A 57,671-nucleotide genomic window follows, 5' to 3' on the forward strand; every position below is an offset into this window, starting at 1 on the left:
ACATTTTTTCACATGACTGGAATGCGATGCGGGGGTATCATTACCTCATGCATATCGCCCGTATGTTAAATGAAATGGCGCTTCATTCGCTTTACCTGACGGAACATGTCAAAACAGTCGGGGTTCATTCTTTCATCAAGAAGTTTTATGAAGCTATGACCTATAGTGAGTTGGATACAGGGCGGCTTCGCCGGCTGACCGAATCTCCCGGTCAATTGCGACTAGTGCGCGAAGAAAATTGGAAAGCAAGCCGTCTGGCGGCATAGCGAATTGAACTGATACAGACAGCTTAGGCAGCGGTTGCGCGGCGCTACTCGTCTTTCCGTTGAAGATGTCCGGCATGCTAAAACGAGCAGAAACGGTTTAGTTAAGGATGTGTTGATACGGATAAACCGGTGATTTTTGGAATAACCGAATAGGCAATAGTTGCGAAAACGTCAATTCCAGACCCCGCAAGATTTAAAAAACATTTTCATGCGTCAGCTCTGCTTGATAATATTTTGTAACTTTTCATATAACAATAATTATGGTACTATTGTAGTTAATTCAATTTTCCGCCGGCTTTCAATAAAATATATAAGCTAAGTAACTGAGGAGTGAGGCAGCGATGAACAAGGATATCATTATTGTGGACACGACCCTGAGAGACGGTGAACAGACGGCGGGCGTAGTTTTTGCCAACAGGGAAAAAGTAAGGATAGCAAGGCTGTTGGATGAAATAGGCGTTCAACAAATTGAGGCAGGGATAGCGGTAATGGGCGGGGATGAGAAAGAAGCCATCCGGGCTATCTGCAAGTCCGGCCTGAAGGCCAGCATCATGGGCTGGAACCGGCCTGTCATCAAGGATATTGAAGAGTCGATAGATTGTGGTGTGGACGCAGTTGCCATTTCAATTTCCACATCGGACATCCATATCAAGCATAAACTCAACACAACCCGTGCCAAGGTCCTGGAACAGATGGTGAATGCCACCCGCTTCGCCAAGAAGGAGGGTATGCAGATATCCGTAAACGCTGAAGACGCTTCCCGTTCCGATATGGACTTTCTGATCGAGTTTGCCAGGGCCGCCAAGGAAGCCGGCGCCGACCGCCTGCGCTATTGTGATACCGTGGGAATCATGGAGCCGTTTACTATTTATGATCGTATCAAAGCGATCAGGGACGCGGTGGATCTTGACATAGAAATGCATACCCACAATGATTTCGGCATGGCTACAGCCAACGCCCTGTCGGGCGTTAGAGCGGGGGCCAGGTATATTGGAGTGACTGTTACCGGCCTGGGTGAGCGCGCCGGCAATGCCGCCCTGGAAGAAGTGGTGATGGCTCTCAAACACCTGTATGATATTGACCTGAATTTTAAAACTGAGATGTTTCTGGAATTGGCCGAGTACGTTTCCCGTGCTTCAGGCAGGAAGCTGCCCAAGTGGAAGGCCATTATCGGTAAGAATATGTTCGCCCATGAGTCAGGCATCCACGCCGACGGGGTGCAAAAAAACCCCGATACTTATGAGGCTTTCCATCCCGAAGAAGTAGGACTGCTGCGCCAGATTGTAATAGGCAAACATTCCGGCACGGCGGCGTTAAAGGCTAAGTTTGAGGAATTCGGCATGGAATTAAGTGAGCAACAGGCCAAGGAACTGCTGCCAAAAGTCCGTTCATACACAGTTTCCATAAAACGGCCGCTCTTTGACAAGGAATTGATGTACATTTACGAAGATTTTTTTGGAAAGAGGGATTGACATTGGGCCAGACAATTATAGAAAAAATTCTGTCCAGCCACAGCGGCCAGGAAGCCCGTGCCAATGAAATCGTGGTGGCCCGGGTTGATTATGTGATGGGCCAGGACGGGACAGCCCCGCTTGCCATCAGGGCTTTCAATGAAATGGGCGGGTCGCGGGTATTTGACCCGGAGTGCGTGGCTTTTGTAATCGACCACAGTGCTCCCAGCCCCAACGAGGGAGTTTCCGCCCTGCATAAAATGATGAGGGAGTTTGTCAGGGAAAAAGGATTTCGGCTTTTCGATATAGGCGAAGGTGTCTGCCACCAGGTAGTGCCTGAGAGCGGCGTGGTCGGTCCGGGCAGTTTGGTTATCGGCGCCGATTCCCATACCTGCACCTATGGCGCTTTGAATGCTTTTTCCACAGGGGTCGGCTCTACTGACCTGGCCGGCGGATTAATATCCGGCCGGATGTGGTTTAAAGTCCCCGAGACTGTCAAGTTTGTCTGCAACGGCACCCTGGCTCCCGGTGTTTACTCAAAAGACCTGATCCTGCACCTGATCGGCGAGGTCACAGCCGACGGAGCAACCTATCTGGCGGCGGAGTATGCAGGCGAAGCCATAGCGGCCTTGTCTCAGGAAGCCCGCTTTACCATAGCCAATATGGCCATAGAGATGGGCGCCAAGGCCGGCTTAATGGAAGCCGATGAAAAGACTATGGCCTGGCTGCGGCGGTATACAGACAGGGAGTTTAAGCCGGTAAGCGCAGATCCGGACGCTTCTTACGCCAGGATACTGGAATACGATGTGGCAAAGCTTGAACCTCAGGTGGCCAGGCCTCACCGGGTGGACAACGTGGCGCCGCTCAGCCAGGTGGCCGGCAAGCCCGTACAACAGGCTTTAATCGGCACCTGCACCAACGGACGTTTGGAAGACCTGCGCATTGCCGCCGGTATCCTGGGTGGCCGCAAGGTCCACCGTGATGTGCGCTTGATTGTCGCCCCCGCCTCCCGCCGGGTATTTTTAGACGCCATGGCGGAAGGAATAATTCAGACCCTGGTCCAGGCCGGCGCGGCAGTGGTTACACCGGGCTGCGGCCCCTGTGTCGGGACGCACAACGGTGTGCCTTCGGACGGAGAAACGGTTATTTCCACGGCCAACCGCAACTTCAAAGGACGCATGGGCAACTCCAACGCGGAGATCTACCTGGCCTCGCCCGCTTCAGTGGCGGCAAGCGCTTTAACCGGTAAAATCACAGACCCGCGGGAGTATATTTAAAAGATTTGGGAATACAGAATTCAGTAGTCAGTAGTCAGAATAAAATTATTCTGAATTCTGGATTCTGACTCCTGAATTCCTCAATATAAACAAAAAGCAGGTGTCATTATGCAGTTTAGCGGTAAAACCCATAAGTTTGGTAATGATGTAAATACCGACTATATTATTTCAGGCAAGTACAAGTTTAAAACCCTGGATATGAAAGAACTGGCCAAGCACGTCATGGAGGATCTCGACCCTGATTTCTACGGCAAAGTCAGCACAGGGGATTTTATCGTGGCTGGTACGAATTTTGGCTGCGGGTCATCCAGGGAGCAGGCGCCTCTGGCCATCAAGTATGCTGATGTGGGAGCGGTACTGGCTAAATCATTCGCCCGTATTTTCTACCGCAACGCCATCAATACCGGCCTGCCCGTGGTGGAATGCGACACCGACCGGATCGAACCGGGCGACGAGCTGACCGTGGACCTTGAGGCGGGGCAAATCACCAATAAGACTAAGGGCACTGTTATACCCATTAAGCCTCTGCCTAAAGTCATGATTAAGATTCTCAACGACGGGGGTCTGGCTGCGCATTTTCAAAAATACGGCGGGTTTAATTTTAGTTAAGGATCCAGATAACTGCGGCTACGGTGAGGAAGCGGCTGCCATCTGCCGGTTGACGCTAACTGCTCCCGCAAGAAGTGTGGCCCCGCATCTTTGCTTTTAAAGACCGAATCGTCCTGGATTACGGTAATACCACAATTGTAGAATTTTAGGGATCAGGCTCTACTTATGCATTTTGAGATTTCACAAAGTAGAGCCTAGCCATTTGCTTCCGCGATTCGAGTCATAAGGAATAGAACTTGAGAGTGATTTTGCTGGCCCGGCCCATCATGGGAAGGGAGTATTTCCCGTAACCGGGATTAACCAAATATTTTTGAAGTCTGTTCGGATCTCAAATTTCGCCTTGTTATGAAATATGTAAAAATATTAACAGACAGAGAAGGGAAAAAAGAGTGTTTATAGAATAAAAACAAGAACATATGTTTGAATAATATTGTAAAAAAGTGTGATTTAACTCCATGAGGTTATTTGGCAGGTCTTGTGAAGACTGAAAAACGAGACATGACAACAATTATATACAAGACATCCTTTCTTGATCTTTGTGATATGATCTAAGATTGCCTGTTATTGCTAAACTACTTATAATGATTAATAGAGACTTTTAAGGCTTTCTTGATGTGGCAATCCATTTTCAGATGAGAGTGATTAAACTGTGAGTTCTGTTTTCGATGCAAACGAACAGCAGGTTGAGAAGAATCAAATTATTAATTGGGATGGTTTTACAAAAAGCGGTATCCTTTGGCAGGTTTACTGCGGGGATTCCTTTGAAGTTTTAAGGCGACTTCCCGATGAAAGCGTGAATTGTGTTGTGACATCTCCGCCGTATTATTGTTTAAGGGATTATAAAGTCGAAGGACAGATTGGTTTGGAGGACTCTGTTGAAGATTATGTTGAAGCCATATGTAAAGTTATGGATGAAGTACGTCGTGTACTTAGATCAGACGGCACGTTATTTTTTAATCTGGGGGACACTTACTATTCCGGAAAAGGACAATCGCAGGGGAATGATCGCAAGAGCAACAAACGAAGATTTGGATTGCGGGCGGTGGATAAGAGCGGGGGACTGGGTATAGGTCTGCAAAGAAAATCCATTATCGGTGTCCCCTGGAGAGTTGCGATTGAAATGGCCTCACGTGATTGGGTCCTTCGTAGTCCCATCATTTGGCACCGAGAAAAATGCTTGCCGGAATCTGTTCTCGATCGCCCCCGGCGGAGCTATGAGTATATTTTTATGTTTGTAAAAAGTCGAAAATACTATTTTAACCGCGAACCCTTGGTTGATCAGAAGGTGGAAGAAGATTTATGGACTATACAGGCCAGGCCCAAAGTCACAAACGGTATAGATACAGCACCCTATCCCGATGAATTGGTTCAACGCTGTCTGGACATCGGTTGCCCCGAAGGGGGGGTAGTTCTCGATCCTTTTGCCGGCAGCGGAACCACCTTGCGCGTCGCGTTGAATTCAAACAGGCCGGCTATCGGGATTGATTTGAGCCGGGAGTTCTGCAAATTTATGGTGAAGGAAATACGGGGGATCTGACATGTATTTTTCCGCATTTCAAATTCTAAGCTCTATAAATAAACTTAGCTATATTAATCCTTTTTTTGGCATCACTTTTTTGGTTTGCAAAAAGGAAATGCTGCCTGTCGGGGTAAAGATCGATTTTCCGTTAGACCAAAAAACAAAAGAATTTCTTGAAAAGAATCACCGTATTCATCCCACATCTCCAAGTTTTTTTCAACCTTTCGGGCCGGTGGGCAAGAAAAAACGATGGGTGCGTCCCGATTATGCCGCAAAAGGACTACAGTCAATAAACACCAGAACCTTTGGGTCGGCATTTTTGCATGACTCCGGGACAAGGCGCTGGGGTTGGCACCCGGACTATATTGAAACTTTACAGAAGAAATTAACTAAAGGCAAGAAAATACCGGCATTTGACCTCGCGGTATGGCTGTTTCGCTCAAGAAGATGGTCTAAGGAAACTAAGCCTTATGATGTTCTAGATTTCTTTTTCGATCAATTTCTCATTTCTGAAGATGAGCGCGCAAGGTTGTTTGACGATGCTCCACATCTTGCGCCGGAAGGCAGGCTGTTTCAGGATCATCCCGTTCAGTGGCCGGAATTAAGCCCCTATATACAATCTCCGCCCGATGCCGGACCTGATTCTGGCGGAACCCTGTCTTTTTTGGAACTGCGAAACCTCGGTCCTGCGAAATACATTTCATTTTACCCTGCCAGGCGATTGAATATTATAACCGGCGACAATGGTCTCGGCAAGTCGTTCCTGTTGGAGTGCGCCTGGTGGGCGCTGACGGGAACCTGGCCTGAAATGCCGGCTTACCCTAATAATAGTTTTAAAGAAAAAGAATCCAGCATCACTTTCGAATTGGCCGGAAGAACCGCCCATCCATTGAAAAAGAAAATAGCATACGACTTCAAATCCCGTTCTTGGCCCAAGACCAAAAGGCCAACAATACCCGGGTTAATTGTTTATGCGCGGGTGGACGGCTCTTTTGCCGTTTGGGATCCAGCCAGGTTTGTTTCCTCCGAGGAAGATGACGCACGCAAAGCGACTCTTGTGTTGAGCCGTTCCGATGTTTGGAATGGGTTGCCCGGCAACATCGAGGGATTGATTCGCGATTGGACGAGGTGGCAAACTTCTCCGGACAGATATCTATTTGATGTTTTTTGCAAAGTTCTTAAAAGATTATCGCCGCCCGACCTAAGTGACTTGGTTCCGGGTGACACAGTAAGAATACCGAATGACCCCAGGGACATTCCCACAATTGTGCATCCTTACGGTACCACCCCCATATTGTTCACATCAGCGGGTGTCAGGAGAATCATCACCATGGCTTACCTTATGGTCTGGGCTTGGAACGAGCATCGTGTCAATTCCGAGCATTACAACGTGAAACCAGAAGCGCGCATGGTGGTTATGATAGATGAAATTGAGGCCCATTTGCACCCCAAATGGCAGAGGATTATTTTGCCGGCGCTGTTGGATGTTCAGGAAACTTTATCGAGAAACCTTGAGATTCAATTTTTTATAACGACTCACTCCCCCCTGGTTCTTGCCTCAGCCGAGCCGGTATTTGACGATTTACAGGATGAGCTGTTTCATCTTGATTTTTCCTACGGTAATGAAGTCCGACTGGAAGTCAAGCAGTTCATTAAACTTGGTCAGATTAATTCCTGGTTGACCTCTCCAATATTTGAGATGCGTCATGCGCGATCAAGAGAGGCGGAAGATGCGATTGAAGCAGCAAAAAATCTTCAAAAACGCAATGATGTCAATTCTGATGAGGTTAGGGAAGTCAACGAAAGGCTGGTTCGACATTTAGCGGTCGATGACCAGTTTTGGCCCAGGTGGATTTATTTTGCGGAGAGATATGGTGTTGTTAAATGATTCCTGTAACGAGACAACCGGAACCGAAAAATTTCGACCATCTGGTAAGAAAACCGGGAAAGAAATTTTTAAGAAATAATCCGAACCCTACAAATAAAGACTGGAAAAAGAACAGGTACTGGCAGTCTGTGACTGTGGAACTTTATAACGCATATAAGGGCATTTGCTCCTACTCCGGGGAATGGATTTCCAGACCCGGTTCTGTTGATCATTTTATCCCTAAATGGCGCAATCCGGATTTAGCCTATGAATGGGACAATTATCGTCTGTCTTCGCCGAAATTAAATAGTTATAAAGGTGATAAAGAAGGTATTACCGACCCTTGTGCAATTGAATATGGATGGTTTGTTTTAGAGTTCCCGAGTTGCTTGATTAAACCTGGTCTTGGATTGTCAAACGATGAGAAAAGGATGGTTCGGTATACCATAGATGTGTTGAGATTAAATGACGATGACGATTTAGTTCAGAACAGGTGCAACATTCTCGTCTATTACGCGCACGGCGATGTCTCTCTTAAGTTTTTAAGAGAGCGCTATCCGTTTATCGCGGCCGAACTTAAACGGCAAGGCCTGGTCAAGACCGCCAAGGACATGTTTGGACCTAAAAATACCCGCGGTGGTACTTGAAAGGCGCCCTCGACAACGCATAGGAAGCACATGGGACGGCCACGCTTCGTCGCGTATATTTGCTTGCGGCGGGGGGACCGTTCCCTTTTCGCTTCCGGGGGGATGTTACTTTGCCCTTTGAGATATTGTATAATGTAGTAATGTGGAATTAGATTCGCAAGGGGAGACGGAATTATATGGCAGGAAAAATTCAAATGGAAGTTCCGTTGGTGGAGATGGACGGCGACGAAATGGCCAGGGTAATCTGGCGGCAGGTCAAAGAAATTCTACTAACGCCTTATGTTGACTTAAAAACATTGTACTTTGACCTGGGACTTAAAAAAAGGGATGAAACAGACGACCGGATTACGGTGGAAGCTGCGGAGGCCACCAAAAAATATGGTGTGGCGGTCAAGTGCGCCACCATTACCCCCAATGCCCAGCGGGTAAAGGAATATGACCTGAAGCAGATGTGGAAAAGCCCCAATGGGACGATCAGAGCAATTTTGGACGGGACGGTTTTCCGCACCCCTATAATTGTTAAGAATATCAAACCCTTTGTAAAGACATGGGAGAGGCCCATCACCATTGCCAGACACGCTTACGGAGATATTTACAAAGGTGTTGAAATGAAAATTGCCGCAAAAGGTAAGGCGGAATTAGTTTTTACTTGTGAAGACGGGCGGGTGTCCAGGGAGGTGATCCATGATTTTGCCGGCCCCGGCATGGTCATGGCCATGCACAATCTGGACAAGTCTGTTGAGAGCTTCGCCAGGGCTTGCTTCAACTACGCGCTGGACCAAAAGCAGGATTTGTGGTTTGCCACAAAGGACACTATTTCCAAAAAATACGACCATAACTTCAAAGATATCTTTCAAGACCTCTATACCAGAGAGTATCAAGAAAAGTTTTCGGCAGCAGGAATAGAATACTTTTACACGTTGATTGATGACGCCGTGGCCAGGGTGATCCGAAGCCCGGGCGGCTTTATCTGGGCTTGCAAAAACTATGACGGCGACGTGATGTCGGATATGGTGGCCACCGCCTTCGGCAGCCTGGCCATGATGACTTCGGTTCTGGTTTCGCCGGATGGTTATTATGAGTTCGAGGCTGCCCACGGGACGGTGACCAGGCATTATTATCAGTATCTTAAAGGTGAAGAAACTTCAACCAACCCGGTGGCCACTTTATTCGCCTGGACGGGGGCGCTGAGAAAAAGAGGCGAACTGGACGGCGCTGGCAGTTTAGTGCAATTTGCCGGTGAACTGGAGCAAGCAGCCATGGACACCATAGAAGAGGGGAGCATGACCAAAGACTTGGCTATACTGGCGGAAGGGGAAAAGAGAATAGTCAATACCCGTGAGTTCCTGGAGGAAGTCAACGCCTGTTTGGGGCGAGGCTCCCGGCGCCAGGCATGAATTTTTCAGCCGGCGCACCGTGCGCCTGGTCCCGCAGAAGGACAAGGGGACAGGTTATTTGTCCCAGTTTGGTTTGAAGGGTAAAATTATGCTGAGGTGATTAGTGTGCCAAGGCATACCCACAAAAAGGATGAAATAATAGCGGGAACCGTTACGAAACCGTCCCGAGCCAATTAGCTTGAGAGGAAAAAGAATTTCATGGCCTATTATTGCAGAATCTGCGGCAGAACTCAGGTTTATGATAAGCTGACGCCGCCGCGTGTGATGACATCCGAGGGCGAAGTCATATCCGGCGAACACAATATCGGCAATATCCCCCAGGGCGCCTTGGCGGGCATACCCGTTTCATCGGGCATCATCGAGGGCCAGGCAAGAGTTGTTCTAAAGATGGAGGACGCCCACATAGAGGATGGCGATATTTTGGTCACCGCATTCACTGACCCCAGCTAGACGCCCCTGTTTGTATCCGTCAAAGGTTTGGTGACGGAAGTAGGCGGGCTGATGAACCATGGCGCCGTTATTGCGCGAGAATACGGCCTCCCGGCAGTCGTAAGCGTGGAAAACGCTACGAAGCTGATTAAAGATGGGCAGAGGATCCGGTGAACGGAACGGAAGGATATGTGGAAATCCTGTGACCAGTGAATAGCCGCTTACCCGGTCTACAGCAAGAGACCCTGACAAGTGCTGCTTTCTCAGGGAGAAACCATTTCAATTACGGTGCCCTTCGCGGGTGTGGTGCTTAGCAGGTGGCCTCCCGGATTTGAACTGGTTATGCTCCGAAAGCCCTTACCTGTTACGTGGCAGGTGGGAGAGGTTTACTGCTTTTCCTTGACACAGCTTCCATAATGGCACATAATGATAATAGCTAAATTAGCTATTATAGCTATTGCTTGAGGTGTGTCCATGAAAATCAACTCAACGGAACTGCAGAACAACTTCGGGAAATACCTGATGCTTGCGGCGCAGGAGGACATTATAATTACAAGAAACGGTATGGAGATAGCAAAACTGTCAGCCGTCAGAGACGCGGTTTCGGACCGCGGCGCGGCGCCTGGTACGGTAATAGATGTAATGGAAAAGGCGGAAGTATACGGTTACGGCGGCAGAAAGGCATCCTATGAGGAGTTTTTGGAGCTGACCAAAGACACCGAAGATAGATACGAATACATAGATGGTGAAATATACCTGCTGGCCTCGCCTAAAACCACGCACCAGATAGCTTTGACCGAACTGTTTGTGATTTTTTACAACTGGTTTCAGGGTAAAGAATGCGTCCCCCTGGTTGCCCCTTATGATATTACACTCAGGAGAAACCCGGAGAATATAAATGTTGTTCAGCCTGACATCATGGTCATCTGCGACCTTGAGGAAAAGCTGGATGAAAAAGACTATTACAAGGGCGTCCCGGCACTTGTGGTGGAGATTATATCAGAGGGTACGCGGAGCAAGGATTTAATCAAAAAGCTTGACCTTTACATGTCATGCGGCGTCAGGGAATACTGGATTGTAAACCCGATAAACAGGGAAGTGACCGTTTATCATTTTGAAGACAAAAACATCAGCGGCAATATCACTTACAAAAAACCAGAAATCGCGCAGTCCTACATTTTTGAAGGACTGTCCGTGGAGCTTGGCAGAATCTTTAAGTGAGCGTTCTAAAAGGAGCACGACGGACATGGCAGCATATCTCATGAGCAACTGAAAAATAAGGCCTCCGGTTCACCCTGGACCGAGAGGCCTATTTTTTTTAATCATGGTTAGAAATGCCGGTTGCGAAAGGAACCTTTGTGTCCGGCACAAAGGGTTATGCTCATTTTTTCCACGCGGGGAGCTGAGCCATCATTCCTTTGGCTGCATCCCGTGCTGCCTGTTTATCCAGCCCCTGGGTTCTAACAATAAAGTTGGCTAAAGAATCCAGTTTTTCCTCATAGGACTGCATTGTTCCATCCTGCCGCGCGCAGTGAACGCAAAAATCCTTATCAGGGTCTCCCATGGCAAAGTCCGCAGGGTTTTCCATAGGCATTCCGCAGGCAATACAAATCTTCATCATCAACACTCCCTTGTAATTTAATTTTTACTCAGTAATTAAGGTTAAATAGTGTTCCAATAGTTCTTTGCCATATCGCTCTAAAACCGGCTTTCCAGGGGAAAACAAGTCACCGTTAGCCAGATAATAGTGCACTAGTCCGATCCAGGTATTGAAGAGCAGGTGCATTGGAAGCCGGCGAATTATACCTGCCGCCATCTCTCGCTCGGCTGCCTGGCTTAGATGAAATGAAACGGCCGATTGAATCATTATCAAAGTATTTCGTGCGCTTTCCGGCAGTAAACTCCCTTCTCTAACCAGCCTGGTATAGAAGGGTTCAAACTCAGCCAAACCCTTCAAATGTGCCTCCAGGATTTCATGTACGCTCCCGCCGCCGGCCAGTTCATGAAGTCGCCGGGTAACCCTGGCGCCGAACTCATTAATTACCTCGGTTAATAGAGCGTCCCGTGTCGGAAAATGCGCAAACACCGTCCCGTGCGATACTCCGGCGGCTTTCGCAATGTCGGCGGTCCGGGTATTGATTAGACCATCTTTGGCCAATTGGTTAAAAGCCATCGTGATCAGGTGTTTCCTGGTTTGTTTTTTTTGTTTCTGGCGTTGTGATTCAGGCATCTCGTCAACCCCAGCATATTGAGTCATAACTCATTGAGTCTTTGCTCATTATATTTAAAATATGATTTTTTGTCAATTGTTTTTTTATTGAGAGCTTTTTTAAATTTCTTTAAAGAGATGTTTTCAGTTTTGTTTATTCCTTGACCTGTCCATTATTTAAAAGTTCATTCGTATTATTTACTCGTATAAAAGAATTACTGAAAAACCATACTAATAAAAACAAAAAACCTTTTTATACCATAACCGAGGAGGTGGGATCCAAAGTGGCTAATCCAACCAGATTCGGCAAAGGGGAAGCCAGGCTAAAGGCCATGCATGAGGCTGATTACCCCGGAGGAGTTGTGGTTGACCCGACGCCGATAACCGCTGGTGAAGAAGTGACAGTTTTTTATAACGGGCTGCTGGGTAAGGAAGGTAAGGGACAGGTTTATCTTCATTACGGGTACGGGCCCCATGATAAGTGGAGAAACATTTCAAGTGTTAGCATGGAAAAGTCAGGCTGGGGCTGGGTAAGCAACGTGGACATGCCTGAGCATGAAGGGCGCTTTAACTTCTGCTTCAAGGACGGCGCCGAACACTGGGACAACAACAACGGAGTGAATTGGAGCTTTGAGATTCACAACGGGAGCAAGCGTTATTAATAAGAAACAGTCCCTGCCACTAGCCCGGTAGGGATTTTTATTGATCCCGACAGACAGGAGGCGAAAGTTTGTTGAGAGTTTTAATGCTTTCCTGGGAGTACCCCCCCAAAAGTGTGGGAGGGTTGGCCCAGCATGTTTACGATCTGACCGGCGCCCTGGTGGAAAGCGGTGTGGATGTCCACCTGATTACATCCGGTGAAAAAGGCGCGCCTGCCTACGAGCGGGTTAACGGGGTTAAGGTTTACAGGGTAGAGCCTTACCGGGTTTCTTCACCGGACTTTGTTACCTGGGTGGCGCAGTTTAACGTGGCCTTGCTGGAAAAAGTGATGCAGCTGCTAGGTGAGGTCGGCGGCTTTCAGATTGTACACGCCCACGACTGGCTGGTGGCATATGCGGCCAGAGCAGTTAAGCACGCGGGAAGGCTGCCCCTGGTGGCTACCATCCATGCTACGGAATACGGCCGCAATTACGGCCTGCACAATGATGTGCAAAGGCACATCAGCGATATTGAATGGTGGCTGACCTACGAGGCCTGGCGGGTCATCTGCTGCAGCCGCTACATGGAAGGGGAAGTAAAGCATGTTTTCCAGCTGCCCGATGACAAGGTCACAGTTATACCAAATGGAGTCAATGCCGCCAGTTTTCAAATAGGCAGCGGAAACGTGCACCGCAGCCACTATGCCGCCCCGGATGAAAGGATAGTTTTTTATGTCGGCAGGCTGGTTAAGGAAAAAGGGGTGCAGATTTTACTGGACGCCGCTCCCGAAGTCCTGTCCCACTATCCGCAAACCAAGTTTATCATAGCCGGCAAAGGTCCTCACCTTGCCCCCTTAAAGCGTCAGGCTGAGGCTCTGGGTATTGCCAACAGGGTATATTTTACGGGTTATATCGATGACAGTGTCAGGAACAGCCTTTACAGCTGGTCTGACGCGGCGGTATTTCCCAGCTTGTACGAGCCTTTCGGTATTGTGGCGCTGGAGGCCATGGCCGCCAGGACGCCGGTTATCGTGTCCGACTGCGGCGGCATCAGTGAAATTGTCAGTCACGGGGTCAACGGGCTAAAAGCTGCTACAGGCAACAGCCACTCCCTGGCGCAAAACATTCTTGCCGTTTTAAAACAGCCTGAACTTGGAGAATATTTAAAAGAGAACGCGTATAGTATGGTCTTAGAAGAGTTTAACTGGCGGCATATCGCCCGGCAAACGGCTGCGGTATATAAAGAAGTTTTAGATGCCCACCGTAGGACCACCTGGTCTGCGCCTGGCAGGCGGGACGGGATTTTCGGGCGGTTTAACCAACTCATAGCCAGGTACTCGTGACTTCCTCCCCTCACTGAAGTAAGGGGCATCCAGGTTCGTAGACCATAAGCTTTCGCCAGACTACGGACGCTGTCACCGCGCCACTACTCCGTGGGTTGCCCCAGGGAGATACGTTATAGGACACAGTTAACCTTTGAGCCAAGAACATTTTGCGTATACAAGGACTTGTGTATACAACCCGATATGTTCACTTTTCAAAGAACTGTAGTTTTATTATACCATGAATGGATTTATTTGGGTGGTAACCGGCTGTATCCCTCGTTTAAAAATGAGGGGATTAGCCGGAGTTGTATCTAAAAAGGTTTTTTTTAAAACGAACGGAGGCTGCGTATGAAGGCGATCATTATGGCCGGGGGAGAGGGCTCACGTCTCAGGCCTCTTACCTGCGGCAGGCCAAAGCCGATGGTTCCTGTTTTAAACAGGCCGATCATGGCTCACATTATTGATCTATTGAAGAACCACGGCTTTGATGATATCGGAGTAACTCTGCAGTATATGCCGGAGGCCATCAGAGATCACTTTGGCAACGGGGCGGAGTATGATGTTAACCTGCGGTATTTTGTTGAGGATTCACCTCTGGGTACCGCCGGGAGTGTTAAAAATGCCTCAGGATTTCTGGATGATACTTTTCTGGTAATCAGCGGTGACGCCCTGACTGACCTGGATCTGACCCGTGCTGTGGAATTTCACAAAAAAAACGGTTCGCTGGCAACCCTGGTGCTCACCCGGGTGGACTGTCCCCTGGAATATGGTGTGGTGATTACCTCGGAGGACGGCAGGATCACTCAATTCCTGGAAAAACCGGGCTGGGGCGAGGTATTCAGCGACACAGTCAATACCGGTATTTATGTGCTTGAGCCCGAGGTGCTGGAATATTTTGCTCCGGGCCGGATGTTTGACTTCAGCAAAGATCTGTTCCCGCTGCTGCTAAGCGAGAAAAAACCCCTGTTTGGACTGGTGCTGCCCGGCTACTGGTGTGATATCGGCAACCTGCAGCAGTATCTTGAGGCGCACTATGACGCGCTGTCGGGTAAAGTAAAAATTGAAATGCCCGGCCATGAAACGTTGCCCCGGGTTTGGGTGGAAGATGGCGCTTATATCAACCCTGCCGCCAGTGTCAAAGGACCTTCCCTTATTGGCGCCGACTGCCAGATTGCTGCCGGCGCCCGGATAGAGCCCTACACACTGCTGGGCCGCGGCTGCCTGGTGCAAAAAGACGCTTCGATTAAAAGGAGTGTAATCTGGAACAACGTTTATGTGGGGAGCGGCGCCTCACTGCGCGGCGCGGTGGTCGGCAGCAGGGTCCAGGTGCAGGCTAAAGCAGGTATTTATGAAGGCGCGGTAGTAGGTGAGGACTCCATAATCCGTGAAAACAGCCTTTTAAAGCCTGATGTTAAACTATGGCCGCACAAACTGGTGGAAACAGGCGCCACCGTGCACCGGAGCGTGGTCTGGGGGACCCTTTCACCCAAGAAATCTTTTGGTTTTGAAGGGATCAGCGGCCTGGTAAACGTGGAAATCACACCTGAATTCGCAGTCAGGATAGGCGCCGCCTTTGGGTCAACAACTGGTTTGGGCGCGCGTATTGCTGTCAGCAGTGACAGTTATACGGCCTCAATTATGATCAGGCAGGCGCTGATCAGCGGCGCTCAGTCGGTTGGCTCCCGGATCCTGGACCTTGGTGAAGTGATCACGCCGGTGGCGCGTTATGCTGTGAGGTCGCTCAACTGCCAGGCAGGAGTGCATATCAAGGTGTCACCGGCAGCCGCGGATAAAGTGGTAATGGTTTTCATCAATTCCCGGGGCGGCAACATATCCAGAGGGCAGGAGCGCAAGATTGAGAACGCGCTGGCCAGGGAGGATTTTCCCAGGTCTGAGGCAGCCCGGCTTTTTGCCCCTGAGAAGGTGGTTGGGGCAGCCGGAGAATATATGACAGCTGTGTATGATAATTATCGGGACGGGAGCCTGCGCGGAGCGGGTTTTAAAGTCCTGCTTTGTTATGATCACAACAACCTGGAAAATTTCGTTGCCGGGCTTTGCAGCCAATTAGGGCTGGCCCGGGAAAACTACTGCGGGGAAGCCGGCGGTGAGTACCGCAGCTGGAGCGCTTGCCAGAAAATACTGCCGGACATGGCCAAAGCGGTGGTGGAGAGCGGCGCCGACGCGGGAGCGCTGCTGGATCCAAACGGAGACCGGCTGGTGTTAATTGATGAGAAGGGCAGAGTAATTCAAGATAATTTACTGACCGCCCTGCTGTCCCTAATCATTTTAAAAGGGCGGGAGGGGCCTGTAGTGGTGCCTGTTACGGCTCCCATGGTTATTGAAGCCCTGGCTGAAAGATATCAGGGCAGGGTGGTGCGCACCAAGACAGCCCTCCAGGATTTTTTGGATAAAGTACTGGCCCAGGAGCCCGGCCTGGAAGGTATTTCTCAGTTCTTCCTGCATTTTGACGCCTTGACGGCGCTGGTGAGGATCCTGGACTATACGGCCAGGCATAAAAGCTCACTTGCCACGCTGGTTGAAGAGATACCCCTTTTCTTTATGGACAGCCAGGAGGTGCATGTGCCCTGGGAAGCAAAAGGCAGGGTAATCAGGCGTTTAATCCAGGACCCGCCGGCCAGCCGGTTTGAAATGCTGGATGGTGTGAAAATCTACCACCAAAACGGCTGGGCACTGGTTCTGCCGGACCCGGAGGAACCCTTGTGCCGGGTTTTCAGTGAGGGCAGCACCATGGAGATTGCAGAGTCGCTCACGGATATGTATATTGAAAAGATTAACAAGATAGCTGGTTTGAAAAATCCATAAAACAACAGTTAGGGCGGGGTTTTGGGGAACCCCGCCCTAATCATATACTAAGCCTTCCAACCTACATCTACGAATTCATATTGTGTGGCGCCATTAGCGTCCTTATAGCTGTATACTTCATACTCACGGTCCGGGTCAAGGTAGAAATAATGACTTACGCCATTAGCGTCCACATAGTAATTCCACTCACCGTCGCGGTCAGACACCCATTTGAAATAATGGTCTGCTCTCCAGCGGTTGTTTTGTTTGTGGTAGTAGTGTTTGTTTCCGTCACGGTCATAATAGTAGCTCCAGCTGCCAATAATGGGGCTTGAGTAATCGCTGTCAGAATCGGAATGGTACCAGCTGTAACCATGATCACCGTAACTTACAGAGCCGCTTTGCTCATTGCCGTAGAAAACAACATCCCTGGACGGGTGGGCATATGCCGCGGAAGCAAAAACTACCGACATCAGCAGTGAAACAATAACCAACAACAGAACTTTACGCATTTTTACGCATCCCTTTCTACTATTTGTTTTTTTATGGTAACACTTAAACATTTATCAAATAATAAAATAACTACTAAGTTAATTCAAAAGTTTCATATAAGACTATATTTGAGTTTTCTCTAAGAATCAAGGAGTAAATGGTGGTATGAAATAAGATAACCAGCAAATAAACCATTAGTTTAACAAAAATAAAAACCTTTTCAAAAAAAGAAAAGGTTAGTAATTAGGAATGGGGACACATCTCTATTTTGAGCCTTACTTAAAGGCCGAGCATAAAGGAAAGGGGACACATCTCTATTTGGGGCCTTACTTTAAGGCCGAGCTATGTCCCCATGAATGCCCATGGATTTTAGACTGCTTTTGCCTCCGGCGCCGGAGTCTGGTACCAGCTGTATTCCAGGTCAGGGAAAATGTTATGGCGGTATTCCAGATCTCTCAGCCACCCCTCATCAATTCGGTTGCCCTGTATTTGATCGTGCAGCCCGAGGAAATTGTTGATATGGGTTTTGGTTCTCCTGACCGCGTATTCCACCATGGTACCTGTACTCATAATAAAAGCCCAGTCACTGCTTTGCGCCAGCATTAATTCACGGGCGGCCTGGTTTAAAGCCCTTCTTAGGACGCCGCTGGCGCCGCGCCTGCTGTTGGCCAGCGCCGTCATCATGTCCGAGGCCATATGCAGGTGGCGGTAAATCCAATCATTTGCCCCGCACAGCCACACTTCATGATATCCCTTGTTGCCCCAGCTTGATGAGCAGGGTACGGCCACCTGGTTGCAGGAGAACCTTTGCAGGTAATCACTGGGTGTTACGAGTTCAATCGTATCCTGATCGTAAGCGATTTTCCGGATGAGGTATTCCAGCCAGGCCGGCCCCTCAAACCACCAGTGGCCAAAAAGCTCGGCGTCATAAGGAGCCACAATAATTGGCGGTCTGTCCATCATGCCGGCCAGGTGAAGGATCTGGTGCTCCCGGTTAAACATAAAATTGCCCGCGTGCTGAGCGGCTTTTTCTTCCGCCCGCCAGGGGTCATACGGTTCTTTTTGACTAAGGTCAACTTTGCCTGTTATTTTGTAGTATTTAAGCCCGGTATGTACTCTTATTCCATCCGGGTGGATGTAAGGTTTTATATATTCAAAATCAAGGTCGTATCCTATGTCACGGTAAAATTCCCTGTAATCATAGTCGCCGGGATAACCTTCCTGGCTGCTCCAGACCTGCTTGGAGGATTCGGTGTCCCGGCCGAAAGCGGCTACCCCGGAAGGGCAATAAATGGGGGCGAAGATGCCGAAGCGCGGCCGGTGTGAAGCGTAAAGCACGCCGTGGGTGTCAGTGAAAAAGAACTTCAGACCGTTTCTTTTTAATATTTCATCCACACCGGGCGCGTAAGCGCATTCAGGCAGCCAGATACCGTGCGGCGGCCTGCCGAGATGACGGGTGTGCAAATCCACTGCCGCCCTGACCTGGGCGTTTACAGCCTCGGGGTTGAGCATCATCAGAGGCAGGTAACCGTGGGTCGCGGCACAGGTGATCACTTCCAGCCTGCCGCAGTCCTGAAATTTTTTGAAAGCGTTAACAAGATTGCGGCCGTATTGGTCACAAAAAGCATGCATGGCCTGCCGGAAACGTGCTTTGTACATCAGGGCCGGCTGGTGAAAAGGACTTCCGTAAGTGCGGCCTTCTTCTTTTTCCGCCAGCTCTATGAGTTTGGCCAGGTGTCTGACATAACGTTCCTGCAGCAGAGGGTCGGTAAGCATAGAAATTAAGGGCGGTGAAAGAGTAACAGTAAGCCTGAATTTTACATTGTCTGACAGGAGGCGGTCAAAAACCTGAATCAGGGGAATATACGTTTCTGTAATGGCTTCGTAGAGCCATTTTTCTTCAAGAAAATCTTCATGTTCGGGATGTCGCACGTAAGGCAGGTGCGCGTGTAAAACAAAACAAAGGTATCCTTTGGACATAAAAGTAAAATACTCCTTTCATTTTAGTCGTGGGCCGTGAGACGTGAGTCGTGGGTATATACTGTATTCCTTTGAGGTCTTTTAACCATTAAGAGTATCTTCAGACTCACTTCTCACTTCTCACTTCTTATTTTCCCGGGTTCCAGTGGCCGGGGGAGGTTATACCGAGGGGGATCTCCCCTTTGCGTAAGGCAAGTTCTTCGATGATCAGGGGAGAACTGGTACCGTATTGAAATCTGCCGGTAGAGCGGTAAATGCCTTCAATCCACATCCACTCTTCATCCAGGCGGCCGGACAGCGAGCCCCTGGGGGTTGTGACTATGTTGGAGCGCAGTAATGTGACAAAACGGCCGTCCGGAAACAGGCGGCCCAAATCCACGCAGAAAGAACGGTCTGGCTCGCCCACCTCGATGTGCCAGTTGTCAATATGTTCATCCACGTGAAAGTCAAAATATTTATTGGCGTTTTGACCGTTAAAATCCACACCGGTAACGTCGTAAACTCTTAGTACCGGGTGTGTGGAGAGCCAGGCTGCAGGACCGAATGCGCCGGCAAATTCCTCCTGTTTGGTTGCGGTTATTTCCCAGTATGCAAACAGCCAGCGCGGGTCGCGCGCCAGTAAGACCAGGCGGTCAACCCCGTAGCTGCGGGGCAGTTGGATTTCCGGAGAAAAAGGCGCCGGCCTGGCCGAAGCAGGTATGCTTACGCCAAGTTCTTCGGCTGATTCGGTCTCAAAAAAAGGCCGGGGCAGGGCCTTTAATTTTTGAGTGCCGCCGCGTTTAGCAGGCCATAAAAAAATACCTGCCGCAGCCGCCAGTATTAACAATATGATCAGAAAAAAAACATACATCAAGAGTCCCCCTTTAAAAATAAGAAAAGATTACCTTCCAATAATTCGTGGTATAATTGGACTATCTGTGAAGCTTTTTTTATTATTGCCCGGAAAGAAAAGCTTTATTTACAGTTTGTTAAAACATCCTGCCGAAAAAAATTTAATAATGAAGAAAGCTAAGACATTGTTGAAAATGATAACCAATAAGGCAGAAATTATACAGGAAGTTAAATATTATGAAAAGCAACTATAATTGTGATAAGTCTTGGCAGGTAAATCTTATTATGAAAGTACTTGCCGGGCATTACCCTGACGCGGGTACCGCTTTGGTTTTTAACAGTACATTTGAGCTGCTGGTGGCAGCTATTCTATCGGCCCAATGCACTGATAAGCAGGTAAACCGCATTACCGCCGGTCTTTTTAAGAAATATAACACACCGGGGGATTTTGCCGGGCTGTCTTACGATGAACTGTCGGCTGAAATAAAAGGGTGCGGGCTGTACCGCAATAAAAGCAAATATATTATAGACGCTTCCAGGGAAATTCTAAAAAAGCACGGAGGCCTTGTGCCGCAAAACCGGAAGGATCTGGAAGCGCTGCCGGGTGTGGGGCGGAAAACAGCGGGTGTAATCGTGGGCGTGGCCTATGGCGGTGACGCTCTGCCTGTTGACACGCATGTCTACCGGGTAGCGCGCAGGCTGGGACTCTCATGTGCACGTGACCCCGGCAAAGTGGAGGAAGACCTGGCAGGCTGCATCCCTCCGCGGGACAGGATGTCAATGCACCACTGGCTAATCGCGCACGGCCGCAAAGTCTGTTCCGCCAGAAAACCGGCCTGCGGGGAATGCTGTTTAATAGAATTTTGCCGTTACCCGGCGAATGGGGAGTGAGACGTCTGAATATTGTACTCGTTGAGCCGGAGATACCAGCCAATACGGGCAATATAGCCAGGACCTGCGCTGTTACCGGTACAACCCTGCACCTGGTACGTCCTCTGGGTTTTTCCACTGAGGATAAGTATTTAAAACGCGCAGGTTTGGACTATTGGGACATGGTAAATATTTTCTATTACGAAAGCTTCCAGGAAGTTGTAGAAAGCCACTCTGAACATAGCTTTTACCTGGCTACCACCAAAGCTGCCAAATCTTATACCGAAATGCTTTACGAACCCGGCTCTTTTCTGGTCTTTGGCAAAGAGACAGCTGGTCTTTCTCAGGAGATATTATGTAGTTTCCCTGAAAACCAGATCCGCATTCCAATGCTAAAAGGAGCACGCTCATTAAACCTGGGAAATTCGGCGGCGATAATTCTTTATGAGGCGTTGCGGCAGCAAGGTTTTCAAGGTTTGGCGTAACGTTTTAGAAGAATAAATCTAATCAAACAAAAAGCTACGCAAGAGGCGTAGCTTTAATAAATAGTATAAGGTAAATTCTCTAAGCGGCATTTTTATACGTTTCTGTCTTATCGATAAAAGCACCCTCACCATGGCCAGTCCCATTCTGTTCAGGTCCCCCCAGACCAGCAAAAATTGGGTGCCCAGTACTGCAAATATCAAGCCAAGAATTACACTGCGAAAAGTTTTGCCCCTGATAATAGAGGGGATTTGTTTTTGGGGAGTATATTATCACTTAACATAAGTCATATTGGAATTCAACGCGGTGAAAAACCTTACTGACACTGTAGTATCTTTTTTAAGAAAACTTTTTAAATACGTCTATGAATTCGGTAAGCGGCACCTTTATATCTTTGTCATCGCGCAAGCTGTTTTCAATTTTTTCAGCCAGGTGACAGGACAAAAGCGAAACAAGTGTATGTGATTGGAAATATAATATACCCATTAGGGTATATTATATTTAACGCATGTTATTTAGGTGTAGTATCTTTATTTAACGAGTAATATATTTATTATGACTTTCGTAATATTATGATTAGATACCCTGGTATGGTATTTGTTTGGAATGTTTTCAATCCGGCCAAAGTATGTCAAACCTTGTTTCCAAAGGTCATAATAAGGTATAATCCTCCTGGAGATGAAAAAGGAGGGGGGTTTTTATGACTGTTATAGAAAAAGTCCAGTCCTTCCTGGACCAATACAATATGGGTCTGAAAATAATAGAATTGGAAGAGAACACCAGCACTTGTGAGCTGGCTGCAGCCGCCCTTGGTGTGGAAGTAGGCCAGATAGCCAAAACACTGGTGTTTCTTGCCGATGAAAAACCGGTATTGGTTGTGGCCAGCGGCGACAATAAGATTAAGAGTGGTAAACTTAAGAGGCGGCTTGGCGCATCTAAGGTAAGGATGGCTGACCCCGAAACAGTTAAGCGCATTACCGGGTATCCCGTGGGAGGGGTTTGCCCGCTGGCTCTTAATGAAAAAATGCTTATTCTGCTTGATGATTCCATGTACCGGTTTCCGGTAGTCTACGCTGCCGCCGGTACACCCCATTCAGCACTGCCTGTAACTATGGAGCAGTTGCAGATAATTACAGATGGAGAGTGGGCGGACCTGGTTTAGAGGTGTTGACTGTTAATAATAGATGTATAATATAAGAGTAAATCTGGACAAGGAGGTGAAAATGATTTGTTCGTTCACCTGCACCTTCATTCGGAATATAGCCTTTTGGACGGCGCGGCCCGCATCAAAAAGGCGGTAGCCCGGGCGGCTGAAATGGGTATGCCCGCCCTGGCCATTACCGATCACGGCGCCATGCACGGCGTGATTGAATTTTATAAGACCTGCAAAAATACCGGGATCAAGCCTATCCTGGGCTGTGAGGTATATGTGGCGCCACGCACCATGGATGACAGGACCCCCAAGGTTGATGACAACCTGAACCACCTGGTCTTACTGGCGGAAAACGAAGAAGGCTACCGCAACCTGCTGGACCTTGTTTCTCAGGGCTTTACCAGGGGTTTTTATTACAAACCCAGGGTTGACAAGGAAACACTGGCCGCACACAGCAAGGGTTTAATTGCTTTAAGCGGCTGCATCGCCGGCGAGGTGGCAGCCAGGGTACTGGACGGGGATATGGAAAAGGCCCGCCAGGCGGCCGGCAACTACCGGGATATCTTCGGGCCTGAAAACTTTTTCCTGGAACTGCAGGACCACGGCTTTGCCGAGCAGCGGCAGGCCAACAAGGGGCTGCTGGAAATTCACAAGTCAATGAACATCCCCCTGGTCGCGACCAACGATGTGCACTATGTCCGGCGTGCCGACGCCGCAAACCAGGATGTGCTGCTGGCTATTCAGACCGGCAGGAGTGTTGACGACCCCGGCAGGATGAAGTTTCAATCTGAGGAGCTGTACCTGAAGAGCCCCGAGGAAATGAACATGCTTTTCGGCGAACAGCCCGCAGCGCTGCGGAATACCCTGGAAATTGCCGGACGCTGCAATGTGGAGATCAGCTTCGGCAAGTACTTACTGCCCCATTATGTTGTGCCTGAGGGGTACAATGCCGACACTTACCTGGAAGAGCTCTGTTACCAGGGTGTCCAGAGGGTCTATGGCGAGCTGAACAGCCAGATTAAAGAAAGGATGAAGTTTGAACTTGGTGTTATCAAACAAATGGGCTACTCGGCCTATTTCCTGATCGTCTGGGACTTCATTCATTTTGCCAGGCAGAGCGGGATACCGGTCGGCCCCGGCCGCGGCTCCGCCGCCGGCAGTCTGGTGGCCTACAGCCTGGGCATAACCAACATCGACCCGCTGAAGTACGGGTTGCTGTTCGAGCGTAAAAGGAATGCGCTCGTTAAACCGGGTGAAACGGGGAAACTCCCACCACGTGGACAACCCCGTACCAAGCTGCGCTGGGCTTTGATAGCGTAGAAGGTCTAACGACTAGAGCCTGACTCCCAAGAATAATGGCTCCACGAGCGCCCGGCACCATTGAAAATATTCCTCCGCAGGGAACAAATGTTCTATTTGAAGGGTCTAACTATAATAAGGTTCAAATTTATATCTGAAACGCAAGTATGTTAAATTCAGTGGTGATGAGATAGTCTGACCTGCACGGCAACGTGCAGAACTGCAGGATAAAGAGCCTGCAGGTTAACAATGTGTTCCTAAATCCTGAGAGAGTGTCGATGCCGGACATTGACACCGACGTTTGTTACGAGCGCAGGGGGGAAATGATTGATTATGTAGTGCGGAAGTACGGCGCCGACCGGGTGGCGCAGATCATTACCTTCGGCACCATGGCGGCCCGGGCCGCCATCAGGGATGTGGGAAGGGCGCTGAGCTTGCCGTACGGCGACGTGGACAAGGTGGCCAAGCTGGTGCCGGCCGAACTCCATGTGACTATAGAAAAAGCCTTAAATGACGCGCCTGAATTGAAGGAACTTTATGACCAAAAAGAAGAGGTGAAAAAGCTAATCGACACCGCCGCGGCCCTGGAGGGGATGCCCAGGCACGCTTCCACCCATGCCGCGGGCATAGTAATCACGCCTGAGCCGCTGACTAATTATGTCCCCTTGTACAAAGCTTCCGACGGTCCGGTGACCACTCAGTTCGCCATGGGCACTGTGGAAGAACTGGGCCTGCTGAAAATGGACCTGCTCGGCTTAAGGACGCTGACGGTAATCAGTGACGCGGTCAGGTTAATTGCCGAAAGCACCGGAGAAAATCTGGATATAGATAAAATACCGTTGGATGACCCGCCGACTTATGAGCTGCTTTGCCGGGGTGAAACCGCCGGTGTGTTCCAGTTGGAGAGCAGCGGTATGCGCTCCATCCTGCGCGACCTCAAGCCCGAATTGTTTGAAGATATTGTGGCGCTGGTGGCCTTGTACCGCCCGGGACCGCTGGGCAGCGGCATGGTGGAGGACTTTACTAAAAATAAGCACGGGATCAAAAAGACAAAGTACCTTCACCCCAAATTGGAGCCTATTTTAAGAGACACTTACGGCGTCATTCTCTACCAGGAGCAGGTCATGCGCATCTCCAGCGAACTGGCAGGCTTCAGCCTGGGTGAGGCTGATTTGCTGCGCCGCGCCATGGGCAAGAAGAAGCCCGAGATTATTGCCAGCCTGCGCTCCCAGTTTGTCGAAGGCGCCAAGAATAACGGTGTGGACGTGGAAATAGCCGGGCAGATTTTTGACCTGATGGAATATTTCGCCGGCTACGGCTTCAATAAGTCCCACAGCGCTGCTTATGCCATGGTTTCTTACCAGACCGCCTACTTGAAGGCTAATTACGCGCAGCAGTACATGGCGGCTTTGCTCACTTCAGTAAAAGATAACGCTGATAAAGTGTCCGCCTATATTGAAGAATGCAGGCGGCTGGGGATAGAAGTGCTGCCGCCGGATGTAAATGAGAGCCGGGAAAGCTTTTCCGTAGCCGGCAATAAGATCCGCTTTGGTCTGGCCGCGGTGAAGAATGTCGGCCTGGGGGCTGTGGAGTCCATCATCCGGGCCAGGGAACAGGACGGTCCTTTTAACGATTATGCTGATTTTTGCAGGCGCCTGGACACGAAGGTGGTCAACAGGAGGGTGCTGGAGAGCCTGATTAAGTGCGGCGCTTTTGACTCCCTGGGCTACCGGCGGGCGCAGTTGATGGCGTCTGTGGATTCAGGGCTGGGTCTGGCCCAGCAGTCCCAGCGCGAAAGAGAGAACGGGCAGCTGTCACTCCTGGATTTTCTCGGTGACAGCCGCGAGGCGGTCAGTATCACCCTGCCGGAAGTAGGGGAATTCCCAGTATCCGAACTGTTGGCTATGGAAAAGGAAACGCTCGGCCTTTATATCAGCGGCCACCCCCTTTCCCAGTACCGTGACGCTTTAAACACATTGTGCACCGCAACGGCGGCGGAGCTTGCGGAGATGCCTGACGACAGTGAGGTAGTGTTGGGCGGCCTGATTACCGGGGTCAAAAAAACCAGTACCCGCAAGGGAGACCCCATGGCCATCCTTACTTTGGAGGATCTTACCGGGACTGTCGAAGTTGTTTTTTACCCCCGCCCTTATAACCAGTACCGCCTGGTGATCAAACCTGATGAGGTGGTTGTGGTAAAGGGCAAGTCCAGGGAAAATGGTGATGACACAAAAGTAATCGGGGATGAGATCTCTACCCTGGAAAGCTATCTGGAAGGTGAACTGCACTTAAAAATTGAAAGCGCGGCATCACCATTGCTGGACCAGGTACAGCTTATTCTGAGCAGCTACCAGGGTAGTTCACCGGTATTTTTGCATTTCGCAAGCGAAAAAAAGGTAATCAAAGCAGGGGAAGATTTCTGGGTAGACCTTACCGGGCCGGTCATAGCCAGGTTGGAAGATCTCCTGGGACGGGCGATGGTGAAAGTAAAAAGGAAAACAACCGTCTCCCCCAGGGCTGCCGTGGTCAAGACTGTTAATGGGACGGCAGGCGATTACGGGTCTTTAACCGGTCAGCCCCGGCAAAAAGGGCAGGTTGGCAGACAAACTAAAAAAAGCGGAAGCTTTTTCAGCATCCTGGAACTTTAGCATGTTTCCGCCATATTAAGCCCTGGTAATATCCAATCCTTGCCAAACAGTGGCTTGTGTGTTAAAATATATCAACTGAAAATGGAAATCTAAGAGGTGACTTTTTTTGCCTGAGATGTGGGAAATCACAGGAGAGTATGTGGTAATAAAAGCGCTGGAAAACGGTGTTACCATTATCGGGCTGACCCGCGGCAAAGACACGAGGTTTCACCATTCAGAAAAACTGGATAAGGGAGAGATAATGATCGCCCAGTTTACTGAGCATACCTCCGCTATCAAAATCAGGGGGAAAGTTGAGCTTTTGACCAAACACGGCCCCATCAGGACAGATGATTAATATGAGAAGCCTAGAGTTTTACCAGTGTTAGCTCTAGTATCCAGAGCGAAAGCTCTGGGTATATTATTTTCATTTGAAAAAGAGGAATCCCGGCCATGCTGGTAGAAAAACATAGGCGTGCCGCCAAAATCTCTTTGAGGAGGCTTCAATGTGTGGACGGTGGTCTATATTGCGCCAACTAAGAATGAGGCGGAAAGGCTGAAAAAGATTCTAACCACTGAGGGTTTTCTGGTGAAATTAAGGGCAATAGGCCTGCCTCAGGCTAATAACGCCTGCTCGGTCGAGATTCTGGTATGCGAGTCAGAGGTTGATGAAGCCATGGAGATACTTAATTCCATTTAGGGCAAGGGGTGTTTATTTTGGTTTTGGAAGCTTTCCGCAAACAAAAGCAAACTACAGTTCAGCCTGACACTGAAAACCGCGATATCCCCGATGGTATTTGGATCAAGTGTTCTCGCTGCGAAGAAATCCTTTTAAATAAAGATCTGGACAAGAATTATAAGGTTTGTCATAAATGCGGTTTCCACTTCCGGCTGAAGGCTGCCGAACGTATTAAAATGATTTTAGATGAGGGAAGCTTCCGGGAGATTGACGCCGGTATCCTTCCGGTCAACCCTTTTAAACTGGCTGACTATGAAAGAAAATTAAGGGAAGCGCGTGATAAAAGCGGGCTCAATGAAGCGGTGGTGGCCGGTGAGGGGTCCATTGAGGGTGTTCCGGTGATCACAGCGATCATGGACACCAACTTCATGATGGGTAGTATGGGTACCGTAGTGGGTGAGAAGATTACCAGGGCCATTGAAGCAGCGGCTGCGCAAAAGAAACCACTGATTATCTTTGCCGCTTCGGGCGGTGCGCGCATGCAGGAGGGAATCCTGTCTTTAATGCAGCTGGCCAAAACAGTTGAAGCTCTGGCCAGGCTGAGTGAGGCGGGTCAGCTGTACATATCCGTGCTTACAGACCCCACTACCGGCGGTGTCAGCGCCAGTTTCGCCGCGCTTGGCGATATAATTCTGGCGGAGCCGGAGGCCATGATCGGCTTTACCGGTCCAAGGGTAATCGAGCAGACCATACGCCAAAAACTGCCGGAAGGTTTCCAGCGGGCCGAGTTCTTTGAACAGCACGGTTTTGTTGACAAGATAGTACCCCGGTCCCAAATGAAAGAAACCCTGGCCAAACTCTTGAAACTACATCTGCAGGGGGAACAATAGAGTATGGCGGCCATTTTAGAGTTTGAAAAGCCGATCCAGGAGCTGGAAAATAAAATAAGTGAATTGCGCACTTTTTCTAAAGAAAAGGGTATTGACCTGTCAAATGAAATAGCCATTTTAGAAAAAAGGGCTGTGGAAGTCAGGGAATTAATATACAGCAACCTTACCGCGTGGCAGCACGTGCTGATAGCGCGCCATCCGGAGCGCCCCAACACCTCTGATTATATTAATTATCTCTTTCAGGATTTCATTGAAATGCACGGGGACCGTTATTATGGCGACGACCCGGCGGTAATAGGCGGTATCGGCCGTTTTAACGGGCGACCCGTAACAGTCATCGGCCAGCTTAAAGGGAAAGACACCAAGGAAAACCTGGCCAGAAATTTTGGCATGGCCCACCCGGAGGGCTACCGCAAGGCTATGCGCCTGATGAAGCAGGCGGAAAAGTTCAACCGCCCGGTGGTCTGTTTTATTGATACACCCGGAGCTTACCCAGGTATCGGCGCTGAGGAAAGGGGCCAGTTTGAGGCCATCGCCAGAAGCATACTAATTATGGCCACTCTCAAAGTGCCGATTATAGCGGTTGTTATTGGTGAAGGTTTTAGCGGCGGCGCCCTGGGGATCGGGGTGGGGGACCGGATTTTAATGCAGGAGCACTCAATCTATTCTGTAATCACCCCGGAAGGTTACGCCAGTATTTTATGGAAGGACTCCACCCGCAACCGCGAGGCTGCGGAGACCATCCGGATTGTCGCCCGTGACATCCAGAAGCTTGGGGTGGCCGATAAAATTGTGCCCGAGCCTGTAGGGGGCGCGCACCGTGACCCTGCAGCCGCCGCGGGATTTTTAGGCGAAGCGATAGCTGAAACTATGGAGGAGCTTTTAGAACTTGCACCCGAGGCGCTGCTTGCCCGGAGATACGAAAAATACCGCTCCATAGGGAATTTGGCGGATTAATTACAGCAGGCGCCGACAAAAAAATAAAAGAGGGTCAGGCGGTAACTTATTTGCATTTAAAGGAATCAGCAGCAAGATGATAAGTTAAATGCCTGACCCTCTTGCGCGTAATAAATTGGCGCCGCTAAAGGCAATATATATAACAGTGGCTATACCGACAGGAGGTAAGTGCTGTTGCAAAGAATTGCTTTATTGACCAGCGGCGGGGATTCACCCGGTATGAACGCCTGTATCAGGGCTGTGGCGCGCAAAGCTATCTACCATGGCCTCGAGGTTATGGGAATAAAACGGGGCTTTAACGGTTTTATTGAAGCCGATATGTACCCGATGAACCTGGGTTCCGTCGCCGGTATTATTCACAGGGGAGGTACGATCCTGCATACTGCCCGTTCGGACCATTTTATGACACCTGAAGGGCGGGCTAAAGCGAATGAAAACGTAAAGCGATTTGGCATCCAGGGCCTGGTGGTGATCGGGGGGGACGGGTCGTTTCGCGGCGCCAGTGTATTCCACCAGGAGTATGGGCTGCCTGTAATAGGAGTGCCCGGCACGATTGACAATGATATTGCCGGCACCGATCAGAGCATCGGGTTTGACACGGCCGTGAATACCGCAGTGGAGGCAATCAGTAAAATCAGAGATACCGCTACCTCGCACGAGCGAACTTTTATCATTGAGGTAATGGGCCGGCATTTCGGTTTTATCGCGCTTGCCGCCGGCCTGGCCGGGGGCGCCGAGTCAATCCTGGTGCCTGAGTGCCCTTTCAACTACGACGAAATATGTGAACGGCTGATGCGGGGCTACAAGCGCGGCAAACTCCACAGTATCATAGTGGTTGCCGAAGGGGTGGCCGGCGGCATAGAAGTGGGCCGCATCATCAAGGAGCGCACAGGTTTTGACACTAAGGTCACTATCTTAGGGCACCTGCAGCGGGGCGGCATGCCGTCCGCCGCTGATTTGATCCTGGCCAGCCGCATGGGCGCCAGAGCTGTGGAACTGCTTATGGCCGGGTCCAAAAAAGACATGGTTGGCGTTAAGGCAGGGGAGATTATCGCTGTGGATATCGACGAGGCTTTAAGCCAGACCAAGGCTATTGACACGGAAATGTGCAATCTGGCAGTTTCCCTGTCCATCTAACCGTTTCTAAAGTTGAAATATTGTTGCAACGGGGCAGCATTGTTTTGCAGGAGGGAAGCAAGTGCGTAAAACAAAAATAGTTTGTACTATCGGGCCTGCCAGCGACAGCCTGGACATGCTGAAGAAACTTCTTCTGGCAGGGATGAATGTCGCCCGCCTTAATTTTTCACACGGCACACATGAAGAACACGGGCGCCGTATTTCAAACATACGCAGGGCGGCCGCGGCTGTTGGCAAAAACGTGGCCATTATGCTCGATACCAAGGGGCCTGAGATCCGTCTGGGTTATTTTAAGAAAGAGCCGGTCCTGCTTGAGGAGGGCGCTCAGGTTACACTCACCACAGAGGCTGTCAAGGGGGACAGGGAACGCATACCTGTCTCCTACCCCGGCCTTCCCAGGGATGTCAAGGAAGGCGATACGATTATGGTCGCGGATGGCTTAATCGCTCTCAGAGTTTTATCGACAGCCGATAAGGATATCAATTGTCTGGTGATAAACGGTGGTGAGCTGACCAGCCAAAAAGGAGTCAACGTGCCGGGCGGGGCGTATAACCTGCCTGCTGTTACGGATAAGGATATCCAGGACATAAGGTTTGGTGTGGAACAAAAGCTGGATTACATAGCGGCTTCTTTTATCAGGAAATCTGCTGATGTCCTTTCGATCAGAGAGATCATTGAAAAAGCCGGGGGCAGCCTTGACATTATCGCCAAGATCGAAAGCAGGAAGGCAGTAGATAACCTGGATGAAATCATCAAAGTATCCGACGGGATCATGGTGGCCAGAGGAGACCTGGGGGTGGAGATCCCTGTGGAAGAAGTGCCGCTGGTGCAAAAAGTGATTATAGAGAAATGCAACCTGCTTGGCAAGCCGGTGGTTACAGCCACCCAGATGCTTGAGTCGATGATCAACAACCCCAGGCCTACCAGGGCTGAAGCCAGTGATGTGGCCAACGCCATTTTTGACGGCTCAGACGCGCTGATGCTTTCCGGGGAGACTGCCGCCGGGAAACACCCGCTGGAGGCTGTGGAAACAATGGCCCGTATAGCCGAGCGAGCTGAAGCGGCTTTGCAGTATGACAAGCTGCTGGGCAGGGAGGGTTCTATCTCTACCAGGCAGACTGTGACCAACGCTATCGGCCTGGCCACCTGCGCTATTGCCCATGCGCTGGGGGCGGCGGCCATTATCAGTTCCACCGAATCCGGCCATACGGCTAAAATGGTCTCCAAATACCGCCCGCAGGCGCCTATTATCGCGGTTACCACGCATCAGGAGGTTATGCGGAAGCTGGCATTGAACTGGGGGGTCCAGCCTGTACTGGCCAGGGTGACTAAAAATACCGATGAGATGATGGCTGAAGCTATTGAGGCCTCATTAAACTCCGGCCTGATCAAAGGCGGCGACCTGGTAGTGTTTACCGCCGGGATTCCGGTGGGTATTAAAGGGACGACCAACCTGATCAGGGTCCATACGGTGAGCGATATCCTGGTCAGGGGCACCGGGATCGGCAGCAGGGCGGTTACCGGGACTGTAAAGGTTGCGCGCACAAGCAGGGAAGCCCTGGCTAAGGTTGAGCAGGGTGATATCCTGGTGGCGCCCGATACAGACAGTGAATATAATCCCGCCATGGCCAAAGCAGGGGCGGTAATCACTGAAACAGGCGGGCTTACCTCGCACGCCGCGATTGTCTGTCTGGAGTATGATCTACCTGTAGTAGTAGGCGCGGAACGCGCAACCGAAATTCTTGCGGACGGAGCCACCGTCACCGTAGACGGGCTCAGAGGCCTGGTCTACAGAGGCAAAGCCAAAGTACTTTAAATTTTTCACATAGTCAGCGGCAGCTGTCCCTGGACTGCTGATAAAAATCTCCTGTCAACCTCTCGCCAGTTAACTATTTTCCACCAGATTTTTACGTAATCAGCGCGCCGGTATTGATAATCCAGGTAGTAGGCATGCTCCCATACGTCCAGGACCAGCACGGGGATACCACCCCATTGAGTTAAATTTTGGTGTTTTTCGGCAGTCAGTATTTCCGTCCGGTTCCAGGCAGGCTGCCAGACTAGAATTGCCCAACCTGAAGCTTCCACATTTATCGCCGCTTCAGTAAACTGTTCCTGAAAAGCAGGAAAACTGCCAAAATAGCTGGTTATCAAATTTTGGGTTAATGAACCCGGCTGCCCGCCGCTGCCAACAGGAGCCATGACAGTCCAGTAAATACTATGCAGGATATGGCCGGAACCGTGGAAAGCAAGTTCCCGCTCCCAGTGCTTTACCAGCGCAAAATCTCTTTTCTGCCGGGCTTCCGCCAGTTTGAGTTCAGCTTTATTTAATCCCTCCACATAGGACTTATGGTGGTGGTCATGGTGGAATCTTAGGGTTGTGGAACTGATTACAGGCTCAAGAGCATTATAAGGGTAAGGCAACGGAGGCAATTGGTGATTGCCTGCCGGCGCCATCGGATATGGCATCATGCTAACCTCCCAGAATGTTGGTGTTATTTGGTAGTTAGTTTATTCTTCCATATAAAAAAAGTGCATACGAAAGCAAGGGAGGGAAGCAGGAGGACTCTTTTGCTTCCCTCCCTTGCCGGCTTATAAAGTTGCCGCCTCAGGGTATTCTATATGCAGAAGACCGGGAGGTGGGATTTTTTTTGTTTGATTTGATACTTGATTATCTGTCAAAACTGGGCCTCGGCGGGCTTTTGGCGGGAGTGTTCATAGAGGCGCTGGGGCTTCCGTTTCCTGGTGGAATTATGGTAATGGTCACCGGTATCCTGGTCGAGCAGGGCAGGATCAACTTTGTAAGCGCATTGGCAATAACGCTGTGCGGTTATTCTGCCGGTGCTATGACCGCCTATCTGATCGGCAGATACCTGGGCCAGCCTTTTTTTATAAAGTGCGGCAAATTACTGCATATTTCACCCGGGCAGTTTGAGAAAGCTCAGACCTGGCTGGACCGTTCGGCGCCGGCTTTTATTGTTTTTGGACGTTTTCTGCCTGGCCTTAGTAATCTGACCCCTTACATGGCCGGGGTAAGCCGCATAGGTGCGGGGTTCTTTCTTTTTTACAACTCAATTTTCACTCTGGGGTGGGGGGTGCTTTACCTGACTGTGGGCATGTTTTTCGGCCATAACTACCAGCTCATCGCTTACTACCTGAACTCAAAACTGCCGTTTGTGGGCTTGGGCGCGCTGGCTCTCTATTTCATCTATCATTATTTAAAAAGATATATTAAGAAAGGTGTTAAAAATATTTGATCTGAAGGAAAACCTAGCCACAGGGCGAATATAGAATGGCAAATCATCTGTGAGGGATTAAAATGATCAGAGCAATAAAAGGCGATATCACGAATCTGCCATTTGAAGCAATTGTTAACGCTGCTAATAGTCACCTGACGATGGGAGCAGGTGTGGCCGGCGCTATTAAGCGCAGGGGCGGCGATTCTATTGAGGCGGAGGCCGTGGCCAAAGGGCCTGTACCGGTGGGTGAGGCGGTTGTAACAGCGGCAGGCGCGCTTACGGCGCGGTATGTGATCCACGCTGCCGCCATGGGTCAGGATCTGGTCACAGATGAGGCAAAGGTGCGGGCAGCCACCAGGAACGCCCTGCTGCGGGCGGAAGAACTGGCTTTGAAGAGCATAGCATTTCCTGCTTTGGGCACTGGTGTCGGCGGGCTTGATTTTGACCGGTCAGCCAGTACCATGGTGAGTGAGGCGAGGCGCCACCTCGCCAGGGGGTCGAGCCTTGATGAAGTTGCTTTTGTGCTTTTTGATGACACAGGACTCAGCGCATTCAATAAGTATACAGAGAGAAAAAGGGTAGTCTGCCTTGGAGACAGCATCACTTACGGCTTTCCCTATGGCCCGGGGGCGTCCTGGGTTGAAATTTGCGGCAGGGCGCTTGGCATAAAAATGGTCAATAAAGGAGCCAACGGCGATACCACACACGGCATGTGGCTGAGGTTTAAGAGAGACGTGGCGCCGTTTAACCCGGCCTATGTAATTATCATGGGCGGCGCGAATGACGCTTTCATGGGCTATAGCCTGGACGAAGTCGAGGAGAGTATTACCGACCTGGTTGGTGAAGCTTATGAAAACGGTATTTGCCCCTTATTAGGTTTGCCCGCTCCCCTTAACCTGGGCAACTTTGTGCCGGACGACGTGGGAATCGCAAGCTGTGAGCTTGATTCATTCAGGATTTGGATGAAAGAGTTCGCGGATGAAGAGCTGCTGCCGGTTTTGGATTTTTACACGCCGCTGCTGGTTGAAGCCACAGGGGCGGCACATCCCGGTTATTTTTCAGATGAGGCCCACCCCAATGAAACCGGATATCAGGTCATGGCCAGATCGGTAGAACCGGTATTGGCCAACTTGAAAAAGGGATTATAAGAAGAATTATAGGCTGGAGAGTCCCTGCGCATGAGCCAGTTGGTACCTCTATTTTTTAATCTGGGGGTAAAAAAGGTATGTTTAAAGAGATAGCCTTCCCGGAGTTCATCGGGGAGACGGAACAGGCTGTGGTTCTGGTGGTACCGGCTCTGGATCAAGACCTGTCAGTGCTGTTTAACAGGTTTCACGAAGGCGAGGAAATTGATTACTGGTTTAAGTGGGAATTGAAATCAGGTGAAACTGACGGGTTTATGGTCGCGCTGCAAATAGGTTGGGACGAGGAGGACGTAATTTCTATCGGTTTTACCTTCGACATGTGGGAATACCTGCCGGTGATTACCAAAAGGAGCAACCTCGTTTTAATGACTGACTGGGCTTTAATTGAAGAAGGGATTGCCGCGGGTATGGACAAAATGGGCAGGTTTAGACCTAAAGCACTACTGGTGCGTGATGTCGGGCAGGGAATAGACGAACTCTCAAGCACTGTGGCGGAACAGGCTATGTTCAGTGAAAAAAGCACTGAACTGATCCAACTCCTTGAAATTCTGCAGCGCAGCTTTGTATCTGGGTATAATATGCATTAATTGATTAACTGATGCAACCCTGATCTAAAAAGCAGGGTCCACTACCCTGCTTTGCTAACATTAAAGAATTTTTGTTAGTCTTAGAACCTTACTATAATAGATTTTTCATTCTCATTATATACCGCGTTATATTTACCCTTTTGCTGAATATTAAAGTGTTTGAAAAAACCTCTGGCGCCTATCTTGTTCTTGTTAAGGATCAAACCATTTTCATTGTTTGATGCTTTAATTCTAATGGTTTTGGTGTCTGGATCAAAAGCAAGTTCAACATATTTTGTATCAAATTTGTCCATAAGTTTTTTATTTAGGGTGAGATGATTTTTCGAAATTGCTACAGTCGCTTCTTTTTCGAAACGGGGTTTATAGACTTCAAAAGCCATAATCACATCTCCTTTTAGATTGTATAAATGCATTATAAATTAATTATTTTTTATAGTCAAATATAAAAGCACAAATTTTTTCATAAATTTAACGTATGATAAAATAACTTTTAAAGTCTTTTTAATTTAACTAATAATATATCAAAATACAAAAACGGTAATACATGGAATGGTATGAATCTTTTTATAATTAGTGTGATATAATATTTTATCAAGTTCTAATATTAATTTTTATACAGAGGTGTAGAGAGTGTTATCTTTTCTGGAAAAATTAAAAACTAAAAAGGACAAGGAAGCCAAGAAAGAAACAACATGTACTTGCGGAGAAACTGTTGAGATTTTCCCGGGTGAAAAAAAAGAGATGTATTTCTGCAGAAGCTGTAATAAACTGCTTTACTACGTTGAACAAGAATTGGAGTTGCCAAAAATCATCCCTATAAGCCTGGGGTGGTTGAAAAAAAAGTAATAACAGTTAAGTTATTAAAAAAATAATAAATATTAGGATAAAAGCAGTATTAACTTAATAAGATCAATTTATAGCTATTTTCTCACCTGCTTAAGCTTATTGAAAAACAACCATTATGAAAAGGATCAGGAAAAAGAAAAATATGATTAATCCTGATGAACCAGTTGATGTTGTACCGGGTATTAACCAAACCTCCCTTGAAGTCATACTTTTATGAATTAGAATATGCCCTAAACTGTTTAAAGTTACAATGAATTGCCTTAGTGCTTAACTATTAAATGATTAAGGTGACGATAGTGCTTAAGAGCGAACTGGTCAAATGGCGCTGGCTGGCCATTGGCGTAACTCTAATGGGAGTCATCATGATTGCTGTACCCCAAATACCGGGAAATTATAAGATTGCCCTGGCAATTCCTATCTATGCGGCGATTGTATTTGTAAATTATAAATATATCTGTTTGAAAAAAGCCCCTCCGCAGGAAGGCAAGCCTGCCGCAGGTGTCACTGGTCCCAAGCCTGCTGCTAAAGGCGCTCCTGTCAAGCAAACCAGTCAGCCAGGCCAGGGGCGGCGCAAAAAAGCCCGTTGACTACAATTGGGCCTACAGGGGACTTATTTGTTACACCTTCAATTTTTACCGAAAATTGGAGGTGTTTTATTTACTGAGTGGGCTTGCATTTAAGATGGTTTGAATTTAAAATAAAATTATATATTTAATTATTTAAATATATAGAGAGAGGGTGTTTGCATTGATCAACAGATTGAAAGCCCTGGCAGACGCACACAGGCAAAATATATTAAAACTATTGGCCTCTCAGGAAATGGGCGCCTGCGAGATCATTCAGGTCATCGGCCTGTCTCAGCCGGCCATTGCGCATCATATAAAAATCTTAAAACAGGCAAATCTGATTAATAGTCAGAAAGAGGGGAAAAACGTATTTTACACCTTAAATAAAGAGGGCTTGAAGGAATGTTTGCAACAGATGAATCAATTTCTTGAAGAGCTTTCCTGTTTTTCCTGTTCTTCGCCTAAACCCTCGCTGCTCCGGCAAAATCCCGATCTCTGCAGAGAATTAGGCTGCGAGCCCGGGTTTTGCGAGGAGGATGCATGATCAGAATAAGTTCCATATTAAGAAGAAATAGGAGGTAACTAGAAGTATGTCTGAAAAAGCTTCGGCAAAATTGTCCCTGCTTGACCGCTATTTGACCGTGTGGATCTTTCTGGCTATGTTTTTTGGCGTAGGGCTGGGCTATGTTGTTCCAGAAGTGGCAAACCTTCTCAAGAAATTTCAGATTGGGACCACCTCGATCCCTATCGCCATCGGCCTGATCGTGATGATGTATCCACCTTTGGCCAAGGTGAAGTATGAGGAAATTGGGAAGGTATTTAAAAACGGCAAGGTCCTGGGGCTCTCTCTGGTCCAAAACTGGTTTATCGGACCCGTCTTGATGTTCTTTCTTGCTATTATCTTTTTGCAGAATTACCCGGAATATATGGTGGGCATCATTATCATCGGCCTGGCCCGCTGCATCGCCATGGTTATTATCTGGAACTCGCTGGCCAAAGGTGATTCGGAATACGCGGCGGCGCTGGTAGCCTTGAACTCAATATTCCAGGTGCTGTTCTTTTCAGTTTACGCGTATTTTTTTGTAACTATCGTGCCCCAGTGGCTGGGCATGAAGTCGATGGTCATTCATATTTCCATGTCGGAAGTTGCTAAGAGTGTGGCGATTTACCTTGGCATACCATTTCTTGCCGGAGTTATTACCAGGTTTTCCCTGATGCCGTCCAAGGGTAAAGAATGGTATGAGAAAAAATTCATCCCGAAGATCAGCCCCCTCGCTCTAATCGCCCTTTTATTTACGATTGTCGTGATGTTTTCTTTAAAAGGCAGCTATATCATTACCCTGCCGGGCGATGTGGTTAGAATCGCCATACCGCTGCTTGTTTACTTCGTAATCATGTTTTTCCTGTCCTTTTTCCTCAGCAAATCATTCCGGGTCAATTACGGCCAGAGCACGACGCTTGCTTTCACCGCCGCCAGCAACAACTTCGAACTGGCTATCGCGGTAGCCGTGGCGGTGTTCAGTATTGATTCCGGCCAGGCTTTTGCCGCGGTTATCGGCCCACTGATTGAGGTGCCGGTGATGATCGGCCTGGTTAATGTCGCCCTGGGCTTTAAGCGGAAATACTTCAACCATGATTTGCAGGGGGCGGGATAACCAATGGACAAAAGAAGAAAGGCGGTGTAAATAGGATGGATATTAAGGTAATGGGTGCAGGCTGTGCGAAATGCAATAAACTTGAGCAAATGGTAATGGAAGTTTTAGCCGACCTAAATGAAAGAGTAAATGTCTCTCACGTAAGGGATTTCAAAGAAATTGCTTCTTATGGAATATTGCGGACACCAGCCCTGATTATTAACGGACAGGTAAAGCTTACCGGGATGGTTCCGCCCAAGGAAAAGTTAAAAGAGATCATTACCAGTGAAATGACAAAACGGGGGTAATTCTATGTGGCAGCAAGCTGTTGATTATCTGGTTTACAATTTAATAGGATTATCACCCGAATCACACCTGGGTTCCGCTATAAATTTCTTTCTTTACGACACAGTGAAAATATTGTTCTTGCTGATTCTGATCATTTTCATCATTGCCATGATCAGGAGCTTTTTCCCGCCTGAGAAAACCAGAAAAATACTCGGGCAAAAACGGGAGTTTATCGGCAACGTTATTGCGGCGCTAATGGGTATTCTCACACCTTTCTGAAGTTGCTCAGCGGTGCCGATGTTTATCGGTTTCGTTGAAGCGGGGGTCCCGCTTGGCGTGACATTTTCATTTCTGATATCTTCACCGATGGTAAATGAAGTTGCTCTGGGGATGCTCTGGCTGATGTTCGGCTGGAAGATAGCTTTAATTTATATTGTCAGCGGAGTAGTCATAGCCATAATTGCCGGTATGGTATTAGGCCGGCTGAAGTTGGAGCACCTGGTGGAGGAATATGTGTACCAGATACCCAACTCACAATGTGACTGCGGCGCTGATGATCCCGAACTGCTTTTAAAAGACCGGGTCGTCCAATCGATAGCTTATACCAAGTGGATCTTGCAAAAAGTGTGGATTTGGGTAATTGTAGGCATTGGTATTGGAGCGGCCATGCACGGCTACGCCCCGGCCGGTTTCCTGGCTCAATACGCAGGCGCGGGTAACCCTCTGGCTGTCCCGTTGGCGGTTATTATTGGCATCCCATTGTATTCCAACGCTGCGGGCATGATCCCTGTAGTGAAGGAACTGGTTAGGACAGGCATGGCCATGGGCACTGCTTTGTCTTTTATGATGGCTGTAACGGCGCTGTCCCTGCCTGAAGCGATCATCCTCAAGCAGGTATTAAAACCAAAACTATTGGCATCCTATTTCGGAATAGTTGGTTTGTCAATTGTCTGCATAGGATATTTGTTCAATGCAATTTTGTAAATAAAAAAGACCATAATATAAAAAATTAACTTGTTGAACGGAGGGAATCTGGTGACCGGTCACTCAGGCGAGGCTGGTTATGAGCTTGCCACTTTCGCGGGAGGCTGTTTCTGGTGCATGGTGGCGCCTTTTGAAGAGATGAGGGGGGGTGATTAGAGTACTGCCCGGTTATACGGGCGGGCATAAGGAAAACCCTTCTTACAAAGAAGTATGCGCGGGTGAAACAGGACACTACGAGGCGGTGCAGGCCACCTTTGACCCTGGCCTGACCCCATACGAGAAAAGCACTGGGGTCATAGCCAAAAGCCGGGTAAAGAGATGCTGAAAGATAAGCTCACGAAATTGCAGTATGAGGTGACGCAGAATAACGCCACAGAGCCGCCCTTTAAAAATGAGTACTGGGACAACAGGCGCAGCGGGATATATGTTGATATAATTTCAGGTGAGCCGCTTTTCAGTTCGCGTGACAAATTCGATGCGGGCTGCGGCTGGCCCAGCTTTACCAGGCCGCTGCGGGAGGAAAACGTAATGCCGCGGGAAGACCTCAGCCACGGCATGGTCCGCACTGAGGTCCGGAGCAAAAAAGGTGATTCACACCTCGGCCACGTCTTCCAGGATGGGCCGGCTCCTACCGGGCTTCGTTACTGCATCAATTCCGCCGCCCTGCGGTTTGTACCTGAAGAAGACCTTGAAAAAGAAGGGTATGGTGAGTTTGCCGGCCTGTTTAAATAATAGCCCGGCAATTTATCCGGGCTGTCTTTTGTAAACCGGGACGGTAAAGGAAAAACTGCTTCCCTCGTTAACCTTGCTTTCCGCCCAGATCCTGCCCCCGTGGGCTTCAACCAGGCTTTTGGCAATAGCCAGCCCGAGGCCGGCGCCGCCGCCCGAGCGTGAGCGCGACCGGTCGGAACGGTAGTACCGCTCAAAAACATTAGCCAGTTCACCGGCCTCAATCCCGTCTCCCGTATCTTTTACGGAAAAAACTATTTCATCAATGCCCGGGACAGCTGACAATGTGATCATACCGCCAGGCCTGGTGTAGCGAAGCGCGTTTGCCAGAATATTTAACAGGACCTGCACAATCCGGTCGGGATCAACATCCAAATCAGGCAAGCCTGCCGGAATATCCGCCGAGAAACTGATGTCCTTCTGCCTGGCCTCGCTGGCAGAAAGCATGGCCACTTTTTCCACTAATTCCTCCACCCGGACCTGACGGCGGTTTAAACGCAGTTCCCCGGCGTCCGCCAGGCTGATCTCCTGCAGTTCGTTTACCAGCCTGTTGATGCGCAGGACCTCATCGTGCATTGAAATAATTGTCTCGGGAGAGACTGTTATAACTTCCTCCTGCATAGACTCCAGGTTGCCCCTTAAAATCGACAGTGGAGTCCTCAGCTCATGAGCGGTATCCGCGACCAGGTTCCTCCTGAGCTTTTCATTTCGCTCCAGGCTTTCCGCCATATCATTAAAGGAAGAGGCCAACTCGCCGATTTCGTCACCCGTTGAAACTGCAGCCCTGTAGCCCAGTTCACGCCCGGCCAGGCGCTTGGCCGCGACAGTGAGCATGGCAATAGGACTGCTCAAGTGCCTGGATATAATAACGCCGAAGATCAGGGCTATGGCGACAGCGACAACCGCGGCCCATAAAGTGGCCCTGGTAACGCTGCTCACGAACTCGCTCTCCCATTCACCACGCTGGTTGCTCAGCATGATCAATGTGCCGACCGGGTCACCGTTGACTTTTAGGGGCAGGCTATATTTGACTGCGGAATCAGGCGCCTGTTTTCCTATATAAGTACTGTCTGAAGCCGCTATGATCTTCCCGTTCAAGTCTGTCAAAAGAAAGTCACCCGTGTTTGATCCCATCATAAGGCCCATGCCGGGCCCCATCCTGTGGCCCGTTCCGCGCAAGCCCTGGTTCATACGGCCATAACCTGTGCTCATGCCCCTGCCTTTAGACTGGGTGTCAAAGACAGACTGTACATCTGTCCAGTTGTTGTTATCCTGGTAGTAGCTGGTGAGAAGCTCACCATATAGTTCTAAACGGTAAGAGAGGTTCTTGTCGATATAGTTGTCGAACGAGTTGCGGATGGCAATCCCGGACAGCAGAGACACGATCAGAGTCGCCAGCAGGGCCAGCAGTACCATTGAAATAGATATCTTGGCTGCAAGTTTCAAGTTCAACACCCCTGCCTTTTAGATTAACCTCCAAAACGATAGCCGGTGCCGTATACCGTGATGATATAAACGGGGTTGGCCGGGTCCGCCTCAATCTTTTTGCGCAAGTTGCTTATGTGCGTGTCAATTGACCGCTCATAGCCCTCGTAAGCGAAACCCAGGGCGGCGTCAAGCAGCTGCAGGCGGCTGAAAACCCGCCCCCGGCTGCTCAAAAGCAAATTCAGAATCTTAAATTCAGTGGGTGTCAGAGGAACGTTCTTGCCCTTTAAAAAAACTTCATGGCGGCTTAAATCAATTTCCAGGTCGCCAACCTTGATCAGTTCCTCTTTTCTTTCCTCACCCGGCTCGCTGCGCCGCAAAACAACCCTGATCCGCGCGGTAAGTTCTCTCAGGCTGAAAGGTTTGGTAACATAGTCGTCCGCGCCTATTTCCAGCCCCAGGAGCTTGTCGATCTCTTCTGTTTTGGCAGTCAGCATAATTACCGGGATGCTGCTTTTCTGCCGGATTTCCCTGCATACTTCCAGGCCGTTTTTGCCCGGCAGCAGCCAGTCCAGCACGACCAGGTTCGGCTTCTCCGACTGCACTAAGGCCAGAGCGGTCAGGCCGTCCGCCGCCTGGACAACTTCAAAGCCTTCGTTCTCCAAATAGTTTTTAAGCAGGTCCCGGATCTTTTCTTCGTCGTCCACCACAAGTATTTTTTTAGGCACGGTTCCACCCCGAAATTGTATTACCGTATTTCTTATCACACATTGTATCATTATTTTAAACATTTTTTTAATCAGGAATGAATCTTGACATTTTCTTAACATTTTCTAAAAATGATTTTAAAAATTTATTGGTATGCTACATTCAGATAAAAAAAAGGAGGTTGCTGGTTTATGAAAATCAAGAATTGGTTGGCGGCGGCAGTCGCCGTGGCCTTGCTGGGCGGGGTTCTGCTGGTGGGCATCCCGGCGGCGAAGGCATCCGCGGTGGGAAACCAGTCCAACGGCCAGGCCGGACAAGGCAAAAGGGGCGGTTACGGACTGCATATTGGCGGCAGAAATATGGGTGGTATGGGAGCAAATGTGGCGGAGTTTTTGGGGATCAGCCAGGATGATTTGAGAGCGGCCCGTCAGGCCGGCCAGTCGCTGGTGCAGATTGCGGCTGAAAAAGGTATTAGTGAACAACAATTGCTCGATTATATGCTTGCCCAGCGCACAGCACAGATTGACCAACTGGTCACAGACGGCAGGATCACCCAGGAGCAGGCCGACCAGCACAAGCAATTTATGACCGAGCGGGTGCAGGAAAACATCAACCGGACTACAGTCGGTCCCAACAACAATGGCGGCCAGGGCTTTAGAGCCGGCGGCAAGGGCGCCGGAATGGGCAAAGGGTTGGGGCAAGGCCAGGGTAATTGCAGCGGTCAGTGCATTGGCCCCTGCAGCAGTGGTACAGGTGCAAATTAAGGGAAAAAGCCGGTTAATACCGGCTTTTTTCTATACATATAATGATGTAAAATTGCCATTGGAGGTGGATAGCATTGATGGTGGAATTTCTCGGCTGGATCGGCTTTTTGCTTTTTTTAGGGACTCTTGTGCCATTTTTCACGCGCCGCATACGCCTAAACGGAGCATCTATTAAATTGTTATCACAAAATCACCATGCCATAGCCCTGGCCAGCCTGGCAGCCTTAACCTTACATGGTTTTTTTGCCCTGAGTTCCGGGAGACATTGGGGCAGGGGAGCGGGGGTGCACGTTAACGGCAACATTCTGTCCGGTGTCTTGGCCTGGACGGCTCTTGCGGCTGTGGTGGCCATAGCTTTAAAAGCATCACGTCATAAACCGTTTGTCAGGACCCACTGTTTGGTTGTTATTCTGCTTGCTTTACTGGTAACCGTTCATGTTTTTTAATGTGTTTTTTCTTTTTTAGAAACCATGGTTTTTCCCCGGACCTTGCGAAACTTTTCAGGTGAGTAGCCTTGAACCGGCACTCATCCTCGTAGCGTAAACATTTAATGCACTCAGAATTATCAACCTCCAACTGTTTTGATTCGGATGTGAATCTGGTAATGGCATTCAAAAAACTTCTTCATATTCAACATTCTTTTTTAAATCAAGGATATGAGTGGCGCAGGATATACACGGGTCAAAAGAACGGATGGTCCGGCCCAGGATGGTAAACAGCATGTCGGACCTGGGGATACCGGTGCCAACCAGCGCACTTTCAACGGGGCCGCGGTTGCCGTTCTTATCCTTGGGAGCAAAATTCCAGACGGTCGGTGTGATTATATTATAACGGACCACTTTTTCATCCTGAATCTTTGCGCTGTGGAGCAGGGCACCGCGCATGGCGTCGGTTGTGGCGGTGGCCTCATTTTTTACCGGCGTTTTTTTCTGGTTGATGGGCGGGGGGCCGGGTTTGATTTTATTGAGCCATCCCAGCACCAACTCAGTGAGCAGCAGGGTTTCCAGGGTGCGGGCGTAAATCCTGTCCATGGTTGAGGTGCCGCCGCTGTAAAAACCGTTGATGATCATGCGGGCCAGCGGGCCTACCTGGTAAGGGAGTCCCGTATAGTTCACCGATTTAATCCAGGTATAAGCATGCGGCTTGTAAGGATCAGGCAGGTAATCTTCACCTTTTTCACCTTTCTCCTGTCCGGATACATACCAGGAATTGGTGATATCCTCATTAATCAGCTGCGCCTGCGGCAGGGTATACCGGCCATCTGACACCACACCGCCCCGCCACAAGTTATTTTCATTCATTTTGCCAAATTTAAACAGGCCAAAGGACAAGAGGCGCGGTGGAGTAACACCGATGGCATAGTAATCGCTGTAAACACGGGCAACCAGCTCAGTATCGGGGACCATGCGGCTTTTGACAAAATCGCCGATGCTTCTGATTAAGGCCAGCGCCTGGCTGATTTTATCCGCTGTCGGGGCAACAGAAACACCGCCGTGGACAAAACTGTGCTGGTGGGGGGCCTTGCCGCCGAACAGGGCAAGCAGTTGGTGGCTTTCCTGGGCTGCTTTAACAGCTTCAAAATAATGCCCAACCAGGCGTTCGTTATCAGAAAAGCCGAGCCGGGCATCCGTCAGGTTCTGCCCAAGGTAGGGGGGGCGGTCCGGCATCCTGGCAAAGTCAGGCAGGCTGAACAGGTAGAAGTGCCTGATGTGGTTTTGCAAAAAATCTGCCGCAAACATTATATTGCGCAAATACTGGGCATTTTCCGTCAACTCGCTGTCATAGATCTCATCCAGCAGGTAACTGGCCGCGGCGCCGTGCGCCAGGGAGCAGATGCCGCATACTCTCTGCGTCAGGTAGACCGCGTCAGTGACAAGCCTGTCGCGCATAATCCACTCGTAGCCCCGGAACATGGTGCCGCTGGCGTTAGCTTCCGCCACCCGCCCGTTTTCAATTATTGCCTCCACGGAGAGGAGTCCGCTCAGTCTGGTAACCGGGCTGAAAATTATGCTCTGTTTGGTCATTTCAGGTCTCCTTTAAGGAAGTGGATTTTTTCTCTTCATCTTTTTCACTTTTTTCAGGCAGCGTGGTAAAAAACGGTGTGGAGCCGTCCGGAAAGTCCTCGTTGGTACAGCCGATGCAGGGAGTGTTGGCCTTGACGGGCCAGTTGACGTGGTTAATCCACTGCCTGTAGGGGCAGTCCGCGCCCGTGCGGGGTCCCATACAGCCCAGTGAGAACATGCATTCGATGTCGCCCGGTTTTGACGCGAAATCATCTCTGTCGAAATAGGAACGGCGCTGGCAGTGGCGGTGCACTGTAAAGCCGTAGAACAGCACCGGCCGGCCCAGGCTGTCAAGCTCCGGCCTCCCGTACATGAGCAGGTGGGCCAGGGTGCCCACGAACCAGTCAGGGTTGACAGGACAGCCGCTTACATTAATAATCTCCCTTTTCAGCACATCCCTGACCCCGGCACTGCCTGTAAGGTTGGGCCTGGCCGCGGACGGGCCGCCGAAGCTGGCGCAGGTGCCGATGGCGACAACGTGCCCTGCGGCAGCCTCCAGCTGTCTTATTGCCTCAAGGGCCGTTATGGCGCCTTTTTCTGTTATTGCTATAATGTTATACAGCCCGTTGTCTTTGACCGGGACAGCCCCTTCCACCACCAGGACAAACTTGCTTTTGTACATTAATGAGGCCTGTTCCAGGATGCTGAGGGCGTCGCTGCCCTGGGCGGCCATAAAGGTGTTGCTGTAAAGCAAGTCGATCATCTCTGCAAAGACCTGATCCAGGTAGGGGTAGGTGGTATTCATAAAAGCAATGTTGTTGTCGCCGCTGTCGTTGGTTTCAATCCAGATAACGGGCAGCTTGCTTTTGTTCGGCAGGGCCAGGTACTCACCAACAACCGGCAGGATAGCCCTGGTAAGTTCATGATTGTTATTGCACGAAAGACTCTGGCATAACCGGACAAATTCCTCTTTTTCCATGACGTTCTCCCCGTGATAATGTAAAATTAATCCTAATGAAGAATGACCTTTCAGTATCCTATGACTCAAAACAAATAAGCGCCACCAATTAGGCAGCGCTTATTTATAATGAAAATCAGAGATTAATATGCAGTCTTATTTCATATAAGCTTTTTTCCAGGGAAACCTGGCCAACTCATGGTAATCTTGCAGTGCCTCGGCCAGAGTATCGGCCGCCAGGGCGGCGCAATGGACATGATCTTCGGGCAACCCTCCCAGAGCATGCAAAAGGGTATCCCGGTTAATTTTTTTGGCCTCTGCGACCGGTCGGCCTGTAACCAGTTCAGTTATCATACTGCCACAAGCTATAGTTGCCCCACACCCGTCTGTCCAGAAAGTGGCCCTGGTTATTCTTTCGTTTTTAACACTCAGCCAGATGCCGATTGTATCACCGCATTCACCGGAACACTGGCCAAAACCGTCACAATTCGGGATATTCCCTACATTACGTGGGTTCCTGGCATGATCAATCACAGTTTCGCTGTAATTACCGTGCATGTTTAAGATATACTCCTTTTCAACAGCTTCTTCCATCATTACCACTCCAAATTCATTTAAATTTTCAGGGTTTAATCCTTACCTCATCACCTGTTTTTACCTTGCCGCCTTTAACGACCCTTCCAAACCGGCCTTCACGGCTTACAGCATAAGGCCTGCCGTGCTCTTTAAATTCATCTTTGCCAATGTGTGTTATAATAATCTCTGCGTCACCTAAGATTAATGATTTGCCTACAACCAACTCCTCCAGTGGTATGCCTGATATAGTAAAGTTCTCAGTGTAGCCGCCGTTTAAAACTTCGTCTATTTTATGGCTCGCGACCTTATCCAAGGCTTCGACGGGGAAGACACTGACCTGCCTGTCCCAGTTGCCGGCGTGAGCATCACCTTCCAACCCCCAATTTTCAATAACCATGGCTTCCCCAACACTGTCTTTTTCAATTCCTTTTCGTGCGGCGATATTAATGGAAATAATCTTGCCAGGCAAAACCATCCCTCCAGTTATATGTACATCGTTTCATAATTATAATACACTCAACACCAGGTCATGTCAAAATAACTAAGTATTCAATTCAAAAATATATTCAAAACTGCTTGATTGGTGCCGCTGCCGTACCCTATAATATTTAAGAAACAATGTCCATAAGGTGCAAGCCACAGTCACCAATCAACAAAAAATCAGCCTATCCATAATCAAAAGAAAATGGAGTGATTCAGATGCCTGGGCATGGCAGCGAACCTCAAGTAATGGTCAAGCAAAATTTAAAAGAAGACTGGATTGCGGCTCTTTTAGAATTAATGAAACAGCTTAAGCAGTGGACAGTTGAGCAGATCAAAATATGGGAAGCAGATCCCCTTCAGAGTATTGTCCCGGTTGTTATTGAGTCACCGGTACGGAGAGATGAAGAACTACTTGGCAGGTATTTTGCTCCCAGCTTGATTATTACGGAAGAAAACTTCCATGTGGAAATTTGTCCGGTAAAAAGGTTCGCTATCGGCCCCATAGGCCTGGTTGAAATGACTAATGGTGAGCGCACTTATAATCTCCTGTATACAATAAAAAAAGGCTGGGTGATTTTAGAAGATCACAGGCTTCTAAACAATCATAAACCTTTAGAGAAGGATTTGTTTCTGGAATTATTAAATCAAATGTTTTTGAAAGATGTTAAGGGGGGGGAGCAACTTTGCTGAGTTGCGCTGAGTGTGGTGTTTATTCCTGCCGGATGGGGGAACTGAGTAAGCTGCCCAAAAACTGTCCCATACAAAAACACAGCGAACTATATGACCAGGCTTCGTTAATCTACCAGAAGTCGGAGGGGATGCTGGCCTGCAATTCGGCCAGGGTGGAGTCGGGCGGCTACAACGTGTGGCCGAGGGTCCGTGAGATTATGGAGTTTGCACGGATGTCCGGCTTTAGCAAACTCGGTCTGGCCTTCTGCGTCGGACTGCGCCAGGAAGCCCGGGCGGTATCCCAAATATTTAAAGAAAATGGGTTTGAAGTGGCTTCTGTGATGTGCAAAACAGGCGCCAGACCCAAAGAAGAGCTGGGCCTGAAGGAGGAGGAAAAAGTCCGCCCGGGTCAGTTTGAACCCATGTGCAACCCGGTGGTCCAGGCTCTGCTTTTAAATAAGGAAAAAACGGACTTGAACGTACTGCTTGGATTGTGTGTGGGTCATGACAGTATCTTTATCAAATACTCTGACGCACCTATTACAGTACTGGCGGTCAAAGACCGGGTCACGGGGCACAATCCTCTGGCGGCTGTTTATGCCGGCCACTACTTCCAGTCAAGAATAAAAACCAACAGGTAAATATATATTTGTAAAATAGCTTGAATAACTATAAGTTATTTTTGTTTTCATGTAGTGATGTTAAAACATTGTTTAGGAAGATATTTTGTATTGCAAGATGGGAGGATGTATAATATATATATATTATACATCTTTTATTTATAGTAATTCACTTTTTAACGTTCCAGTAAAGATTTTCTCTAACTTAAACTCAAGTTTGAAACTTTGAGGCGGTTATTACTCCCTCCAAACCCACAAACTAGTAAAATTAAGGTAATTTTTCTGAAATTTTCAAAAGCATGCTTCTAAGTTAGTAAGTACCATATTCCTTAAATCAAGCTAATATAGTATAACATGGGTGCCATGTATACGAGAACTAAAACATTTAAAAACAAAGGTGGTTCTAAAAGAACCTACATACAGGTTGTTGAATCCGTTCGCGAGAATGATAAGATGCGTCAAAAAGTCCTCTTGAACATGGGGCGTGCAGTATGGGGATATCGACCGCCTGATTGCTAGCCTGGCCAAGTCAACCGAGAAAAAGTGGATCCAGTCCGAGGCTCAATAATTACTGGTTCACAACGCCAAGGAGTGTATTTACTTATAGGAGTCGTGATAGGATTTAATGATACTTAAGCAAAATGTTGCTCTGGGGTGCAATATATGAAACAAGAACAAAAAATATCATCAAGCAATATTGTTATTGATCTAGAAAGCTTGTTGGAAAGTTCCATGGATGGAATCTGGATCTGTGACGGCAAGGGAAATACGCTTTATGTTAACGAAGCTTGTGGTAAGTTTTATGACATTGAGCCCAAAGAGCTTATTGGTAAAAATGTACTTGACTTAATAAATGCTGGTTATTTTAGTGATTCTGCAGCTATTAGTGCTATCAAAACAGGGAAAGTCGTTACCAAAGAAACTAAAAGTCGCATTGGTAAAAGGTTTCTCTTAACGGCACGTCCGATATTTGACTCCAATGGTCTTGTGTGGAGGGTAGTAACTAACGTTCGTGATGTAACGGAAATATTTGAGATAAACAAAAAGCTTGAGGAAAATTTAGCCTTATCCCATAAATATGAGACTGAACTGGAAGAATTACGACAAGAACAAATACTCAAAAATACAAGCAACTTAATTGCTTGCAGCAGCCAAATGAAACAAATAATAAATATTGTCTACCGCATTGCAAGGGCGGAATGTAATGTCTTGATTTTGGGCGAATCAGGTGTTGGGAAAGAAGTTATCTCTAAAACGATTCATAAGACCAGCAACAGAAATAAAGACCCTTTTATCGTAGTTAACTGCGGTGCTATTCCTGAGAATCTTATTGAATCTGAATTATTTGGATTTGAAAAAGGTTCATTCACTGATGCTAAACAACAAAAAATTGGTTTGTTTGAGATTGCTAACGGTGGAACCCTGTTTCTTGATGAAATTGGTGACTTACCATTAATTATGCAAGTAAAAATTTTACGAGCTATTCAAGAACGTGAAATTATGCGTATAGGCGGTAAAAAACAGATCCATTTGGATGTCCGGATCATAGCTGCTACCAACAAAAACCTTGAAGAAATGGTAAGCTTGGGTACATTTCGCGATGATCTCTTCTATCGATTAAATGTGGTTCAAATAGTGATTCCACCTCTGAGGGAACGTATTGATGATATTCCTCCGCTAATTGTTTTCTTTCTAAATAAGTTTAATTCAAAATATAACTGCAAAAAGAGTTTAGCACCAGGATTATTGAACATATTAACAAATTATAACTGGCCTGGGAATATAAGGGAATTAGAAAACGTTGTAGAAAGCCTAATTGTTCTCTGTCCATATGATATTATTGGGGTGGATTACCTGCCAAACAATATTATAAAAACAAGTATTGGTTTACAAGAAAACGGAATAATGCCACTTAAGGATGCTGTAGAACAAGCTGAAAAAAGAGTGATTGCGTTAGCTATGGAGCACTATAAAAGCAGCCGTAAAGCTGCTGATGTGCTAAAAGTTAACCATGTAACTATAACAAGAAAAATTAAAAAATATAATATCAATTATAATAGTCATGAATTCAACCGGGGTAGATCACAAAAGCCGCAGTAATTTCTGCGGCTTTTCCGAAGTTCAATTATGCTAGATTAGCCTGCCGACCCTACCGCCGTCATGCACCGCATCCATGATTTGTGTTTGTTTATAATCGTCCCTACAGTCGCCTACAAGGTAATATTCTTTGCCAAATTCACTGACTTGGTCAGCCAGTACTTCTACAGGCCTGGTTCCTACGGCAAAAATAACGGTATCTGCAGGAATCTCTTTTTTCTCCCCATTGGCTTCAATCATTATATTACTTTTTGTTATTTCGCATACGCGTGTGTAGGTGTAAGATTTAATCCCTGCTTTAGCCATTTTTTCAAGAAGGTCAATCCTCGTTATTGGCTCTACTGTCGAGGCTAGTTCTGGAAGTTGTTCAAACACGGTAATATTTTTAACACCTTTTTCCGCCAGGTAAAGTGCTGTTTCACACCCAACCATTCCTCCGCCAATTATAACAGCCTCGTTTCCTGCTTGCTTTTTGCCGGTTAATATATCGATCGCCGGTATAGCATTTTCTATACCGGGTATGTCGGGAATAATTGGTTTTCCTCCTGTGGCAATAACAACTACATCCGGATCGACATTTCTAATTAAAGTAGGTGTTACCTCGGTGTAAAAGTTAACTTTGACACCGGCTTTTTGAATTTGTGTTATGAACCAGCGGCGTGCGTCCTCGATTTTTCCTTTGTGAGGCGGAAGCTTGGCCATGTTCAACTGGCCGCCCAGTACACCTGTCTTTTCGTAAAGCGTTACGTTGTGTCCTCTCAATGCGGCCACTCTTGCTGCCTCCATGCCTCCAGGGCCTCCGCCAACTATCATGACTGTCTTGCTTCTGGCAGCAGGTATCAGTGTAGCATAATCTCTCTCATGGCCGGTTACCGGGTTTAATATACAGCGCATTCTACGACCCAATGCTGTCCTGCCAATGCAACCGTTATTGCAGCTAAGACAGGGTATAATATCTTTCTCTCTGCCCCTTCTTACTTTCTCGGGATAATATGGGTCACAAATAAGTTGTCTGCCAAGGGCAACAAAATCCGCCCATTTTTCTGAAATAATGTTATTCGCAAAAACGGGATTACGGATCTGGCCGACAGTAATAACCGGTATATTCACCACCTCTTTAATCTCCCTGGCTAAGTATGTCCGCCAACCCTCTTCATAACTGGCAGGCTCAATTATTTTAACCCTGGATTCAACAATACCGGAGCTTATGTGAAGCGCATCCGCTCCAGCCTTTTGAAAAATTAAAGCTAGTTCTTTACCCTCAGTTAATGTATTACCACCATTTACAAATTCTTCAGCACTAAAACGCACACTTATTGGAAAACTTGTACCACAAAGAGTTTTAATTTTTTTTATAATCTCTACAACAATAGTTGCTCTCTTTTCTATAACGCCACCAAACCTGTCCTTTCTGGTATTAGAAACAGGGGAAAGGAATTGGTTCAAAAGATAGCCGTGGGCTGCATGAAGTTCGACCCCGTCAAAGCCCGCCCGTTTTATGCGAAGAGCAGCTTGCGAGAACTTCTCAATAATATCTTCAATTTCTTCCAAAGTTAATACTCTTGGTTTAGCGCCTGAATCTAGAGATGGGATGTCCGACGGTCCAACAGGTACTATAGATTCCTTCCCCGCGTGATGAATTTGGGCAAAAACTCTGGCACCGTGTTGTTGGCAGGCTTCAGCCAGTTCATTTAAACCGGGTAAAAATCGATCGTCATCACAGGATATCTGTGTTGCTATTTTTTTACCATTTGGAAAATCAACTTGAATGTTTTCAATTATAATTAAACCCGCCCCGCCTTTGGCCCTTTCTCTGTAGTAAGCAACCATTGTTTCAGTCACTTCACCTGTAGCACTGCCAAAGCAACTGGCCATTGGAGGCATTACGATACGGTTTTTAACCCACATATTCCCTATCCGTCCAGGGCTAAAAAGATCTTTGTAGTTATTCATGCAAAATCCCCTTTCATTACATTGTCATTCCTTTGATTGCATTTTTAGTCGAAAAGATTTTAGTATTAAAAACGATTACGCAATAAGTATGCCAGGTAGAATTATAATTAAATGAGCTAAGGTTAACATGCAAAAGGATTATGCAAAGCTCTAATAGCACACAGATACAAATTGGTGTTGCTTTTCTGCAACTGTTGTTGCAATTGTGTTTCGGCAGCAAAGCCTAGTTCTAAAGAATATACGAAACCAATCACGACAGGATTGCAACATTTTTTTCACAAAACAGCTTTAGAAATACCCTGTAACACCCTAAATCACTTAGGGTAATAAATTGCGTTTGAGTCCTGATATAGTAAAGAAGCTTTAAATTCAACTCAAAATGGATCTTTTTAAGTTTATTACAGTGAGTAATTGTTGCAAAAATCTTACTGGCAAGCGTTTTGCATATATGAAATTAACAAAAAGTTCTAATAAGTATTTTGGGAGGGACTTATTTTGGCAGATTATAAAATAATTGATTGGCGTTTAAGACCACCTTTTGGTTCATTTAAGGCAAATAAAATATTCGGAGATCCTACTTTTAGTGCTGCTCCAACATATCCCGAATCAGCAAGACAATTTTCAATGGATTTACTAATAAAGGAAATGGATGAATGTGGTGTAGAAATAGGTATGGTACCTTTCCGAAAAGGTCAAGATCAAGGTGATATTGGTAAACTATTAGACGCTTATCCAGGACGATTTATCTGTATGGCTCATATTGACCCTTATGCTGAGGACCCAATAAAGGATATTGATGATCTCATCGTCCAAGGACGGGCTAAATGTGCGATAATTGAGCCTGGGCAATATTTTGTAAAAAAACCAGTGCCAGCAGATGATAAAATTTTATACCCAATTTACGAAAAATGCGAAGCGGAAAATATTATTCTAACCATTACTTTTGGTGGATTATATTGCGAAGCATTAGAATTATATAACCCGATTTTCATTGATAGAGTGGCTAAAGATTTTCCCAATTTAAAAATAGTGCTTACGCATGGCGGTTGGCCATACACAGTTGAGATTTGCCACGTAGCATATCAGCGCCCCAATGTTTACTTATCACCCGATTGTTATTTAACATCATTCCATCCTGGCTATCAGAGTTATGTAACGGCAGCAAACAACATATTACAAGATAAAATTATTTTTGCTACCGTATACCCGGGTTATAGTTTAGAGGTTTGTGTAAATGAGTATCTAAATAATGGTATTAAGCCAGATGTCTTGCCAAAAGTTTTTTATCATAATGCAGCTAAGCTTCTTGGCTTAGAGTAGTATTCTTGAAGTTGTTCAAATAAGAATTGGATTTTACAAATGGTTTATTGCTCTATCTTTAGCTGCAGCTCAGACTGTAGACAAAAACAGCTTTCATACCTCGCGGCATGAAAGCTGTTTTTCTTTAGAAGCCAAAAGTTCAATAGTTTTTGAGGAAATACCTGGTAGTAATGATTCCTTCCCCGCGTGATGTGTTGCTTTTCTGCAACTGTTGTTGCAATTGTGTTTTGGCGGTAAAGCCTAGTTCTAAAGAATATACGAAACCAATCACGACAGGATTGCAACATTTTTTCACAAAACAGCTTTAGAAATACCCTGTAACACCCTAAATCACTTAGGGTAATAAATTGCGTTTGAGTCCTAATATAGTAAAGAATCTTTGAAAATTCAACTCAAAATAGATCTTTTTAAGTTTATTACAGTGAGTAATTGTTGCAAAAATCTTACTGGCAAGCGTTTTGCGTATATGAAATTAATCACAATGGTAATTGAGATAAGAAAGGAGGGCAGTTTTTAAATAAGAGACTACCCTTGAGATTTTGGAGGTTTAATAAAAATGATTATTGATTTTCGGCTTCGTTCACCAACAAAAAGTTTTACAGGATTGTCTATTTTTGATGAAAGTATAACTAAACACCCGGTCAGTATTGGAGCAGAGCCCATATAATCTGTCAGACAAAACTCTATGGAGTTACTAATGAAAGAGATGAAAGAGGCAGGTTTTACTTATTGAAGCTTGAGTAAGTTGAAATAGTTGGGAGAAGACTTTAATTGAAAGTAGAATAGGCCGGATTGTCGGTATAAACGAAGGAGTGGCAAGAAGGTGAGTGCACAGTCTGAAGCATTAGAACAAAGACTAGAGTTTGAATCGGAAACAGAGAAGATAACTCCATATCAATGGAAAGTAATGTATGCAAGTGTAGCTGGTTATATTTTTGACGGTATGGACTCCATTCTATTCGTGCTGGTTTTACCTATGATTATGAAAGAATGGTCACTTTCCTCAGCAACTGCGGGTTTGATGGTAACCATTTTCTTGTTGGGTCAGGTTGTCGGAGGTCTCTTGATGGGTATTGTTGCCGATTACCTGGGCAGAAAAAACACTATGATGTTTACAGTATTGACCTATGCTGTTTCAACAGCAGCCTGCGCTTTTGCTCCTAACTGGGTGATACTGTCGGTATTCAGATTCTTTACCGGATTTGGCTGTGTAGGTGAGTGGTCGGCAGCCGCCACTCTGATAGCCGAAACATGGCCTGCCAAACACCGCTCCAAATGTGCCAGCGTTATGCAAAGTTGCTGGGCTTGGGGCAGCATTCTCGGCTCATTTGTAGTAATGGCTATCGCACCAATCTGGGGATGGCGTGCTGTCTTCCTGGCAGGAGTACTGCCAGCATTTATTGTGCTATATATAAGACGAACCATAAAGGAAACTGCACGTTTCGAAAAAGTTGTTGAAAAAAGAAAAGAAGACAAATCTAAAGGCATTAAATCAAAAGAAAATAGTTTTACTGTTTTGCAACTGTTCAGTGAAAAAATACTTGTTAAACACGTAATCATTGGTGCGGCCATGACCTCTGCCGAACTAATCGTGTGCTGGGCTTTTTTAACATTCGCACCAACTTATATGGTTAATGTAAGAGGTTATTCAATCGTTAAAAGCAGTACGTGGTTTATCGTTTATAATTTGGGCGCCGGAGCAGGATACCTGTTGTGGGGTTCAATAGCAGACAAAATTGGCCGTAAACCGACCTTCTTAATCTATATCCTAATTAGTGCTATTTTCACCCCGCTGTACTTGTTGTGGTCACCAACCGAGGCCTGGTTGTATATTCTCGGACCTTTAGCCGGTTTCGGCACACTGGGGATTTACTCGGGATTTGCCACCTACTATCCGGAGATTTTCCCGACCAGACTTCGCAGTACCGGTACCGCTTTTGCCCCGCAAATAGGTCGAATTGTTTCTACCGCAGGTCCTTGGGCTATTGGCGCAATGGCCATGACCTATGGTTATGGTGTGGCTATGTCACTAGCCTGTCTGACCTGGTTGTGGGCACTGGTAGCTTTGGCCTTTGCACCAGAAACAAGAGGTAAAATGCTTGAAGACATAATTAAATAAGTTAAATACTCAAAAAAAACTAATTAATAGGAGGTAAGATTAATAATGAGAGTTCTTGACTGCCGCGCCCGTCCCAATACGCCGGAATATTTCTCCCTCTTGCAAGGGGAAGGAATTAAGACCGTATTTAGAAAATCAGGAAACCCTTTCCCCAAGGAGAGTACTCTGGAAGATTTTATCAGTGACATTGATAAGGCGGGTATTGACAAGGTGGTATGTACCGGTAGAGATATCGAAACCACGTCAGCCTGGAAAGTAACCAACGACTATGTGGCAAATATGGTAAGCAAATATCCGGACCGGATTATCGGTATAGCCGGGATCGATCCCAATAAGGGAGATGGAGCTGTCCGTGAAGTTGAGCGGGCAGTAAATGAACTAGGGTTGAAAGGCGCTTCAATTGACCCATTCGGAGCGGGATTATATGCCAATGACCCCAAAATGTACCCAATTTATCAAAAATGTTCGGATCTTAAGGTCCCGGTATTTATTACCATTGGCCCGTTGCCTGTAAGCGGTACTAAAATAAGTTTTGGATCGCCTCTGCCCATCGACGATGTGGCTGTAGATTTTCCCAAGTTAAAGATTTTGTGTTCACACGGAGGCTGGCCTTTTACCCGCGAAATGGTAGCTATTGCCTGGCGGAACGATAACGTGTATTTTGAAACATCGGTCTACCATTTCCTGCCTGGTGCGGAATTGGTGGTAGAAGCGGCTAACACCATAATCAGTGATAAATTAGTGTTTGCTTCCGCTCACCCGTTTGCGCCGTTTAAAGAGAGTCTTGAAAGATTTAAAAAGCTCCCGTTTAAAGAAGAAGTGCTGCCGAAAGTGCTATACCAAAATGCCGCTCAAATGCTTGGGATAGAATAGACAAAGGCAATATTTCAGCAGACATAAACTTAGCCGGGCAAAAGAGTTTTGCCCGGCTAAGGTTTAGTCTTATAGGGGTGAAATAATGAACCTAATATATCAAAGCCTAAAATCACGTGAGCCGCGCAAACATTTTTTTCGGCTATTAAGTTTGAAAACTGTTATCATTGGTGTAATGATGGGTTTAATGGCCAATACTTGGATTATTGTAATCGCAGGTTTAATTGTTTTTTTGTTGCAGTTTGTTATTCCGACTATTACTATTAAATGCCCTACCTGTTTTGCACAAAATAACGTGGAACACCAAGTTGCCATTTTTAATTGCCCAAAATGTGGTTCGGGCTTGGGGCTTAACAACCAAAATGTATGGGTGCCTGCGAGTGAAATCAATGCTTCTACTGCCTCAAAAACTAAGGTTAGACAAAGGATCACAAGAGACAGCTACAGTTAAATCAGGAGGTATTAATTCGTGATTAAATATAAACACCTTTTTGAACAGGGTAAGATTGGAAATATGCCGGTCAGAAACCGCATTGTCATGCCGCCTATGGCCACTTGTTTCGGCAGTGCCACCGGTGAAGTGACAGATACAATGATTGCCTATTACAGGGAAAGGGCCAAGGGCGGAGTGGGCCTTATAATAGTTGAAAATGTGCAGGTAGATTACCCCAGAGGCAAAAACATTGTAACCCAGATAAGTTGTGACGACGATCGCTACTTGCCGGGCTTGAATGAATTGGCAGAAGCTTGCCAGCAATTCGGCGCCAGGATCTTTGCCCAGATTCATCATGCGGGACGCGAAACGGCTCCTCCAATTATTGAAGGACTTCAACCGGTCGGAGCTTCCGACAAACCATGCGGTTTCATGCAAGTCCCGACAAAAGCTCTTACTACCGAAGAAGTAGATGAATTAGTGGAAAAGTTTGCCCAGGGAGCTTTCAGGATTAAGAGGGCTGGTTTTGACGGCGTTGAACTCCACGGAGCACATGGATATCTTATTGGTCAGTTTTTATCTCCTCTCACCAATACAAGAAATGACAAGTACGGCGGCAGTACGGTAAAGGATCGCTGCAACTTTGTTTTGGCTATCATCAAACGAATCAGGGAACTTTGCTCCAGGAATTTTCCCCTTTCGGTAAGGTTTAGTGCGGAAGAGTTTATTAAGGGAGGTAACAGTTTAGAAGAGGGAATACAGATAGCCAAGCTGCTTGAAGAAGCTGGAGTAGATGTTTTACATGTAAGTTCAGGTATATA

Annotated in this window: 56 protein-coding genes and 5 pseudogenes (1 of these 61 running past the window's edge); 47 read left to right on the forward strand and 14 right to left on the reverse strand. The window is 47.6% G+C overall.

What is annotated here, in order from left to right:
• The 10 genes and pseudogenes from Pmgp_RS08745 to Pmgp_RS08790 all read left to right on the forward strand — a co-directional run.
• On the forward strand, positions 1 to 266 hold a 266-nt coding region (locus Pmgp_RS08745), incomplete at its 5' end, for a hypothetical protein (protein ID WP_205077997.1).
• 341 nt (positions 267 to 607) lie between these two features.
• Complete coding sequence (gene nifV / locus Pmgp_RS08750; RefSeq protein WP_134213611.1) at positions 608 to 1,738, forward strand: homocitrate synthase; 1,131 nt, start codon at positions 608 to 610, stop codon at positions 1,736 to 1,738.
• 2 nt (positions 1,739 to 1,740) lie between these two features.
• A complete protein-coding gene (locus Pmgp_RS08755; protein ID WP_134213612.1) occupies positions 1,741 to 2,994 on the forward strand; it encodes a 3-isopropylmalate dehydratase large subunit in 1,254 nt (417 codons plus the stop codon).
• Positions 2,995 to 3,102: 108 nt separating this feature from the next.
• Positions 3,103 to 3,603, forward strand: coding sequence for a 3-isopropylmalate dehydratase small subunit (locus tag Pmgp_RS08760; RefSeq protein ID WP_134213613.1), 501 nt, complete (start codon positions 3,103 to 3,105; stop codon positions 3,601 to 3,603).
• A 649-nt stretch (positions 3,604 to 4,252) separates the two neighbouring features.
• Positions 4,253 to 5,140 (forward strand): DNA-methyltransferase, encoded by an 888-nt coding sequence (locus tag Pmgp_RS08765; RefSeq protein WP_243119784.1) that lies wholly within the window; start codon positions 4,253 to 4,255, stop codon positions 5,138 to 5,140.
• Position 5,141: 1 nt separating this feature from the next.
• The gene (locus Pmgp_RS08770) at positions 5,142 to 7,010 is read left to right on the forward strand and encodes an AAA family ATPase (protein ID WP_134213614.1); all 1,869 of its coding nucleotides are present in this window, start codon (positions 5,142 to 5,144) and stop codon (positions 7,008 to 7,010) included.
• Positions 7,007 to 7,636 (forward strand): HNH endonuclease family protein, encoded by a 630-nt coding sequence (locus Pmgp_RS08775; protein ID WP_134213615.1) that lies wholly within the window; start codon positions 7,007 to 7,009, stop codon positions 7,634 to 7,636. Before Pmgp_RS08770 ends, Pmgp_RS08775 begins: the two co-directional genes overlap by 4 nt.
• A gap of 176 nt (positions 7,637 to 7,812) precedes the next feature.
• A complete protein-coding gene (locus Pmgp_RS08780; protein WP_134213616.1) occupies positions 7,813 to 9,033 on the forward strand; it encodes an NADP-dependent isocitrate dehydrogenase in 1,221 nt (406 codons plus the stop codon).
• A gap of 231 nt (positions 9,034 to 9,264) precedes the next feature.
• Positions 9,265 to 9,668, forward strand: a pseudogene (locus Pmgp_RS08785) (PEP-utilizing enzyme); the annotation flags it as partial.
• A 268-nt stretch (positions 9,669 to 9,936) separates the two neighbouring features.
• Positions 9,937 to 10,683, forward strand: a complete 747-nt coding sequence (locus tag Pmgp_RS08790; RefSeq protein WP_134213617.1) for a type II toxin-antitoxin system prevent-host-death family antitoxin — start codon at positions 9,937 to 9,939, stop codon at positions 10,681 to 10,683.
• Between the two features lie 160 nt (positions 10,684 to 10,843).
• Here Pmgp_RS08790 and Pmgp_RS08795 read toward each other — a convergent pair whose 3' ends face one another.
• Both Pmgp_RS08795 and Pmgp_RS08800 read right to left on the reverse strand, forming a co-directional pair.
• Complete coding sequence (locus Pmgp_RS08795) at positions 10,844 to 11,080, reverse strand: zinc ribbon domain-containing protein (RefSeq protein WP_134213618.1); 237 nt, start codon at positions 11,078 to 11,080, stop codon at positions 10,844 to 10,846.
• A gap of 27 nt (positions 11,081 to 11,107) precedes the next feature.
• Positions 11,108 to 11,692, reverse strand: coding sequence for a TetR/AcrR family transcriptional regulator (locus Pmgp_RS08800; RefSeq protein ID WP_134213619.1), 585 nt, complete (start codon positions 11,690 to 11,692; stop codon positions 11,108 to 11,110).
• Between the two features lie 263 nt (positions 11,693 to 11,955).
• Here Pmgp_RS08800 and Pmgp_RS08805 point away from each other — a divergent pair, with 263 nt between their 5' ends.
• The 3 genes from Pmgp_RS08805 to Pmgp_RS08815 all read left to right on the forward strand — a co-directional run bounded on the left by Pmgp_RS08805 (position 11,956) and on the right by Pmgp_RS08815 (position 16,457).
• Positions 11,956 to 12,333, forward strand: a complete 378-nt coding sequence (locus Pmgp_RS08805) for a carbohydrate-binding protein (RefSeq protein WP_134213620.1) — start codon at positions 11,956 to 11,958, stop codon at positions 12,331 to 12,333.
• A 68-nt stretch (positions 12,334 to 12,401) separates the two neighbouring features.
• A complete protein-coding gene (locus Pmgp_RS08810) occupies positions 12,402 to 13,652 on the forward strand; it encodes a glycosyltransferase family 4 protein (protein WP_345789138.1) in 1,251 nt (416 codons plus the stop codon).
• A gap of 330 nt (positions 13,653 to 13,982) precedes the next feature.
• Positions 13,983 to 16,457: a mannose-1-phosphate guanyltransferase gene (locus Pmgp_RS08815; RefSeq protein ID WP_134213621.1), complete on the forward strand. Its 2,475-nt coding sequence runs from the start codon at positions 13,983 to 13,985 to the stop codon at positions 16,455 to 16,457.
• A gap of 47 nt (positions 16,458 to 16,504) precedes the next feature.
• Here Pmgp_RS08815 and Pmgp_RS08820 read toward each other — a convergent pair whose 3' ends face one another.
• The 3 genes from Pmgp_RS08820 to Pmgp_RS08830 all read right to left on the reverse strand — a co-directional run bounded on the left by Pmgp_RS08820 (position 16,505) and on the right by Pmgp_RS08830 (position 19,758).
• Entirely contained in the window at positions 16,505 to 16,948 is a 444-nt protein-coding gene (locus tag Pmgp_RS08820) for a hypothetical protein (RefSeq protein ID WP_134213622.1), read from the reverse strand.
• Positions 16,949 to 17,297: 349 nt separating this feature from the next.
• The gene (locus Pmgp_RS08825) at positions 17,298 to 18,908 is read right to left on the reverse strand and encodes a glycoside hydrolase family 57 protein (protein WP_134213623.1); all 1,611 of its coding nucleotides are present in this window, start codon (positions 18,906 to 18,908) and stop codon (positions 17,298 to 17,300) included.
• A 127-nt stretch (positions 18,909 to 19,035) separates the two neighbouring features.
• Positions 19,036 to 19,758, reverse strand: a complete 723-nt coding sequence (locus tag Pmgp_RS08830) for a DUF4912 domain-containing protein (RefSeq protein ID WP_134213624.1) — start codon at positions 19,756 to 19,758, stop codon at positions 19,036 to 19,038.
• A 266-nt stretch (positions 19,759 to 20,024) separates the two neighbouring features.
• On the opposite strand from Pmgp_RS08830, the gene nth reads away from it, so the two are divergent.
• From nth to pyk, 11 genes and pseudogenes are all read left to right on the forward strand, one after another.
• Positions 20,025 to 20,630, forward strand: a complete 606-nt coding sequence (gene nth, locus Pmgp_RS08840) for an endonuclease III (RefSeq protein WP_243119785.1) — start codon at positions 20,025 to 20,027, stop codon at positions 20,628 to 20,630.
• Positions 20,627 to 21,094 (forward strand): tRNA (uridine(34)/cytosine(34)/5-carboxymethylaminomethyluridine(34)-2'-O)-methyltransferase TrmL, encoded by a 468-nt coding sequence (gene trmL / locus Pmgp_RS08845; protein WP_486644363.1) that lies wholly within the window; start codon positions 20,627 to 20,629, stop codon positions 21,092 to 21,094. Before nth ends, trmL begins: the two co-directional genes overlap by 4 nt.
• A 698-nt stretch (positions 21,095 to 21,792) precedes the next feature.
• Complete coding sequence (locus tag Pmgp_RS08850; protein WP_134213628.1) at positions 21,793 to 22,254, forward strand: YbaK/EbsC family protein; 462 nt, start codon at positions 21,793 to 21,795, stop codon at positions 22,252 to 22,254.
• Positions 22,255 to 22,320: 66 nt separating this feature from the next.
• Positions 22,321 to 23,481, forward strand: a pseudogene (gene dnaE, locus Pmgp_RS08855) (DNA polymerase III subunit alpha); the annotation flags it as partial.
• A gap of 317 nt (positions 23,482 to 23,798) precedes the next feature.
• Positions 23,799 to 26,192 (forward strand): annotated as a pseudogene (dnaE, locus tag Pmgp_RS08860) (DNA polymerase III subunit alpha); the annotation flags it as partial.
• Positions 26,193 to 26,307: 115 nt separating this feature from the next.
• Positions 26,308 to 26,529: a trp RNA-binding attenuation protein MtrB gene (gene mtrB / locus Pmgp_RS08865; protein ID WP_427910025.1), complete on the forward strand. Its 222-nt coding sequence runs from the start codon at positions 26,308 to 26,310 to the stop codon at positions 26,527 to 26,529.
• A 150-nt stretch (positions 26,530 to 26,679) separates the two neighbouring features.
• Positions 26,680 to 26,871 (forward strand): glutamate decarboxylase, encoded by a 192-nt coding sequence (locus Pmgp_RS08870; protein ID WP_134213630.1) that lies wholly within the window; start codon positions 26,680 to 26,682, stop codon positions 26,869 to 26,871.
• A gap of 17 nt (positions 26,872 to 26,888) precedes the next feature.
• On the forward strand, positions 26,889 to 27,740 hold the full coding sequence (gene accD, locus Pmgp_RS08875) for an acetyl-CoA carboxylase, carboxyltransferase subunit beta (RefSeq protein ID WP_134213631.1): 852 nt from the start codon (positions 26,889 to 26,891) through the stop codon (positions 27,738 to 27,740).
• A 3-nt stretch (positions 27,741 to 27,743) separates the two neighbouring features.
• Positions 27,744 to 28,697 (forward strand): acetyl-CoA carboxylase carboxyltransferase subunit alpha, encoded by a 954-nt coding sequence (locus tag Pmgp_RS08880; RefSeq protein WP_134213632.1) that lies wholly within the window; start codon positions 27,744 to 27,746, stop codon positions 28,695 to 28,697.
• A gap of 174 nt (positions 28,698 to 28,871) precedes the next feature.
• Complete coding sequence (gene pfkA / locus Pmgp_RS08885; protein WP_134213633.1) at positions 28,872 to 29,834, forward strand: 6-phosphofructokinase; 963 nt, start codon at positions 28,872 to 28,874, stop codon at positions 29,832 to 29,834.
• Between the two features lie 61 nt (positions 29,835 to 29,895).
• Positions 29,896 to 31,650: a pyruvate kinase gene (gene pyk, locus Pmgp_RS08890; protein ID WP_134213634.1), complete on the forward strand. Its 1,755-nt coding sequence runs from the start codon at positions 29,896 to 29,898 to the stop codon at positions 31,648 to 31,650.
• Positions 31,651 to 31,655: 5 nt separating this feature from the next.
• On the opposite strand, the gene Pmgp_RS08895 is transcribed toward pyk, so the two are convergent.
• A complete protein-coding gene (locus Pmgp_RS08895) occupies positions 31,656 to 32,300 on the reverse strand; it encodes a superoxide dismutase (RefSeq protein ID WP_134213670.1) in 645 nt (214 codons plus the stop codon).
• Between the two features lie 182 nt (positions 32,301 to 32,482).
• Here Pmgp_RS08895 and Pmgp_RS08900 point away from each other — a divergent pair, with 182 nt between their 5' ends.
• The 3 genes from Pmgp_RS08900 (at position 32,483) to Pmgp_RS08910 (ending at position 34,802) form a co-directional block, all read left to right on the forward strand.
• Positions 32,483 to 33,088, forward strand: coding sequence for a DedA family protein (locus tag Pmgp_RS08900; RefSeq protein WP_134213635.1), 606 nt, complete (start codon positions 32,483 to 32,485; stop codon positions 33,086 to 33,088).
• Positions 33,089 to 33,150: 62 nt separating this feature from the next.
• Complete coding sequence (locus Pmgp_RS19720; protein WP_192902860.1) at positions 33,151 to 34,218, forward strand: macro domain-containing protein; 1,068 nt, start codon at positions 33,151 to 33,153, stop codon at positions 34,216 to 34,218.
• 77 nt (positions 34,219 to 34,295) lie between these two features.
• Positions 34,296 to 34,802, forward strand: a complete 507-nt coding sequence (locus tag Pmgp_RS08910) for a hypothetical protein (protein ID WP_134213636.1) — start codon at positions 34,296 to 34,298, stop codon at positions 34,800 to 34,802.
• An 80-nt stretch (positions 34,803 to 34,882) separates the two neighbouring features.
• Here Pmgp_RS08910 and Pmgp_RS08915 read toward each other — a convergent pair whose 3' ends face one another.
• A complete protein-coding gene (locus Pmgp_RS08915; protein ID WP_134213637.1) occupies positions 34,883 to 35,182 on the reverse strand; it encodes a hypothetical protein in 300 nt (99 codons plus the stop codon).
• A 250-nt stretch (positions 35,183 to 35,432) separates the two neighbouring features.
• Between Pmgp_RS08915 and Pmgp_RS08920 the strand changes: the two genes are divergently transcribed.
• The 9 genes and pseudogenes from Pmgp_RS08920 to msrB all read left to right on the forward strand — a co-directional run bounded on the left by Pmgp_RS08920 (position 35,433) and on the right by msrB (position 39,852).
• Complete coding sequence (locus tag Pmgp_RS08920; protein ID WP_134213638.1) at positions 35,433 to 35,648, forward strand: hypothetical protein; 216 nt, start codon at positions 35,433 to 35,435, stop codon at positions 35,646 to 35,648.
• A gap of 296 nt (positions 35,649 to 35,944) precedes the next feature.
• Positions 35,945 to 36,235 carry a hypothetical protein gene (locus Pmgp_RS08925; RefSeq protein ID WP_134213639.1) on the forward strand — a complete coding sequence of 97 codons (291 nt, stop codon included), beginning with the start codon at positions 35,945 to 35,947 and terminating at the stop codon, positions 36,233 to 36,235.
• Positions 36,236 to 36,395: 160 nt separating this feature from the next.
• On the forward strand, positions 36,396 to 36,758 hold the full coding sequence (locus Pmgp_RS08930; RefSeq protein ID WP_192902861.1) for an ArsR/SmtB family transcription factor: 363 nt from the start codon (positions 36,396 to 36,398) through the stop codon (positions 36,756 to 36,758).
• A gap of 46 nt (positions 36,759 to 36,804) precedes the next feature.
• Positions 36,805 to 37,869 carry an ACR3 family arsenite efflux transporter gene (arsB, locus tag Pmgp_RS08935; protein ID WP_134213641.1) on the forward strand — a complete coding sequence of 355 codons (1,065 nt, stop codon included), beginning with the start codon at positions 36,805 to 36,807 and terminating at the stop codon, positions 37,867 to 37,869.
• Between the two features lie 35 nt (positions 37,870 to 37,904).
• Positions 37,905 to 38,156 carry a thioredoxin family protein gene (locus Pmgp_RS08940; RefSeq protein WP_134213642.1) on the forward strand — a complete coding sequence of 84 codons (252 nt, stop codon included), beginning with the start codon at positions 37,905 to 37,907 and terminating at the stop codon, positions 38,154 to 38,156.
• A gap of 4 nt (positions 38,157 to 38,160) precedes the next feature.
• Positions 38,161 to 39,120: pseudogene (locus tag Pmgp_RS08945) on the forward strand (permease).
• A gap of 51 nt (positions 39,121 to 39,171) precedes the next feature.
• Complete coding sequence (locus Pmgp_RS20990) at positions 39,172 to 39,276, forward strand: peptide-methionine (S)-S-oxide reductase (protein WP_486644364.1); 105 nt, start codon at positions 39,172 to 39,174, stop codon at positions 39,274 to 39,276.
• Positions 39,269 to 39,445: a peptide-methionine (S)-S-oxide reductase gene (locus Pmgp_RS20995; RefSeq protein ID WP_486644365.1), complete on the forward strand. Its 177-nt coding sequence runs from the start codon at positions 39,269 to 39,271 to the stop codon at positions 39,443 to 39,445. The genes Pmgp_RS20990 and Pmgp_RS20995 overlap by 8 nt, the downstream gene beginning before the upstream one ends.
• Positions 39,439 to 39,852: a peptide-methionine (R)-S-oxide reductase MsrB gene (msrB, locus tag Pmgp_RS08950; RefSeq protein ID WP_205077999.1), complete on the forward strand. Its 414-nt coding sequence runs from the start codon at positions 39,439 to 39,441 to the stop codon at positions 39,850 to 39,852. Before Pmgp_RS20995 ends, msrB begins: the two co-directional genes overlap by 7 nt.
• Positions 39,853 to 39,864: 12 nt before the next feature.
• On the opposite strand, the gene Pmgp_RS08955 is transcribed toward msrB, so the two are convergent.
• Together Pmgp_RS08955 and Pmgp_RS08960 are read right to left on the reverse strand one after the other, a co-directional pair.
• Positions 39,865 to 41,295, reverse strand: a complete 1,431-nt coding sequence (locus Pmgp_RS08955; RefSeq protein WP_153189199.1) for a sensor histidine kinase — start codon at positions 41,293 to 41,295, stop codon at positions 39,865 to 39,867.
• Between the two features lie 23 nt (positions 41,296 to 41,318).
• Complete coding sequence (locus tag Pmgp_RS08960) at positions 41,319 to 42,002, reverse strand: response regulator (protein WP_134213644.1); 684 nt, start codon at positions 42,000 to 42,002, stop codon at positions 41,319 to 41,321.
• 171 nt (positions 42,003 to 42,173) lie between these two features.
• On the opposite strand from Pmgp_RS08960, the gene Pmgp_RS08965 reads away from it, so the two are divergent.
• Both Pmgp_RS08965 and Pmgp_RS08970 read left to right on the forward strand, forming a co-directional pair.
• The gene (locus tag Pmgp_RS08965; RefSeq protein WP_134213645.1) at positions 42,174 to 42,746 is read left to right on the forward strand and encodes a hypothetical protein; all 573 of its coding nucleotides are present in this window, start codon (positions 42,174 to 42,176) and stop codon (positions 42,744 to 42,746) included.
• A 74-nt stretch (positions 42,747 to 42,820) separates the two neighbouring features.
• A complete protein-coding gene (locus Pmgp_RS08970) occupies positions 42,821 to 43,192 on the forward strand; it encodes a hypothetical protein (protein ID WP_134213646.1) in 372 nt (123 codons plus the stop codon).
• Positions 43,193 to 43,357: 165 nt separating this feature from the next.
• Here the strand turns inward: Pmgp_RS08970 and Pmgp_RS08975 are convergent, their stop codons facing one another.
• The 4 genes from Pmgp_RS08975 to Pmgp_RS08990 all read right to left on the reverse strand — a co-directional run bounded on the left by Pmgp_RS08975 (position 43,358) and on the right by Pmgp_RS08990 (position 46,752).
• Positions 43,358 to 44,770: a nickel-dependent hydrogenase large subunit gene (locus Pmgp_RS08975; RefSeq protein ID WP_134213647.1), complete on the reverse strand. Its 1,413-nt coding sequence runs from the start codon at positions 44,768 to 44,770 to the stop codon at positions 43,358 to 43,360.
• Between the two features lies 1 nt (position 44,771).
• Positions 44,772 to 45,728: a hydrogenase small subunit gene (locus Pmgp_RS08980; RefSeq protein WP_134213648.1), complete on the reverse strand. Its 957-nt coding sequence runs from the start codon at positions 45,726 to 45,728 to the stop codon at positions 44,772 to 44,774.
• 135 nt (positions 45,729 to 45,863) lie between these two features.
• On the reverse strand, positions 45,864 to 46,304 hold the full coding sequence (locus tag Pmgp_RS08985; protein ID WP_345789140.1) for an iron-sulfur cluster assembly scaffold protein: 441 nt from the start codon (positions 46,302 to 46,304) through the stop codon (positions 45,864 to 45,866).
• Between the two features lie 25 nt (positions 46,305 to 46,329).
• Complete coding sequence (locus Pmgp_RS08990; RefSeq protein WP_243119786.1) at positions 46,330 to 46,752, reverse strand: MOSC domain-containing protein; 423 nt, start codon at positions 46,750 to 46,752, stop codon at positions 46,330 to 46,332.
• A 230-nt stretch (positions 46,753 to 46,982) separates the two neighbouring features.
• On the opposite strand from Pmgp_RS08990, the gene Pmgp_RS08995 reads away from it, so the two are divergent.
• The 4 genes and pseudogenes from Pmgp_RS08995 (at position 46,983) to Pmgp_RS09005 (ending at position 50,155) form a co-directional block, all read left to right on the forward strand.
• Positions 46,983 to 47,456: a hypothetical protein gene (locus tag Pmgp_RS08995; RefSeq protein ID WP_134213651.1), complete on the forward strand. Its 474-nt coding sequence runs from the start codon at positions 46,983 to 46,985 to the stop codon at positions 47,454 to 47,456.
• The gene (locus Pmgp_RS09000) at positions 47,450 to 48,076 is read left to right on the forward strand and encodes a DUF1847 domain-containing protein (RefSeq protein WP_134213652.1); all 627 of its coding nucleotides are present in this window, start codon (positions 47,450 to 47,452) and stop codon (positions 48,074 to 48,076) included. The genes Pmgp_RS08995 and Pmgp_RS09000 overlap by 7 nt, the downstream gene beginning before the upstream one ends.
• A 342-nt stretch (positions 48,077 to 48,418) precedes the next feature.
• Positions 48,419 to 48,620, forward strand: a pseudogene (locus Pmgp_RS20860) (IS1634 family transposase); the annotation flags it as partial.
• Positions 48,621 to 48,718: 98 nt separating this feature from the next.
• A complete protein-coding gene (locus Pmgp_RS09005; RefSeq protein ID WP_134213653.1) occupies positions 48,719 to 50,155 on the forward strand; it encodes a sigma-54 interaction domain-containing protein in 1,437 nt (478 codons plus the stop codon).
• A 30-nt stretch (positions 50,156 to 50,185) separates the two neighbouring features.
• Here the strand turns inward: Pmgp_RS09005 and Pmgp_RS09010 are convergent, their stop codons facing one another.
• On the reverse strand, positions 50,186 to 52,105 hold the full coding sequence (locus Pmgp_RS09010; protein WP_134213654.1) for an oxidoreductase: 1,920 nt from the start codon (positions 52,103 to 52,105) through the stop codon (positions 50,186 to 50,188).
• A gap of 495 nt (positions 52,106 to 52,600) precedes the next feature.
• Between Pmgp_RS09010 and Pmgp_RS09015 the strand changes: the two genes are divergently transcribed.
• The 5 genes from Pmgp_RS09015 to Pmgp_RS09035 all read left to right on the forward strand — a co-directional run.
• Positions 52,601 to 53,425, forward strand: a complete 825-nt coding sequence (locus Pmgp_RS09015) for an amidohydrolase family protein (RefSeq protein WP_134213655.1) — start codon at positions 52,601 to 52,603, stop codon at positions 53,423 to 53,425.
• Between the two features lie 823 nt (positions 53,426 to 54,248).
• Positions 54,249 to 55,544, forward strand: coding sequence for an MFS transporter (locus tag Pmgp_RS09020; protein WP_134213656.1), 1,296 nt, complete (start codon positions 54,249 to 54,251; stop codon positions 55,542 to 55,544).
• Positions 55,545 to 55,589: 45 nt separating this feature from the next.
• Positions 55,590 to 56,417 (forward strand): amidohydrolase family protein, encoded by an 828-nt coding sequence (locus Pmgp_RS09025; protein WP_134213657.1) that lies wholly within the window; start codon positions 55,590 to 55,592, stop codon positions 56,415 to 56,417.
• A gap of 85 nt (positions 56,418 to 56,502) precedes the next feature.
• Positions 56,503 to 56,868, forward strand: a complete 366-nt coding sequence (locus Pmgp_RS09030; protein ID WP_153189200.1) for a hypothetical protein — start codon at positions 56,503 to 56,505, stop codon at positions 56,866 to 56,868.
• A gap of 18 nt (positions 56,869 to 56,886) precedes the next feature.
• Positions 56,887 to 57,671 carry the start of an NAD(P)/FAD-dependent oxidoreductase gene (locus Pmgp_RS09035; protein ID WP_134213659.1) on the forward strand. It continues 1,162 nt past the right edge of the window, so the window shows 785 of its 1,947 coding nt (coding positions 1–785); the start codon lies at positions 56,887 to 56,889; its stop codon lies beyond the right edge, outside the window.

It is taken from the genome of Pelotomaculum propionicicum, from assembly GCF_004369225.1.
Lineage (GTDB): Bacteria > Bacillota > Desulfotomaculia > Desulfotomaculales > Pelotomaculaceae > Pelotomaculum_B > Pelotomaculum_B propionicicum.

Bases quoted from the DNA above. Each gene is read 5' to 3' on its own strand.
- nifV (WP_134213611.1), top strand. From the start codon at position 608: ATGAACAAGGATATCATTATTGTGGACACGACCCTGAGAGACGGTGAA.
- Pmgp_RS08760 (WP_134213613.1), top strand. From the start codon at position 3,103: ATGCAGTTTAGCGGTAAAACCCATAAGTTTGGTAATGATGTAAATACC.
- Pmgp_RS08770 (WP_134213614.1), top strand. From the start codon at position 5,142: ATGTATTTTTCCGCATTTCAAATTCTAAGCTCTATAAATAAACTTAGC.
- Pmgp_RS08775 (WP_134213615.1), top strand. From the start codon at position 7,007: ATGATTCCTGTAACGAGACAACCGGAACCGAAAAATTTCGACCATCTG.
- Pmgp_RS08780 (WP_134213616.1), top strand. From the start codon at position 7,813: ATGGCAGGAAAAATTCAAATGGAAGTTCCGTTGGTGGAGATGGACGGC.
- Pmgp_RS08790 (WP_134213617.1), top strand. From the start codon at position 9,937: ATGAAAATCAACTCAACGGAACTGCAGAACAACTTCGGGAAATACCTG.
- Pmgp_RS08795 (WP_134213618.1), bottom strand. From the start codon at position 11,080: ATGAAGATTTGTATTGCCTGCGGAATGCCTATGGAAAACCCTGCGGAC.
- Pmgp_RS08800 (WP_134213619.1), bottom strand. From the start codon at position 11,692: ATGCCTGAATCACAACGCCAGAAACAAAAAAAACAAACCAGGAAACAC.
- Pmgp_RS08815 (WP_134213621.1), top strand. From the start codon at position 13,983: ATGAAGGCGATCATTATGGCCGGGGGAGAGGGCTCACGTCTCAGGCCT.
- Pmgp_RS08820 (WP_134213622.1), bottom strand. From the start codon at position 16,948: ATGCGTAAAGTTCTGTTGTTGGTTATTGTTTCACTGCTGATGTCGGTA.
- Pmgp_RS08825 (WP_134213623.1), bottom strand. From the start codon at position 18,908: ATGTCCAAAGGATACCTTTGTTTTGTTTTACACGCGCACCTGCCTTAC.
- Pmgp_RS08830 (WP_134213624.1), bottom strand. From the start codon at position 19,758: ATGTATGTTTTTTTTCTGATCATATTGTTAATACTGGCGGCTGCGGCA.
- nth (WP_243119785.1), top strand. From the start codon at position 20,025: ATGAAAGTACTTGCCGGGCATTACCCTGACGCGGGTACCGCTTTGGTT.
- Pmgp_RS08850 (WP_134213628.1), top strand. From the start codon at position 21,793: ATGACTGTTATAGAAAAAGTCCAGTCCTTCCTGGACCAATACAATATG.
- mtrB (WP_427910025.1), top strand. From the start codon at position 26,308: ATGTGGGAAATCACAGGAGAGTATGTGGTAATAAAAGCGCTGGAAAAC.
- Pmgp_RS08880 (WP_134213632.1), top strand. From the start codon at position 27,744: ATGGCGGCCATTTTAGAGTTTGAAAAGCCGATCCAGGAGCTGGAAAAT.
- Pmgp_RS08895 (WP_134213670.1), bottom strand. From the start codon at position 32,300: ATGCCATATCCGATGGCGCCGGCAGGCAATCACCAATTGCCTCCGTTG.
- Pmgp_RS19720 (WP_192902860.1), top strand. From the start codon at position 33,151: ATGATCAGAGCAATAAAAGGCGATATCACGAATCTGCCATTTGAAGCA.
- Pmgp_RS08910 (WP_134213636.1), top strand. From the start codon at position 34,296: ATGTTTAAAGAGATAGCCTTCCCGGAGTTCATCGGGGAGACGGAACAG.
- Pmgp_RS08915 (WP_134213637.1), bottom strand. From the start codon at position 35,182: ATGGCTTTTGAAGTCTATAAACCCCGTTTCGAAAAAGAAGCGACTGTA.
- arsB (WP_134213641.1), top strand. From the start codon at position 36,805: ATGTCTGAAAAAGCTTCGGCAAAATTGTCCCTGCTTGACCGCTATTTG.
- Pmgp_RS08940 (WP_134213642.1), top strand. From the start codon at position 37,905: ATGGATATTAAGGTAATGGGTGCAGGCTGTGCGAAATGCAATAAACTT.
- msrB (WP_205077999.1), top strand. From the start codon at position 39,439: ATGCTGAAAGATAAGCTCACGAAATTGCAGTATGAGGTGACGCAGAAT.
- Pmgp_RS08965 (WP_134213645.1), top strand. From the start codon at position 42,174: ATGAAAATCAAGAATTGGTTGGCGGCGGCAGTCGCCGTGGCCTTGCTG.
- Pmgp_RS08975 (WP_134213647.1), bottom strand. From the start codon at position 44,770: ATGACCAAACAGAGCATAATTTTCAGCCCGGTTACCAGACTGAGCGGA.
- Pmgp_RS08980 (WP_134213648.1), bottom strand. From the start codon at position 45,728: ATGGAAAAAGAGGAATTTGTCCGGTTATGCCAGAGTCTTTCGTGCAAT.
- Pmgp_RS08985 (WP_345789140.1), bottom strand. From the start codon at position 46,304: ATGATGGAAGAAGCTGTTGAAAAGGAGTATATCTTAAACATGCACGGT.
- Pmgp_RS08995 (WP_134213651.1), top strand. From the start codon at position 46,983: ATGCCTGGGCATGGCAGCGAACCTCAAGTAATGGTCAAGCAAAATTTA.
- Pmgp_RS09005 (WP_134213653.1), top strand. From the start codon at position 48,719: ATGAAACAAGAACAAAAAATATCATCAAGCAATATTGTTATTGATCTA.
- Pmgp_RS09010 (WP_134213654.1), bottom strand. From the start codon at position 52,105: ATGAATAACTACAAAGATCTTTTTAGCCCTGGACGGATAGGGAATATG.
- Pmgp_RS09025 (WP_134213657.1), top strand. From the start codon at position 55,590: ATGAGAGTTCTTGACTGCCGCGCCCGTCCCAATACGCCGGAATATTTC.
- Pmgp_RS09030 (WP_153189200.1), top strand. From the start codon at position 56,503: ATGAACCTAATATATCAAAGCCTAAAATCACGTGAGCCGCGCAAACAT.